This window comes from Mesorhizobium sp. f-mel (genome assembly GCF_053850215.1).
On the sequence record NZ_JBSPTO010000011.1, the window covers coordinates 108921 to 165062 of the forward strand.

49 protein-coding genes, 1 tRNA gene and 1 pseudogene (1 of these 51 cut by a window edge) are annotated in these 56142 nt (G+C 63.2%); 25 read left to right on the forward strand and 26 right to left on the reverse strand.

Features of this window, described 5'->3' with window-relative positions; translation table 11 throughout:
• The 3 genes in view from ACWUKX_RS16150 to ACWUKX_RS16160 are tightly spaced (at most 28 nt apart) and all read right to left on the reverse strand, a layout consistent with a single transcriptional unit that may run on beyond the window.
• A protein-coding gene (locus tag ACWUKX_RS16150) for a DUF1272 domain-containing protein (protein ID WP_258121039.1) crosses the window boundary here: on the reverse strand, positions 1-204 show its 5' portion. Its footprint begins 54 nt before the window's first position; 204 of the gene's 258 nt are visible here — the first part of the coding sequence; it begins with the start codon at positions 202-204; its stop codon lies off the left edge, out of view.
• Positions 205-214: 10 nt separating this feature from the next.
• The gene (locus ACWUKX_RS16155; protein ID WP_023801505.1) at positions 215-517 is read right to left on the reverse strand and encodes an urease subunit gamma; all 303 of its coding nucleotides are present in this window, start codon (positions 515-517) and stop codon (positions 215-217) included.
• 28 nt (positions 518-545) lie between these two features.
• A complete protein-coding gene (locus tag ACWUKX_RS16160; protein ID WP_456007931.1) occupies positions 546-1388 on the reverse strand; it encodes an urease accessory protein UreD in 843 nt (280 codons plus the stop codon).
• A gap of 472 nt (positions 1389-1860) precedes the next feature.
• Between ACWUKX_RS16160 and ACWUKX_RS16165 the strand changes: the two genes are divergently transcribed.
• The 3 genes from ACWUKX_RS16165 (at position 1861) to ACWUKX_RS16175 (ending at position 4124) form a co-directional block, all read left to right on the forward strand.
• The gene (locus ACWUKX_RS16165) at positions 1861-2115 is read left to right on the forward strand and encodes an acyl carrier protein (RefSeq protein WP_065011664.1); all 255 of its coding nucleotides are present in this window, start codon (positions 1861-1863) and stop codon (positions 2113-2115) included.
• A 4-nt stretch (positions 2116-2119) separates the two neighbouring features.
• On the forward strand, positions 2120-3328 hold the full coding sequence (locus ACWUKX_RS16170) for a beta-ketoacyl-[acyl-carrier-protein] synthase family protein (protein ID WP_287093136.1): 1209 nt from the start codon (positions 2120-2122) through the stop codon (positions 3326-3328).
• A gap of 91 nt (positions 3329-3419) precedes the next feature.
• On the forward strand, positions 3420-4124 hold the full coding sequence (locus tag ACWUKX_RS16175; protein WP_456007891.1) for a glutathione S-transferase family protein: 705 nt from the start codon (positions 3420-3422) through the stop codon (positions 4122-4124).
• 34 nt (positions 4125-4158) lie between these two features.
• On the opposite strand, the gene ACWUKX_RS16180 is transcribed toward ACWUKX_RS16175, so the two are convergent.
• Positions 4159-4287: a hypothetical protein gene (locus tag ACWUKX_RS16180; protein WP_287100252.1), complete on the reverse strand. Its 129-nt coding sequence runs from the start codon at positions 4285-4287 to the stop codon at positions 4159-4161.
• On the opposite strand from ACWUKX_RS16180, the gene ACWUKX_RS16185 reads away from it, so the two are divergent.
• Positions 4274-4588 carry a hypothetical protein gene (locus ACWUKX_RS16185; protein ID WP_456007892.1) on the forward strand — a complete coding sequence of 105 codons (315 nt, stop codon included), beginning with the start codon at positions 4274-4276 and terminating at the stop codon, positions 4586-4588. The two genes, ACWUKX_RS16180 and ACWUKX_RS16185, sit on opposite strands and share 14 nt — an antisense overlap.
• A gap of 49 nt (positions 4589-4637) precedes the next feature.
• Here ACWUKX_RS16185 and ACWUKX_RS16190 read toward each other — a convergent pair whose 3' ends face one another.
• Entirely contained in the window at positions 4638-5258 is a 621-nt protein-coding gene (locus ACWUKX_RS16190) for a nucleoside triphosphate hydrolase (protein WP_456007893.1), read from the reverse strand.
• A gap of 318 nt (positions 5259-5576) precedes the next feature.
• Positions 5577-6686: a hypothetical protein gene (locus ACWUKX_RS16195; RefSeq protein ID WP_456007894.1), complete on the reverse strand. Its 1110-nt coding sequence runs from the start codon at positions 6684-6686 to the stop codon at positions 5577-5579.
• A gap of 429 nt (positions 6687-7115) precedes the next feature.
• On the opposite strand from ACWUKX_RS16195, the gene ACWUKX_RS16200 reads away from it, so the two are divergent.
• Both ACWUKX_RS16200 and ACWUKX_RS16205 read left to right on the forward strand, forming a co-directional pair.
• Positions 7116-8003: a D-alanyl-D-alanine carboxypeptidase family protein gene (locus ACWUKX_RS16200; RefSeq protein ID WP_456007895.1), complete on the forward strand. Its 888-nt coding sequence runs from the start codon at positions 7116-7118 to the stop codon at positions 8001-8003.
• 209 nt (positions 8004-8212) lie between these two features.
• Positions 8213-8289: transfer RNA gene (locus tag ACWUKX_RS16205), tRNA-Arg, on the forward strand.
• 412 nt (positions 8290-8701) lie between these two features.
• On the opposite strand, the gene ACWUKX_RS16210 is transcribed toward ACWUKX_RS16205, so the two are convergent.
• The 3 genes from ACWUKX_RS16210 to ACWUKX_RS16220 all read right to left on the reverse strand — a co-directional run bounded on the left by ACWUKX_RS16210 (position 8702) and on the right by ACWUKX_RS16220 (position 10866).
• Positions 8702-9352: a hypothetical protein gene (locus tag ACWUKX_RS16210; protein WP_456007896.1), complete on the reverse strand. Its 651-nt coding sequence runs from the start codon at positions 9350-9352 to the stop codon at positions 8702-8704.
• 11 nt (positions 9353-9363) lie between these two features.
• On the reverse strand, positions 9364-9921 hold the full coding sequence (locus tag ACWUKX_RS16215; RefSeq protein WP_456007897.1) for a hypothetical protein: 558 nt from the start codon (positions 9919-9921) through the stop codon (positions 9364-9366).
• A gap of 105 nt (positions 9922-10026) precedes the next feature.
• Entirely contained in the window at positions 10027-10866 is an 840-nt protein-coding gene (locus ACWUKX_RS16220; protein WP_456007898.1) for a hypothetical protein, read from the reverse strand.
• Between the two features lie 156 nt (positions 10867-11022).
• On the opposite strand from ACWUKX_RS16220, the gene ACWUKX_RS16225 reads away from it, so the two are divergent.
• Both ACWUKX_RS16225 and ACWUKX_RS16230 read left to right on the forward strand, forming a co-directional pair.
• Complete coding sequence (locus ACWUKX_RS16225; RefSeq protein ID WP_456007899.1) at positions 11023-11397, forward strand: hypothetical protein; 375 nt, start codon at positions 11023-11025, stop codon at positions 11395-11397.
• A gap of 577 nt (positions 11398-11974) precedes the next feature.
• Complete coding sequence (locus ACWUKX_RS16230; protein ID WP_456007900.1) at positions 11975-13126, forward strand: DNA cytosine methyltransferase; 1152 nt, start codon at positions 11975-11977, stop codon at positions 13124-13126.
• Here ACWUKX_RS16230 and ACWUKX_RS16235 read toward each other — a convergent pair.
• The 3 genes from ACWUKX_RS16235 to ACWUKX_RS16245 form a co-directional block, all read right to left on the reverse strand.
• Positions 13093-13635 carry a hypothetical protein gene (locus ACWUKX_RS16235; RefSeq protein WP_456007901.1) on the reverse strand — a complete coding sequence of 181 codons (543 nt, stop codon included), beginning with the start codon at positions 13633-13635 and terminating at the stop codon, positions 13093-13095. The two genes, ACWUKX_RS16230 and ACWUKX_RS16235, sit on opposite strands and share 34 nt — an antisense overlap.
• A gap of 148 nt (positions 13636-13783) precedes the next feature.
• The gene (locus ACWUKX_RS16240; RefSeq protein WP_456007902.1) at positions 13784-14848 is read right to left on the reverse strand and encodes a DUF262 domain-containing protein; all 1065 of its coding nucleotides are present in this window, start codon (positions 14846-14848) and stop codon (positions 13784-13786) included.
• Positions 14849-14910: 62 nt separating this feature from the next.
• On the reverse strand, positions 14911-15441 hold the full coding sequence (locus ACWUKX_RS16245) for a very short patch repair endonuclease (RefSeq protein ID WP_456007903.1): 531 nt from the start codon (positions 15439-15441) through the stop codon (positions 14911-14913).
• 34 nt (positions 15442-15475) lie between these two features.
• On the opposite strand from ACWUKX_RS16245, the gene ACWUKX_RS16250 reads away from it, so the two are divergent.
• From ACWUKX_RS16250 to ACWUKX_RS16265, 4 genes are read left to right on the forward strand one after another with little or no spacing between them, the layout of a single operon-like run.
• Positions 15476-18295 (forward strand): hypothetical protein, encoded by a 2820-nt coding sequence (locus tag ACWUKX_RS16250; RefSeq protein ID WP_456007904.1) that lies wholly within the window; start codon positions 15476-15478, stop codon positions 18293-18295.
• 1 nt (position 18296) lies between these two features.
• Positions 18297-20411, forward strand: a complete 2115-nt coding sequence (locus ACWUKX_RS16255; RefSeq protein ID WP_456007905.1) for a hypothetical protein — start codon at positions 18297-18299, stop codon at positions 20409-20411.
• Positions 20412-20419: 8 nt separating this feature from the next.
• Positions 20420-26356 (forward strand): DEAD/DEAH box helicase, encoded by a 5937-nt coding sequence (locus ACWUKX_RS16260; RefSeq protein WP_456007906.1) that lies wholly within the window; start codon positions 20420-20422, stop codon positions 26354-26356.
• A gap of 5 nt (positions 26357-26361) precedes the next feature.
• Positions 26362-27495, forward strand: coding sequence for a PD-(D/E)XK nuclease family protein (locus tag ACWUKX_RS16265; RefSeq protein ID WP_456007907.1), 1134 nt, complete (start codon positions 26362-26364; stop codon positions 27493-27495).
• 88 nt (positions 27496-27583) lie between these two features.
• Here the strand turns inward: ACWUKX_RS16265 and ACWUKX_RS16270 are convergent.
• Positions 27584-28917, reverse strand: a pseudogene (locus ACWUKX_RS16270) (tyrosine-type recombinase/integrase).
• A gap of 383 nt (positions 28918-29300) precedes the next feature.
• Here ACWUKX_RS16270 and ACWUKX_RS16275 point away from each other — a divergent pair.
• Positions 29301-29534: a hypothetical protein gene (locus tag ACWUKX_RS16275; protein ID WP_287072072.1), complete on the forward strand. Its 234-nt coding sequence runs from the start codon at positions 29301-29303 to the stop codon at positions 29532-29534.
• A 73-nt stretch (positions 29535-29607) separates the two neighbouring features.
• Here ACWUKX_RS16275 and ACWUKX_RS16280 read toward each other — a convergent pair whose 3' ends face one another.
• Together ACWUKX_RS16280 and ACWUKX_RS16285 are read right to left on the reverse strand one after the other, a co-directional pair.
• Complete coding sequence (locus ACWUKX_RS16280) at positions 29608-29913, reverse strand: hypothetical protein (RefSeq protein WP_456007908.1); 306 nt, start codon at positions 29911-29913, stop codon at positions 29608-29610.
• Positions 29914-30130: 217 nt separating this feature from the next.
• Entirely contained in the window at positions 30131-30634 is a 504-nt protein-coding gene (locus ACWUKX_RS16285; RefSeq protein WP_456007909.1) for a MarR family winged helix-turn-helix transcriptional regulator, read from the reverse strand.
• 136 nt (positions 30635-30770) lie between these two features.
• On the opposite strand from ACWUKX_RS16285, the gene ACWUKX_RS16290 reads away from it, so the two are divergent.
• The 7 genes from ACWUKX_RS16290 to ACWUKX_RS16320 all read left to right on the forward strand — a co-directional run bounded on the left by ACWUKX_RS16290 (position 30771) and on the right by ACWUKX_RS16320 (position 36206).
• On the forward strand, positions 30771-31241 hold the full coding sequence (locus ACWUKX_RS16290) for a methyltransferase family protein (RefSeq protein WP_456007910.1): 471 nt from the start codon (positions 30771-30773) through the stop codon (positions 31239-31241).
• A gap of 104 nt (positions 31242-31345) precedes the next feature.
• Positions 31346-32143 (forward strand): pyrroline-5-carboxylate reductase, encoded by a 798-nt coding sequence (locus ACWUKX_RS16295; protein ID WP_456007911.1) that lies wholly within the window; start codon positions 31346-31348, stop codon positions 32141-32143.
• Between the two features lie 2 nt (positions 32144-32145).
• Positions 32146-33114 (forward strand): D-2-hydroxyacid dehydrogenase, encoded by a 969-nt coding sequence (locus tag ACWUKX_RS16300; protein WP_456007932.1) that lies wholly within the window; start codon positions 32146-32148, stop codon positions 33112-33114.
• A 2-nt stretch (positions 33115-33116) separates the two neighbouring features.
• Positions 33117-34295 carry an NAD(P)/FAD-dependent oxidoreductase gene (locus ACWUKX_RS16305; RefSeq protein ID WP_456007912.1) on the forward strand — a complete coding sequence of 393 codons (1179 nt, stop codon included), beginning with the start codon at positions 33117-33119 and terminating at the stop codon, positions 34293-34295.
• 14 nt (positions 34296-34309) lie between these two features.
• On the forward strand, positions 34310-34657 hold the full coding sequence (locus ACWUKX_RS16310; protein ID WP_456007933.1) for a RidA family protein: 348 nt from the start codon (positions 34310-34312) through the stop codon (positions 34655-34657).
• A 27-nt stretch (positions 34658-34684) separates the two neighbouring features.
• On the forward strand, positions 34685-35599 hold the full coding sequence (locus ACWUKX_RS16315; protein ID WP_456007913.1) for a nitrilase-related carbon-nitrogen hydrolase: 915 nt from the start codon (positions 34685-34687) through the stop codon (positions 35597-35599).
• A gap of 319 nt (positions 35600-35918) precedes the next feature.
• A complete protein-coding gene (locus tag ACWUKX_RS16320; protein WP_456007914.1) occupies positions 35919-36206 on the forward strand; it encodes a GIY-YIG nuclease family protein in 288 nt (95 codons plus the stop codon).
• A 195-nt stretch (positions 36207-36401) separates the two neighbouring features.
• Here the strand turns inward: ACWUKX_RS16320 and ACWUKX_RS16325 are convergent, their stop codons facing one another.
• From ACWUKX_RS16325 to ACWUKX_RS16375, 11 genes are all read right to left on the reverse strand, one after another.
• Positions 36402-36746, reverse strand: a complete 345-nt coding sequence (locus ACWUKX_RS16325) for a glycine cleavage T C-terminal barrel domain-containing protein (protein WP_456007934.1) — start codon at positions 36744-36746, stop codon at positions 36402-36404.
• 36 nt (positions 36747-36782) lie between these two features.
• Complete coding sequence (locus ACWUKX_RS16330) at positions 36783-36956, reverse strand: hypothetical protein (RefSeq protein WP_456007915.1); 174 nt, start codon at positions 36954-36956, stop codon at positions 36783-36785.
• 144 nt (positions 36957-37100) lie between these two features.
• Positions 37101-38933: an ABC transporter ATP-binding protein gene (locus tag ACWUKX_RS16335; protein WP_456007916.1), complete on the reverse strand. Its 1833-nt coding sequence runs from the start codon at positions 38931-38933 to the stop codon at positions 37101-37103.
• Positions 38930-39874, reverse strand: a complete 945-nt coding sequence (locus ACWUKX_RS16340; RefSeq protein WP_456007917.1) for an acetamidase/formamidase family protein — start codon at positions 39872-39874, stop codon at positions 38930-38932. The genes ACWUKX_RS16335 and ACWUKX_RS16340 overlap by 4 nt, the downstream gene beginning before the upstream one ends.
• Positions 39864-41507, reverse strand: a complete 1644-nt coding sequence (locus ACWUKX_RS16345) for an ABC transporter substrate-binding protein (protein WP_456007918.1) — start codon at positions 41505-41507, stop codon at positions 39864-39866. Before ACWUKX_RS16345 ends, ACWUKX_RS16340 begins: the two co-directional genes overlap by 11 nt.
• A gap of 45 nt (positions 41508-41552) precedes the next feature.
• A complete protein-coding gene (locus ACWUKX_RS16350; RefSeq protein ID WP_456007919.1) occupies positions 41553-42473 on the reverse strand; it encodes an ABC transporter permease in 921 nt (306 codons plus the stop codon).
• Complete coding sequence (locus ACWUKX_RS16355; RefSeq protein ID WP_456007920.1) at positions 42470-43378, reverse strand: ABC transporter permease; 909 nt, start codon at positions 43376-43378, stop codon at positions 42470-42472. Before ACWUKX_RS16355 ends, ACWUKX_RS16350 begins: the two co-directional genes overlap by 4 nt.
• On the reverse strand, positions 43356-43955 hold the full coding sequence (locus ACWUKX_RS16360) for an ANTAR domain-containing response regulator (RefSeq protein WP_287094168.1): 600 nt from the start codon (positions 43953-43955) through the stop codon (positions 43356-43358). The genes ACWUKX_RS16355 and ACWUKX_RS16360 overlap by 23 nt, the downstream gene beginning before the upstream one ends.
• Positions 43952-45079: a transporter substrate-binding protein gene (locus ACWUKX_RS16365; protein ID WP_456007921.1), complete on the reverse strand. Its 1128-nt coding sequence runs from the start codon at positions 45077-45079 to the stop codon at positions 43952-43954. Before ACWUKX_RS16365 ends, ACWUKX_RS16360 begins: the two co-directional genes overlap by 4 nt.
• 207 nt (positions 45080-45286) lie before the next feature.
• On the reverse strand, positions 45287-47032 hold the full coding sequence (locus ACWUKX_RS16370; RefSeq protein WP_456007922.1) for a hydantoinase B/oxoprolinase family protein: 1746 nt from the start codon (positions 47030-47032) through the stop codon (positions 45287-45289).
• Between the two features lies 1 nt (position 47033).
• The gene (locus ACWUKX_RS16375; protein ID WP_456007923.1) at positions 47034-49118 is read right to left on the reverse strand and encodes a hydantoinase/oxoprolinase family protein; all 2085 of its coding nucleotides are present in this window, start codon (positions 49116-49118) and stop codon (positions 47034-47036) included.
• A 220-nt stretch (positions 49119-49338) separates the two neighbouring features.
• On the opposite strand from ACWUKX_RS16375, the gene ACWUKX_RS16380 reads away from it, so the two are divergent.
• The 5 genes from ACWUKX_RS16380 (at position 49339) to ACWUKX_RS16400 (ending at position 56019) form a co-directional block, all read left to right on the forward strand.
• The gene (locus tag ACWUKX_RS16380) at positions 49339-50166 is read left to right on the forward strand and encodes a ferredoxin--NADP reductase (protein ID WP_456007924.1); all 828 of its coding nucleotides are present in this window, start codon (positions 49339-49341) and stop codon (positions 50164-50166) included.
• A gap of 160 nt (positions 50167-50326) precedes the next feature.
• Positions 50327-51391: a deoxyribose-phosphate aldolase gene (deoC, locus tag ACWUKX_RS16385; protein WP_456007925.1), complete on the forward strand. Its 1065-nt coding sequence runs from the start codon at positions 50327-50329 to the stop codon at positions 51389-51391.
• Between the two features lie 228 nt (positions 51392-51619).
• Positions 51620-53992 (forward strand): aldehyde dehydrogenase family protein, encoded by a 2373-nt coding sequence (locus ACWUKX_RS16390; RefSeq protein ID WP_456007926.1) that lies wholly within the window; start codon positions 51620-51622, stop codon positions 53990-53992.
• A 422-nt stretch (positions 53993-54414) separates the two neighbouring features.
• On the forward strand, positions 54415-55146 hold the full coding sequence (locus ACWUKX_RS16395) for an SDR family oxidoreductase (RefSeq protein WP_127208421.1): 732 nt from the start codon (positions 54415-54417) through the stop codon (positions 55144-55146).
• A gap of 27 nt (positions 55147-55173) precedes the next feature.
• A complete protein-coding gene (locus ACWUKX_RS16400; RefSeq protein WP_456007927.1) occupies positions 55174-56019 on the forward strand; it encodes a fumarylacetoacetate hydrolase family protein in 846 nt (281 codons plus the stop codon).
• The last annotated feature ends 123 nt before the right edge of the window (positions 56020-56142 follow it).

Consider the following 56142-nt stretch of genomic DNA (forward strand, 5'->3'; position numbering starts at 1 on the left):
CGAGGCGGGATGTTTCGTCAGCATCGCTGCCGGCCGGATCGGGCGCGCTGAAAAATTGCCGCCGCAATTCGGGCAGACGCCGCCCAGCACGTTTGCCGCGCAATCGGCGCAAAAGGTACACTCGAAGGTGCAGATCAGCGCATCCGTCGCCTCAGGCGGCAGGTCCTTGTCGCAGCATTCGCAGTTGGGGCGCAGTTCAAGCATTTTCCTCTCCTCACCTTATCGGTTCATGCACGGTCACCAGCTTGGTGCCGTCGGGAAACGTCGCCTCGACCTGGACGTCGTGGATCATCTCGGCAATGCCCTCCATCACCTGTGCGCGGGTGACGACATGGGCGCCGGCCTCCATCAGCTCGGCGACCTGGCGGCCGTCGCGGGCGCCCTCGACGACGAAGTCGGTGATCAGCGCGATCGCCTCCGGGTGATTGAGCTTGACACCGCGTTCGAGCCGCTTGCGCGCCACAATCGCCGCCATGGCGATCAGCAGCTTGTCCTTTTCCCTTGGCGTCAGGTTCATGCTTTTCCCTGGAATGACATAATCGGAATCAGAGTGACCATAATTTGGGCAGACCCGCCCGTCCGTTGAGCAATTCGACAAGCGGAACCAGCCGCTTGCGGAGCTGGTAGCCGTCCTCGGCAAACAGCCTCGCAAGAAGCTTGCCAGATTTCTTCACGCTCCAGACGCTGGCGTCGCCCTGGCCGCCGATGATGTCCCGGGCCGGATCCAGAAAAGCCTCCACCCGCGGTGAGATCATCAGCACCGTCGCCATGGCGATGGCGCCGCCGGCCACGGCCGAACGGCCCAGAATGGCCGCAATGCCGGGCCCGATGCGGAAATCCTCGGCATGAACGAGCGCTCCGTCCTGGCTGACCCGCCAGCGGTCATGGAAATTGCCGTGCGCCGCGCGTTCGCCCATGGCGAGGCGGCCGAAGACGGTCGCCTCGAGCACCAGCGCCTCGGCACCGGCGGCAAGCTCCAGGTCGATCCTGCGGGCAAAGGCCGATCGATCAAAGACGATAGTTTCCTGCGGCAGCCAGCCGATGCGGCCGCCAGCGCCGACTGTCAGCTTCACCCGCACATCGGCACGATCGGATGCGGCGCGGTAGACCTTCTCGCAGGCCTGGGTGGTTATGGTGGCGGAGGCGCCGGCGCCGACATCGACCTCCCAGCCGAGGCGGTCGCCGCCGGTCAGCCCGCCGGCGGTGTTGATCAGGACGGCTTCGAGCGGATCGGCCGAGACGGCCGGCATGCGGATCTTGGCGGAACCATCCTGATAAAGCCGCCGAAGACGCGTGCGGCCGCCATTCCTGTCACAAGCAAGCTGCGCCGTTCCGGCGACCCGCTGGGCAGGCGGGACAAAGGTCAGGCCACGTTCGATCATATCCATGGCGCCAACGATAACCACACTCATATGGTTTGAATCCGAAATTCGCATCACTTTGGAGCAGCGTAATGAACGAATTTCGGATTCAAAGCCATACTGGAGCGCCGCGCGTCCCCTTGGACGCGCAAAGGACGCTCCAGCACTTTCCAGTTGGCGCATGATCCTTTCCGGAAACCGATTCCGGTTTCCGGGGTCATGCGCTGGCAACTTATTGGATTCTGGTATGGTTTGGATTTGAGGTTCCTAACCGCTGGTGCCATCAAAGTCGTAGGAACCTCAAATCCAGACCACACCGCCGGCTTTGTCGACATATAGCTTGTTGCTTGACAACGTTTCGGTTTCTATAGAGGAGCCGTCTTGGTACGGTCACACAGCGCCTGGCGGGATAAAAGGCGACGGTGACGATCTGAACCTGGGGAAAAAGAGGCGCCGATCAGTCGGCGTCGAGAAACGACAAGGTTGGGGAAGGAACCGAATGGCTGACCAGCTGGCAACGGACATCATCGCGAAGATCAAAGCTCATGCCGAGCCGGGTGGCGAAGAAATCACCACCAGCACCGAACTGACCTCACTTGGCATCCATTCGCTGGAACTGACGGAGATCATCTTCGATCTCGAGGAACAGTATGGCATCGAGATCGAGATGAACACGGTCGATGCCTGGAGCAACCTGAAGAACGTCGGCGACATGGTCGAGGCGGTTCGCGCGCTCATCGCGAATAAAGCCTGACTGAATGCACAAGCGCGTCGTCATTACCGGCATCGGCGGCATATGCGGGCTCGGCACCAATGCGCCCGCAATCTGGGGCGAGATGCGCGACGGCCGCTCGGCCATCGGCCCGATCGTCAATTCGGAGCTGCATGACCTGAAAGTCAGGGTCGGCTGCGAAATCAAGACGCTTCCCGATCACGGTATCGACCGCAAGCAGGTCGTGTCGATGGATCGCTTCAGCCTGCTGGCGACGATCGCCGCGCGGGAAGCCGCGCAACAGGCTGGCTTGACCTCGCACGCAGCCAACACCTACCGGATGGGCGCCATCGTCGGCGTCGGCGTTTGCGGCTGGGAGGCGATTGAAGAGAGCTATCGCGCCATCCTGCTCGAAGGCAAGAATCGCGCCGGCATCTTCACCGTGCCGAAAGTGATGCCGGGTGCCGCGGCCGGCCATGTCAGCATGAATCTCGGCCTGCGCGGACCGGTCTTCGGCATCACCTCGGCCTGCTCCTCGTCCAACCACGCCATTGCCTCGGCTGTCGACCAGATCAGGCTCGGCCGCGCCGATATCATGCTCGCCGGCGGCACCGATGCGCCACTGGTCTGGGGCATCCTGAAAGGCTGGGAGGCGCTGCGGGTGCTGGCGCCCGACACCTGCCGGCCGTTTTCGGCCGATCGCCAGGGCCTGGTGCTCGGCGAAGGCGCCGGCATGGTTGTGCTGGAAACCTACGAGCATGCCATGGCGCGCGGCGCCACGATTCTGGCCGAAATTGCCGGCGCCGGCCTTTCCGGCGATGCCTCCGACATCGTCGCGCCGACCATCGAAGGGCCGGAGGCGGCGATGCGCTTCTGCCTCGTCGATGCCAGGCTCAACCCGGAAGACATCGACTATATCAATGCGCATGGCACCGGCACCAAGGCCAACGACCAGATCGAGACGGCGGCGATCAAGCGCGTCTTCGGCGACCATGCCTCCAGGCTTTCGATCTCCTCGACCAAATCGATGCACGCCCACTGCCTCGGCGCGTCGGGCGCCCTGGAGCTGATCGCCTGCGTAATGGCGATCCGCGAAGGCATCGTGCCGCCGACGGCCAATTTTCGCGAAACCGATGCCGATTGCGATCTCGACATCACGCCGAATGTGGCGCGCGAGCGCAAGGTGCGCGCGGCGATCAGCAACGGCTTCGCCTTCGGCGGCACCAATGCGGTGCTGGCGTTCAAGGCGGTCTGACCGCAACCGGATCATCCAGATACGGCGAGACTTCTTGCCACTCGCCCACGACCGCGCGCTTGCGCGCGAAAAATCCCGCCCAGGAGTTTCGATGACCGACCTGTCCGCCTTTCCGATCGCCACGCGCTGGCCGGCCAGCCATCCCGACCGCATCCAGCTCTATTCGTTCCCGACGCCGAACGGTGTGAAGGTGTCGATCGCGCTGGAGGAACTCGGCCTGCCATACGAGGCGCATGCGGTGAACATCGGCAAGAAAGAAAGCTGGACGCCGGAATTCCTGTCGCTGAACCCCAACGGCAAGATCCCGGCGATGATCGATCCGGACGGCCCGGGCGGCAAGCCGATCGGGCTGTTCGAATCCGGCGCCATCCTGCTCTATCTCACCGACAAGACCGGCAAGCTGATCCCGGCCGACCCGGCGCGGCGTTACGAAACGATCCAGTGGGTGTTCTTCCAGATGGCCTCGATCGGGCCGATGTTCGGGCAGGTCGGCTTCTTCCACAAATTCGCCGGACGCGAGATCGCCGACAAGCGGCCGCTGGCGCGCTATCGCGACGAATCGCGGCGGCTGATCGGTGTGCTCGAGACGAGGCTAAAGGGCCGCAGCTGGATCATGGACGACGATTACACCATCGCCGATATCTCGATGCTGGGCTGGGTGCGCAATCTGATCGGTTTTTATGAGGCAAGGGAGCTTGTCGGCTTCGACGACTTTCGCAATGTCGCGGCATGGCTGGAACGCGGCCTTGCCCGCCCGGCGGTGCAAAAGGGTCTTAGTATCCCCGCCCGGGGCTAGCTCAATCGGCAGCAGGCGCCGAGAACGGCTGGGCCTATTTTGCCTTGGTTTTGGGTTTTGAGCCGCCCTTGCCCATGACGGAAGCGGCAAGAGACGCAGCGCTCCTGGCGGTGGCGACAACCGCACCGGCCGCGACATTGGCCGTCGTTTTGACCGTGCGCATTGCGGTGTCCGCCATCGAGCCGCCGCTTGCCGATTTCCTGGGCTTGACCGGTTTTGCCGTGGCGTTGGCTGCGGTCGGTGTCACTTTCTTCGGTGCTGCCTTGCCAAAACTGGACTTTGCCGCATCCTTGGATCGGGCGGCGACCGCCGGGCCAGCGCCCGTCTTCGATTCAGTGGCCTTTGATTCAGTTGCCTTTGATCGGGTTGCCCTGCCCTTGCCGGGCGCAGGCTTTCTTGCCTTGGTTGCCATCGGAGTTGCCATCGGACAGTTTTCCTCATGTCAGCATCATTGCCGTATCTGACATAACGGCCGGAATGTCCTAAGGTTCCAGGCACCGGCAGTCCTGCGAATCAGGCTTGATCGCCGATCACCAGATCGGCGGGGCGGCGGCGGGCAAGCACGCGGTCGATGTTGGGCATGTCGTTGGAGGCGATCCAGGCGCGGGCGTCCTCGTCGGAGCGGCCATGCTCATGCCATCGCTCAAGCAGCCGACGCTCGAGCTCAGCGCGCGGCACATCGACGAAAATGGAGAAATCGAACAGCGGCGCCAGCCGCGACCAAGGTTCTTCGTCAAGCAAGAGATAATTGCCTTCGACCAGGATGAACTTGGTGTCGGCGGCGATGATCGAAGCGGCCGCGCGCGACAGCTCCATGCTGCGGTCGAACACCGGAATGGCGATGTCGGGCTCGGCCGCGCGGATGCGCTTCAGCAAGGTTTCGAAGCCGGCAAAGTCGAAGGTTTCCGGAGCGCCCTTTCGCGCGCGCAGGCCGCGCTGCTCGAGCACGATATCGTCGTAATGGAAGCCATCCATCGGCACGATTTCGGCCGCACCTTCCGGCAGCAGCTCATGCAGGCGGGCCGAAATCGTCGACTTGCCGGCGCCCGGAGGACCGGCGATGGCAACGACAAAACGCTGCGCCTTGCCAGCGCGCTTGAAGATGGTGGCGGCGAGGTGGGCAATCTCGGACATCGGAGCCTTTCTGGCCGGGTGTTTTGAATCGCATCTTGGCGATAGTTCGCGGGAATTTCAAATCTGGGCTTATTGAAGATCGACCAATTGGAGAGGTCGACGCCGCCCCTCATTGCCCTGCCGGGCATTTCTCCCCGTATAGTGACGGGGAGAAAGAGCTGGCCGCGACGTTGGCGCCCTTCCTGCAACGCTGGTGATTGGCGAAACCGTCGATGAGAGCGCCCCTCTCCCCGTCACTTTACGGGGAGAGGATGCCGGCAGGCAGGTGAGGGGCAGCGCAAGCGCCCGCAATGAGCTATTGCCTACGACACAGCCCAATCAGGCAGGCACGGATCGGCCAATCCGCAGGAAATCGCCGTCGAAAGCAACGTTGCGCGTCGAGCCGTCAGCCGCCGTGAGGCGCATATGCCCCTGCGCGGTGGCGATGTCGCGCGGCGGCTCGCCGCCGGCTTCTTGAGGCAAGGCGCCGATGACGTGGCGGAACGAGACGTTGCGGCCTTCGCCAAGAGCAAAGGCGGTCACCACCCCTTCCCGCTTCAGCCAGTTGTCACCCAGCGACGCAGCATGGCCGAGCGCCGTGCGGCCGTCCTCGATGCCGAGCACGCCGCGATGGCGGCCGCTCCACGGCGCGTAGTCGCGCCCGCCATTGCTGATCCACAGCATGGTGACCGGCAGTTCGGCCGGGTTCTTCAGCACCACAACGAGATCGGCTTCCGCCTTTCGCGCCAGCGCGGTCCAGCCCGGCCCGTCATGATCGGCCTCGACCAGCGTGACGAAATCCTCTCGGCTCTGGTCCATGCGATAGTCGGTCAAATCGAGCGTGCCGCCATCGGCGGCGGGAAAACGCGTCAGGTCGGCGGAACGCGCGGGATAGGCGAAGCGGAAACGGCCGCGGGCCGGATCAGGCTCGAGCGGGTCGTCCGGCGTTGCCGCAAATCGCTTCGGCGAAAAGGCCAGCCTGCCGCCGTCCTTCATCACCGTCATCGGATGATGGGCGACGGAAATCGCGCCGGAACCACCGGAAAAAACATGCTCCTGATAGAGAAAGGGATGATCGTCGCGCAGGGTCAGGATTTTCTCGACCGTGGCGCCCATGACCAAGTGCCGCAGCCTGAAGACCGCGCGCCAGCCGTCGGCAGTCGCCTCGGAGGCGACGACATCCCAGGGGCTGTTGGCCGGCCAGCCATGCAGGGGTGCTTCCTCGACATCGCTGCGCGAAAACGGCGCGCAGAGAAAATCGCCGGACAGGCGGACGGTGCCGGCGGGCAGGTCTTGCGGCAGCGTCTCGCGCGGCTCGTCGACCCACGGCGCGCGATGCAGCGGTTTTAGCCGGCGCCCGTCGATATCGACCGTCATGTCGGCGAGATGGCCGACGGTGAGATCGACCGTTACCGAAATGCCTTTTGCCTTGATCGTGAGCGTATCCATGGCGCACCTGCTGATTCTGCCGGCGCCAGCAAACCCGCTCGGTGCCGGTTGCGCAAGCGCAGTCCAGGTATTTCACGTCAGGCCGGAACTCCATGTGGAGTTCAATTGTCGATCGTCGGCGCTGCCCCTCATTGCCCTGCCGGGCATTTCTCCCCGTAAACGGGGAGAAAGGGGCTGGCCGCAATGCCGGCGCCCTTCTTGCGAACGCTGGTGATTGGCGAAACCGTTCGCGAAGGCGGTTTTCTCCCCGTCACTATACGGGGAGAAATGCCCGGCAGGGCAATGAGGGGCGGCGCCAACGCCCGGGAGGGAAATTCAAACCTGAAGCGATTGCTCTGAAGAACGGCATTAACCAAATAGACGGCGCCATTGGGTTACGCTAGTTTCCCGTTCGTTTCAGCAACTGCCACCTTTCAGAACAGACCCATCTTGTCCAAACCGCGCCTCTTTCAGCTCATCTCAAGATTTGTCGCGGCGTTTGCGCTGCTGGGGCTCGTCGCCGGCTGCGCGACGACGCCGACTGAAACGATGCTGGCGGTGCCGGCGCCGGCGCAGAAATATGCGGCTATCGTCATCGATGGCAGCACCGGCAAGACGCTGTTCGAGGCCAACTCGACGGCGCCGCGCTATCCGGCGTCGCTGACCAAGATGATGACGCTCTACCTGCTGTTCGAGGCGCTGGATCAGGGCCGCGTCGGCAAGGCGACGCCGATCCCGGTGTCGGACAACGCCGCCAGGCAGCCGCCGACCAAGCTGCGCTTCAGGCGCGGCGAGACGATCGACGTCGAATCGGCGATCCGGGCGATCACCGTCAAATCTGCCAATGACGTGGCGGTGGCCGTCGCCGAATATCTCGGCGGCAGCGAAGCGGCGTTCGCCGCAATGATGACGGCCAAAGCGCGCCAGATCGGCATGCGCAGCACCGTCTTCCGCAACGCTTCGGGCCTGCCGGACGTCGCCCAACAGACGACGGCGCGCGACATGGCAGTGCTCGGCATGGCGCTGCGCGCCCGCTTCCCGCAGCATTTCCACTATTTCTCCGAAAGCGACTTCATGTTCCGGGGCAGGCTGGTGCGCGGCCACAACGACATGCTCGGCCGCGTCCGCGGCGTCAACGGCATCAAGACCGGTTATATCAGAGCCTCAGGCTTCAACATCGTCACCTCCTACGATGCCGACGGCCGCCGGCTCATCCTCGTGGTGATGGGCGCTGACAGCGCGCGCCAGCGCAACGACCACGTCGAGGCGCTGATCCAGCGCAACCTGTCGCCGGCGTCGAACACGACGACACGGCTGCTGTATGCCGGGGAGCAGTGAGGGCGGACGAAATGCCAGGGGCATTTCGAATGGCGAATTCCTGAGCCTGCGAGGCCGCGCAGCGATCGGATGCGGCGCGAACCGATAACCCAGAGGCGCCGAACAACTTTACGGCGCCTTGCCCGTTGAAGCCCGCCCCGGCTTCCGCTAAGAAGCCGTGGCTGGCCGGTTTACCGGCTGGTTCGTTTTCCGGATCGTCGATCCAGAAGGCACCCGTAGCTCAGCTGGATAGAGCGCTGCCCTCCGAAGGCAGAGGTCGCAGGTTCGAATCCTGCCGGGTGCGCCACTTTTATACTGTGAAAACAGTTGGTTAGCAAGACCTTCTTCCCGTGAAAAGAACTCAGAAACCAAGTCACGGAAGCACCACGGAAGCAGTCAGACGTGCGTTGGGTGTTAGCATTCAACCGATCTCCTTCGGGTGAGACACCCATCGGCGCCTAGACCTGAGGCGATGCGCTTCCACATTAGGAAGTGATTTCGTTGGCCAATTGGGGCGGTAGCGGTTAGTCCGGATTCCGGCCGGATTGGTCGTTTCCCCGCAAGATACTCGCATCGGGCCGGCATCTTGCGCCCGCGTGCGCGCCTACCCTCGCTCTTGCGAAGACCGACGGAAGTCAGCGAGAAGGTCTAACGCTTGAAAAACCGCAGACAACCGAGATGACGATAAGAAGACCATTCGTGCTTAAGACTGCGAATAGCTACTGCGCCTTGAAGTTGCGAAATATCTTCTCGAATGATCCGCGGAGGCGCGCCTCAAGATCGGGTGTCATTGGAGACAAACCAATCTCATATTCCTTGTTGTGGCGCGAGAAGAGTCGATCAACCGATCCACTATTTTGAGTGGATACGAAGAAGCGGCCGCTCGTATAGATGTCGTTGATTAATCCGAGAAAAGACCGGCCAAGATTTACTCCCAAGCTACTACTCAGATAGTATTTGCACTCAATTGCGATCAGAACCTTGCTTGATCGCGGATATACGCTCTCAGCGCGACATGTGTCGGCCTCGTCTTTGTAGACGACCGCAACGTCACACTCGTGGTTGACCTTCGATTTGCCCGATACATAGATGCCGATATGCGCCTCGAGACTCGGGCAGCTGGGAAAGTCGATTTGGGCATGGCAATAGTCATGCACAGTGGAAAAGATCGCGGAAGGAGAGGTTCGGAACCAGAAACTTGTGGCCGGCGCGCCAGTCCGGTTAAGGAGGCGGATCGTGGCTCCTTCGCGTCGCGCCGCCTCAAGCACAAGTGCCCAGACATAACACTCATAAAGGTCGTTGCCGGCGCAACTAGACGACAGGTTCGCACTGGCGGCGCTACCGAGCGCGGCCTCGATGTCGTCCCACATATCGGCTCGCATCAAGGGACCTCTACTCGGGCGCGGACGGCGCGTGGCTTGATGCCTGTCTCCTCGGAGAGCTCGGCAATGATGTTCGCAAGATCCTGGGTACGCACAGCCGCGTCTTCTGCGATGACAGCGTCGATCTGCCGTGTGTCCTCGATCTCACTTTGCGCGACGAGAAAAACGGTGACTGGGGCTGCCGCCTGGACGCCGCGTTCACCTGCAAATTGCTGAACGGTCTTGAGGAGCTTGCTTGCCATCATCTGCGGCGCGATGAAGGCTAAGCCAAGCGCCTCGAGAAGCAGATCAAGTTGCTCGATCTGACCGTAATCCTTCTTGCCTACGAACTCGCCGGTCGCGGTTGTTCGAGATCGCGGCACATCGGCAACTACGTCCAGCCCCGGACTGGTCCGGACCTTCAGCTTGCGGTCTACCGGCCGACCCGCCTCAATTTCGGCGTGCCATTGTGCGATGAGATCATCAATCGCGCGACGATCCCCTGGCGCAGCGTCTTTGGCCAGCGCCTTCAGAATTGTGGCAATCAGACTGCGCGCTTCATCTTCACTGATCGCCACCGTGCTCTGCTCCCACCTTGTGCGTAATGATCAAATGCCACCTGTTGGAGCGTGTGGCAAACATTCTGGCGCCCTGTCCCACTGAGCTCGACGTTAACTCGTGAACTATCGGCTCAGGACAGTTTCCATTGTGGCGGTCAACTTCTTCGCCAGTTCCTTCCGACCTTCGGCATTATTGTCGTAGACGATGTTCCGAATGTGCCTGAGGTCGAAAGGGATGTCGTCAAGTCTCTGCGTGATCAGGATCACCTCCTTGCCGAGTGCATGGGCAATGCCGGTCTCGTAGAAGACATTGGGGTTCCGGCCTGAAAGGTCGCAAACGACCACCCGTGAGCTATCAATCAAGTTGACGATATCCTGCATGACTGATCGATTTTCAAATATCTCGTCGGCCCGCTGGCAGTTCATCCGAAACGTTTTCGCGGCTTCCCGTATCGTGTCATAAACATCGGAAAAATCCTTGGCAAACGGCATCATAGCCGATACCAAGCGGTGATTGACGTTCGCGAAGTCAGTCAAGGCAAAAACGTTTGGCCGCGAGCGACGTGAGGCATACATTCGCAGGATCACGTGAAGCAAATCCTCGTCCTTGACGGCCCAGTGAGTGTGATGGAACTCAAAGTCGTCGTCGATGCCTAGCGCAGACCGGAGTTCGTAAAGAGCGAAGTTTGGCAAGGGGCCGATGTGACGGTCTAAACTGAAGTCGAAAGTCACACCTTTCGGCGTTATCTGGTGGCGTGTGATGCGACCGACGTAGGCTTCTTCGTCATGGATACCCTCCTGCATGAAAAGGCATGGCAGCTTCGCGAGATCGTCAAGTGCTAGATTGCCCTCCGGCTGGAACTGCTGTTTGAGACCGCCCGAAGTGTAGGCAAGAGCGCGTCCTTCAATCATGTTGGCGCGACCGGTTTTCCAGTCCGTGTTGCGGACGATCAGGTTAAACATGCTTCCACTACCGCGCGCTCAATACTCAATATTTTCAATCAGAAAGGATTCAGGGCAATCTCTGCGGGGCAGCTTATAACGCCGCTTGTTCTGCAAATCGAGACTTGAATTGACGATTGCAAGGCGCTGAATAGCCTGGTGGCGAGAGGAAGTGACATGGATAAGGGGATCTGGCGCGAAAAGTACGGCAAGAACGGTTTCGTCGCGTTCCCCTGCTCTAAGTGCGGTACTGGCAAACTTAGGCTTATCAAAGACTGTACTTTCGAGCAGTGGAAAAGCGAGGTGGGCACGGACCCTATGTACGCCGAAGGCAAGTTCGCATGCTTCCTGGAGTGCACCACTGGATATTGCAAAGCCGTTGCCGTCATGTCTGGGGTGGCAGTCTCTGTTTATGAGCCGTACATCGACCCGGATGGCGAACAGCAGATGGAGGACAACATCTACTTCCATCCGCGAAACATGCTCCCTGGAGCGCAGGTCATCGCGGTGGACAGCGCCTTCGGTTCGTCCGAAGACCTGCATCGCCCGTGACAATATGCGGAACTGCTCTTCCGGTGATGCCGCGAGATCGGAACCGGCGAGGATCACTCTCGTGGAGGGGCAAGTGCAGGACCTCGTCACTGTCGAGCCACACCCCGTGCAGACTGTACCCTTTGTCCAGGATCCGTGACAGCAACAGTCTGAGTGCCGGTCCGTAGTCCAGATTACGTGCACCCGGTACGCCCCGCGTGCCGCTCCGACTGTGATAGACGATATCGCCGCCGTCGAAATCGAGATGAGCATCGAGAGGTCTGCCTGCGTCGTCGAGTACATTTAGTCTCATCGAACGCTGCCCGATCGACTGCTTGTACCCTCGCTGCCTCGTGGGTCGATCAATCGACCTCGGTCAGTTCGCTGTCCCTCGAAATAGCGATGCATTCTTGTTGTCCCATTCGGCGCGGTTCATCAATGTTATCGGCGCACGCGGGCGGTAGGCAACTGCTGCAAGGCCTGAAGTCCATTCAAACCCACCGTCTTCGACTCGCTTGGGCGCGTCGGATTGGCAATGCATTTTTCTCTCGAGTATCACTCACGACCATGGTAACGTGCCCAAGGGGCGAAAGGTGACATGGGCGCGGATACAGCAGTCAGTCTCTTCAGTGGAATCGGTGGATTCGAGCTTGGGCTCGCGCATGCCGGCATCATCACGTCCCTCGTTTGCGACAAGGATCCTGTCGCCCGCGCAGTGCTCGCCACCCGCTTTCCAGACGCGGCGATGGCAGGTGATGTCGCCGACCTACGCGCACTTCCCGACTGCACTTATCTCGTCGGCGGGTGGCCATGCCAAGATCTTAGCCAGGCCGGGCGCATGGCGGGCATCGCCGGTCATCAATCCAGCCTTGTGTCGCACGTCTTTCGTCTGCTAGACGGCGCGGCGCGCAAGCCGCGCGTAATTCTGCTTGAAAACGTCGCCTTCGCACTATCGTTAAAGGGCGGCGAAGCCATCCGGCACGTGACCGAACAGCTTGCGGAACGTGGCTATCGCTGGGCATACCGGGTCCTGGATTCTCGTGAATTCGGCCTGCCGCATCGTCGGCGCCGCGTGTTTATCTGCGGCATGCTTGAGGGCGATCCCGCAGCAGTGCTGTTCGACGGTCTTGACCGCGAGAGCTCGCCGATGCTCAACCCAACGGACATCGGGTTCTACTGGACTGAAGGTAATCGCGGTGTCGGTTGGACTCCCGACGCTATCCCGCCATTGAAGGGGGGATCTGGCCTCCACATCCCATCGCCGCCAGCGATCTGGAAAGTCGACGCAGGTCATATCACCGTGCCCGGAATTGAAGACGCCGAACGCCTTCATGGCTTCACACCCGGCTGGACCGAACCCGCCCGCGATCCAAAACGTCACGATCGCGAGCGTTGGCGCCTGGTTGGCAACGCCGTCAGTGTCCCGGTCACACGTTGGATCGCCGAGCGGCTGACACTCGACTCCCCAGCCATACCGGGAATAGAGATGTTCACCGAGCGGACCCGTCACGTCGCTGCCCGTGGTGGTCCGAACGAGCCCACACTTTACGCTAGGGCGACCGGCGAGGGGCCGTCGGACGAACGCCGCACACCGATCGCGGCCTTCGGCTTAACCGGCGAGACACCCCTCTCTCGTCGAGCGGCTGAAGGCTTTCTTCGCCGCTACATGCGCAGCAATCTCAAGAAGAATCTGGCCTTCGCCAATGCGCTCGCCCGTCACTGCGAACTTGACGAGTTGCCCGGCGCCTGACGCTCGAATCCGCGCGTCTCGCGGTACCTCTGGAGCGCTTCGAGCAAAGAATCTACGAATGTCCGGGTCCGGCCGAGCTTCGCACCCAAATCGACCGTGTCGAACTGCGTGCCGACCGCCTCAAAACTGTCGAACCCGTGCGCCAGCGCATTACGCTGCTGCCGGATCACACTCAGATCGTCACCACCTAAGGTACCAAGTGGAGGTCGCCACTGAAGCTCCATACGCTCGACCGCTTTCAAGATGCGTCGGTTGTCGACATTCCCGACGAACGGCAAGCGTGCGGCGCGATCCTTCCAGCTGACGGTGCCCGGCACAAACCGGGCAAATTCACGCAGAACCGTGTCGTGCGACGACCCCTGCGCCAACTTGCGCTCGAAATGCGCGCGCACTATTTCCTCCTGCCAGAACGCCGCGAGTACGACGTAGCTGCAGTGGCTCGCCTCGATGTCGCATCGGATCGCAGCGAAGGCGTGCCGCACCGCATCCTCGACCGCATTGTACATCATGATGAAGGCCGCTGCCCTCGATGCTGCGACTACCGGTCGCGAATAGTTCTCGCCCAGCGGTCGCGCTTGATCGCTCAAGTTCCCCCAACGCTGATAGGTAGCTCGCGACCTCGTCCGATCGCTGCGTGAAGCGCGCGCGGAGGTCCATTCAGCGGCCGAGCAGCGAATCGCGCACGAACTCGATCCGCCCGAGAAGTTTCGGCGCGCTGTTGCTGGCGTCAGTGCGCACCAGCTGCTCGAACTGGCGCGACCGAAGCCATCCGGCAGGTGGGTCAACCAACATCGGCTGTTCTCTGAGTGCCAAGTTGCTGCCGACCGCCACCGCCTCGAACCGCACACGTGGCACGCGCTTGCCGCCGTCGGGCCGGTAGAAAGCACCTAAGAAATTGCCGCGTATGAACGACATTGTGCGCATGAACTCGGCGCGCATCCGCGCCAGCTGGGCGTCGTCGACCGAGCGATTCAGATCATTCATCGCTTCGTCGAGAAATCTCCGCACGTCGTGCCGAAACTCCATCCGCCGGTCCGAATACACAAAGAAGCGCGTCACCAACTCCTGCCGCTCGCTCTGAGCATCGACGCCCTTGGCCATGTGCGGGGTAAGCGCTTTGAACTCCGGCGACGCCGCGCATTCGATAACCAAGTCGAGGAACGGACCACGATAAACACCCTTGCGAATCTCCGCGTCCTCAAGGCGCTTGCCCGAAGTGTTCAACCGCCGAAAAAGCTCGATACGCGTGCTCTCGTCGGTCCCTTGGTCGAGCACGAACGAGCGAATGGGCGTGATGTTGAACCGCCGCTGCACCGACGGCGGCAGCTCCCCGAAGTGGAAGCCATTGAGCATGTCGAGTTTCTCAAGGCCTTCTAAACCGAACGCGTTCTTGGCGAAGCGCACCAGCGAGCGGATGCGCTGCGAGCCATCAACGATCTCCAGACGTCCGTCTACATCGTGCAGAAAGATGGGCGGCACCGGCACGCGCAGCAACAGACTCTCGATGAAATAAGCGCTCTGCTCGTCACTCCAGGCGAGACTGCGCTGATAGTCCGGTACGAAGATGTCGCCTTCGCCCTCGGCCGTGTCCCGAAACTTCGATAGCACCAGCTCCACCGAGAAGTCTGTCACGATGTAGCGCGCCTCACGCCGCACCGCCTCGACCCGCTCGGCGACGTCCTCCGGATCGGCAAGCGCGGTAAACAAGTCCGACACGATCATCCCCTCCCGATTGTCCCCATGCGCACGAATATAAACATGACACCGCGTCAGACAACCGCGCATCAGGGCCGTCGGCGGTTTACCGGCGCTACCGATCCCACGAGTTCTAGAATCGGCCCCTCAAAGGATCCATCCTTTACCTCGCATTCCCAGATCTCCACGACGCGCCAGCCTGCGGCTTCGAGTTGACATCGCTTTGCCGCGTCCCGAGCGACGTTGCGCGCGAACTTGTCCTGCCAGAACTGGGCGCGTGCGCGCGGCGCGGTCGCGAATCGGCAGCCCACGTGGCGATGCCAGAAGCATCCATGAACGAAGATCGCGAGGCGCCGACCTGGCAATACGACGTCGGGCGTGCCGGGTAGCCGGCGAACGTTGACGCGGTAGCGATATCCCGCGGCGAACAACGCACGCCTAACCGCCATTTCCGCCTGCGTGTCCGCGTGCCGTACCGCACGCATCATCCTGGTGCGAACCGGGTCGACTTTTGTCCCCTCAGTTTCATTTCGATCTGGTGACATTCGCGTGCGATCCTCTGTCCATCGGCTCCAAGTTCGGCCAGAATAACCATTCGGCGGGAACGGTCGAGGTACCATGGTGGGACCGCTCGCATGAGCTTGGGGATGTCGTGTGGTTCAGATTAATACTGACCCTGGTGCCAATTGGCGCAGCTGGTCCAAGGTCGAATGGAACGACGCGCTCGTCTGTGCGGTGTTCCGCCGTCGGCCCGCAGGCACCATCATACGACGGATCGACACGACTCAATCGTGGATGGCGCAGATCGCCGGGGCGAACGTGTCCCAGGGCGAGGCCGTGCGCGCTGCGTTCCTGTCCGTGTTCCGGGGATTTCATCTGTCCGCGCGTGCATTATTTAGTCCGGCCCGGCTCACCGGCGGATGGTCACCGACCAGCACTCACTTGCCCTTCTTCGCAGAACTCTACCTGAGCCTCATCGTCGCCAGCGCCGATGAGCGCACTGCGGACCTCGGTCGCTATCGCGAGCGGCTTGCCGAGCTGACGGGCATCGGGGCTGGCGCCTTAATCGGCCACGAACTCCCCGATCTGTGGCGCAAGGCTGCCCTCTGGTCGACATCGACCAGTGCCGTCGACGTCGCTCGCCTCGTCCTGCCCTCCCCAGGCAACGAGGCGATCATTGGCATCGCAAAACGTCTCGCCTTTCCAAGATACCTCGACCAACAACGGCTCGCGAGTCTAATCGCGCGTACCGGCCTTGACGACCGCGCGCCGGTGGCTGACTTGCTTGACGCGCTACGTGCCGAACTCGCGGGTTTCTCTGATCATTTCCAGGCCGAGTTCCGAGAGTTCCGCGACCGCTATCAGCGTGATCCACTCGACGCTGCCCGCACACCGTTCTGGCAAGCGCTCCAGGAGATCTCATGGGCGAGGGGCGATGTGTACACAGATGGCATGCTCGATCTCGAACTCGACCCATCAGACCCGCACGACGCCCGGCTGACGGTGCTGGCGACGGGCACCATCCCCACGCTCGATGACTGGATACGGCTCGACGATCCGTCGTTTGTGCCAGGCATGTGCGCTTTGGCCCGCGCCGACAATCGGGCAGGTCGGATCGTCGAGGCTCTGCAACGCGACGTGGTGGTCAATGGACCCACTGCAAAGCTCCAGGCGCGACGCCTGCGACTTGGACTTCGCACCGGCTTGCTCGCGTTCACGCGCCAAGATCTCGACCGCTGGACCTTGGCCGAGCGGCTCGCGACCGACGACGACACTTGGTTGCTCGCGCGGCACGACATCGCGCCGCGGTTGGGCGAGGCACTGCGCACACGCGCCGGACACCCGCTATACCTCGCATCATTGCCAGGCAGCCACGCGTGGAAGTTGTTCGGCCCCTTACCTGTCACGTACGCGACGCAGGCTCTGCTCGCTGGTCTTGCGGGCACGCGGCTGTTCGATGCGCGCATGCCGAGCGCCCGAATCGACCTATCCGGTTCCGTCATGCAGCCCGGCGGCGTTTACTTGCGTCGTCCGCTGCTGCCGTTCGCCCGCGTCGATCTTGCTGACAGCTGTACCTTCCACGCTATCGGCCCGGACGGAACTTCGCTGAGCGACGGGGCAATGGTCGACCGAGGAGAGGCTACCTTCGCCTTACCTGCCAGTATCGTGACACAAGATATCGCGCAGCTCCGAATCGACGCGCACGGGACCGAAGGACTGGTAGCTTCGAGGACGATCGAGGTCGTGGGGCGGTGCACCGCCGAGCGAACGGTGCCGCTGTCGCGACCTGAACATTGGCTCGTCGACGGCGATTCGGGCAATCTTGTCGCGCTCGCCCAACCGTCACCAGCTGTCCAGGTGCCGACACTTGCCGCACCTCCCTGCCTGCGCGTCGGATCAGACCCCGTTGCGCCCTCGCGTCAGATTCCCGCTGCCGACCTATCGTCGGATCTTGTCGAGATGCTCGCGGCGATCCTATCGCGCCGCCAGGTATTACCTGCGCGGCGCGCGCTCGAACTCATCCTCGACTGGCAGGGTGGATCGCCGTCCGAAGGGTGGGCGATCCTAGCCACCTTGGTCGAGAACCACTTGGTGCGCCTCGTTTCGCCGCGCCACTGGCGCGGTCTCGCGTTCGCTGCGATCGCGCCAGAGGGATGGCTCGTCGCCCGACCTAACGGTTGTCGGGCACGCATCATTGGCACTCTCGGTGAACTACAGCGCCTCCGCCTCGCCGATAAAGCAGCGCAACTAGGCGTCCCGGTCACTGTGCATATCGGAAACCATGCAGGCTCCGTTGGCGCCACGGAGTTCATCGCGCCCGATGCCGCGATCGCCGAGCAAATCCTTGCCTCGGTCGGCATTGCCGTGTGTCGAGCCGAGCCGCCCCGCCCGATCGCGCCCCTTGGCTATCTGCCGCTCCCCGTTGCTGACCCGCCGACGGGTTTCCGTTCGCGCTGGTGGGCGCGGGCCAACGGTACATTCGGCGACGATCGCGGTGACGATCTTGTTGCGCTTGAACTGCGCAGCTTCGACCGAAGGCGTGACCTGTTCGTGCTGACTACCCCAGAGCGCAGTTTTGTCACAGAGAGCCGCCGCTGGGCTCTTCTCGCCTGGGGAATTGCGTGCGACGGCAAAGTCGGAACAATTACCTCCGATGGTAGCATCTCCCTCTCACGCCCATATCTTGCCCTGCCGCCGTCGGTCGCCTGGACCGCATTAGTCCTTGGTGGCGGGATAGTGACGCGAGGCTTCGACGGGCAGCTTGTCTATGCCGCCGGCGGTACACGCGTGCTGGTCGACCAGCTAGAGGGTTGGTGTCAGGTCATCCCGTCGCGATCTGCCGGTCCGACCGATCTGGTGCGCGCACTCACTCGCGAACCGCGCCATACGGCCGTGGCGATCGCGCTCGGCCATCACGCTTTGTCCTTGACGGACAGGCGGCGATCCGCAGGCTGGCAATATGAGAGGGAGTAGCATGGCCGGCCACGATCGAGTACTCGCGTGCGTAGAGCACGTTAACAAAGGCAACCGTGGATTTTCGCCTGAGTTCGTACGGCTTGCGCCGGTCGCGCAGTGGGACGATGGCTGGGTGCCGGTTGTGGACGCGCGCGAGGCTTTTCCGGGCGAAGGGCTGATCTACTGGCCGCGTCCTAAGGGCCATCGGTTCGAGGTCGGGCAAGCGTGGATCGTCGAGGTTGAAATACGCGGGTCCGGCGCAGATCACTATTGGGTTCGGCCCGGACCCAGGGTGACCCGCCCGTGGGAAGCCGTCGTCGTGCCAGGCGCCGATGATATCGTCGCCCTTCGCCGCGCGCTTGCCTCCGACTGTTTCCCGCTCTCGCCGTCTCCCGCCGGCCTCGCGCTTGTAGGTCTCCCTACTCAAGACGCGTTGTGGCTCGCGCCTTTCAACGCTATCCGAAACCCGCGCGGCCATGAATACGGTTTTGGAACCGGTTGGTCTCGCCTGCTGCAAATTGATCCGAGCGGCTTTTTCGACATTCAGCTGGGCGGGATCGATCGTCGATTGCTTGATCCCACGAGTCACTCCGCAGATCCAGCGGGGACGTTCGTCATCCAATCCGATGAACAGTTGGTGGCGGGTGCCGCGCGGCGCCTGAAGCGTTGGGATAAAGACGCGTTTGCAGCGCTCGGAACGACGCAGGCCGTGGTCGAGGCCCATGCTACCCTGCTCGCTCGCGTCGTCGACCAAGACACCGCCGACCAAGATTCCGCTCGTGACGAAGCGCTGGTCGCGTTGCTCGCAACCGACACCCTCGCGGCACACACGGCGCAAGGTCTTGCTGAAACTATCGCGCTTCACCCCGTCGTCGCCGCTGACATAGAGGCGCGTGTCGTCGTGGGGATTGCCGAGCGCCGGGCAGAACTCGACGCCGAGTTCGAGATTCGGCGACGCGAACTCGAAGCTGGGTCATCCGCAATACTCGCCGCCGAGGAAGCCCGCCTCGCGACCCTCGGCCAAGAGCGCAATCTGCTTGAAGAAGCGATTGCGACCCTTGAGGCCGAACTCAGAAGCGCCGTCGATCGCCAAATCGCAGGCGGTATTCCAGGCCTTGCCGACAGTCTCGTCGCTCGGATGCTGTTCCACACTGACTCGACGGTGCCGCGCGCCGTGCGTGGGGTTGGGGCCAAGTCTCCCGACGCGTCTGAGGCGGCCGTTACGCCGCTGACCAGCACCAAAGCCCTGCGCGCGGCCGTCATGGCCCGAGCTGCATACGACCGTGTCGACGGTCTGCTCGCGGTGGTCGCCGCCGGGCTGCTGCTCGGGCGCCGAACGCTCATGCTGGACGGCAGCACCGCTGCGGCGCTCGGCGGCAGCGTCGCCAAGACATTGGTGGGTCCGACCGTGCTCAACGTGGCGATGTCACCTACCGTCTTCGCCATGGGCGATCTCCTCGCGCTCCCCGTCACCATGGCCGGACAGGCGATGCCGCTCGGCGCGGCCCTGACCCACGCTGCCGAGCGCGAAGAGCCGGTCGCTCTCGTCCTCCACGGCGCGAATCGCGCGCCCCTCGAAGGCGCATTCGGCGATCTGCTCGATGTGATCGATTTGCATGGTGGTCGCCTTATGGCCTGGCGAGACTCCGCCGGGCACGATGCGGTCGCGCGTCTCGACGGGCGATTGCTGATCATCGCCACGCTGGCGCGCGGACCGACTGCGTTCGCGATCCCGCATGGTCTCGCCGCACGCATTCCGCTGCTCGATGCCGATCGCATGCTGTACACCGACGACGAAAGAGTAGCCGAAGCGCCGAAGACGACGCGAATCACATCGGCATTGTTCGACGACCTCGCCGCTTCGGCCGCTCCGGCCGACGAGACTGAGCGCTGGCGTACCTTGCTGCCGTCGGCTGACCGCACCGCTGTCCTGGCCCGCTATCTCGCCATCACAGCCGAGATCCTACCAGCTTCCCTAGGTATCACCGAGACCTTCGCGGCCTTGTCTCTCGGCCGCGGAGAGTTCGATCCGGCTGGTGTGGCCGCGCTGGGGGGAGCGTGGCCCGAGGGGTTCGACGCAGCTTACCATCATCGCCGCCTCGCGGCATTGTTCGACAAGGGGCACGGATGTTGAGCGACCCGTTGAGCCGCTTCGAGCGGATCCGTGATCTTTATCTGACATATCTTGAGACCGCGTTCCGTATCGGCGCTGAGCCCGTGCAGGTCGCGCGGCGGCGGCTGCTCGAAGATACAGACGCGTTGTGCACCGATCCGCTTGTCGAGCCGCAACCGCGCTATCGCCGCAGCGGCGTGCGGATCGACCAGCTGACCGGTTCGGCCGGCGCGAGCTGGATGCCCGATCTCGATGACGGGGCACGCGACGCGTTCGTGCGGGTCGCGATGGCTGGTCTGCTGCCGACCACGGTGGATTCAGAAACCGGCAGGACCGTTGGGCGCTTCGAGCTCTTTACTCACCAATTGCGTATGCTCCGGCGCGGTATCGTTTCAGGCACACCTGGCATCGTGACGTCGGGCACCGGCTCGGGGAAGACCGAAGCGTTCTTGCTTCCGATCATTGCGGCGATCGTCAATGAAGCTCGCCATTGGCCTGCCAGCCCGCAGTTAGCAGGCTGGCAACCGTGGTGGAGTGCCGGCGGCGCACCCGACTGGGCGACTCTTCGCGCGACCGGTGCTCCAAGTGACCTGGTCACCTTCGCGCGGGATGCCGAGGCGTCCGGCCGTCCAAAGGCGGTTCGAGCGCTGATTCTCTATCCGATGAACGCTCTAGTCGAGGACCAGATGGTTCGACTACGCCGCGCCCTCGACAGTGATTCAGTGCACGCAGCCATGGACTCCGTGCTAGGCGGTAACCGCATCTTCTTCGGACGCTACACCAGCGCGACCCCCGTCACTGGCTGGCTTCGTCACCCTCGCGTGACCGGCCGGCGCGAACGGTCCCGTGTCGAACGCAAGGTCCACGAACTCTATTTATCCAGCCGCGAGGCCGAGGAGACCTGGGCTGCCGCGCATGCCGAAGTGGCGCGACAGCGCGAAGCGGGCGAAGACGTCGACGAACTCCTACCGTTCAACTTTCCACGCCCTGCCGGCGCCGAGATGATGTCTCGGTGGGACATGCAACGCCATGCCCCCGACCTGCTCATCACCAACACTAGCATGTTATCGACGATGCTTGCCCGCGAACTCGACGAGCCGATCTGGCGCGACACCCGTGCTTGGCTGACCAGCGACGACAACGCCTATTTCTACCTTGTCCTCGACGAGCTTCATCTGCAGCGCGGCACAGCCGGCACGGAGGTCGCGTTCCTCTTAAAGGCCTTGACCCGGCGTCTCGGCCTCGACGACCCTCGCCACCGGCACAAGCTGCGTGTTCTTGCGTCGAGCGCATCGCTGCCGACTGAAGGCGCGCTACGCGAGACAAGCATTTCCTATCTGTGGGACATGTTCGGGACCGGCGGGTTAGGTGTAGCGGGCCATCGAGAAGACTGGGCCGAGGCGATCGTCCCTGGTGAGACCGAGCCGCTTGAACCTCTCGGCGATGGACCGCTCGATGCGGGCCGCGTCGCGCGGTCAATCGACGCCGCGCTGAACGGGGTCGATGCGTCTCAACCGCCTGCCGTAGGGCCGGCGTGGTTGACGCTGTGCAGCGCGCTCTGCATCCCGCCAGGCGACACGCCGATCGTCGCGGCCGTCGTGCGCGCTGGAGAAATAATCGAGCATGGTTGCCTCGATGGCGAAGTGACGCGCGCAACAGGTCTCGCCGACATTGCCGCAGCACTGTTCGGCAATATGCCTGATAGCGTGCGCGCCGTTCACGCGCTCGTCCGGCTAAGGGCGATATCGGAACATTGGAACGAGTGGTTCGGGCAAGGTTTCCCAGGCTCCGCGCCGAGTTTTCGGCTCCACCTGTTCCTCCGCGCATTGGAAGGCCTGTTCGCTGCACCGATCCTCGCAACGGAGGATAGCGTCGAAGCGCGCCGCACCGCATTGTTCGAGGACATTACCGTTGAGCGTGGCCTACGTTTAGGAACGCGCCAGGTCGACGGCCGCCGGCCGCGTTACCTAGAACTACTTTACTGCGAAGGGTGCGGCGTACTGCTATTCGGCGGTGTCCGCGGCCGGTCGCCCGATGGAACAGGTGCGATCGAGTTGCTGCCCCACGATCCGGATCCTGAAGCATTGCCGGAACGCGCTAAAGCGCAGCAGTTCGAAGCGCTGTCCCACGACGATTTCGCCGTGTTCCTGCCCTGGGTTGATCGGTTCGCACCGATCTCGAACGAACGTCCTGGCTCCGCCGCGGCGCACGGAGATTGGGTCGCGGCCGACCTCGACCCGTTCACCGGTTCAGTACGCCGACTCGCGCCCGGTGCGTCGGCGACAGGGGTCGCAGGCTATCTCTATGTGTTTGGTGCTGGCACGGACCGTTGGAACCGTGATAGTGCGCACGTGGGCACTGCGGTGCCGTGTCAATGCCCGGCCTGTGAGGAAAGCTATCACACGCGGCCTGTGACCATGCGTACCTCTCCACTTCGAAACTTCCGTGTCGGTTTCGCCAAGACTACGCAGTTGCTCGCCAGTGAATTGCTCGCCTCGCTTAAGGAGGACGACAGCGGCAGCCGCCTGGTCAGCTTCGCCGACTCGCGGCAGGATGCCGCTGGTGCCGCGCTCGACATCGAGCGGCGGCATCATGAGGATGTCCGACGTGAGGTGCTCGTCGATGAGATCGCACGCTTCGCGCGCGAACGTCCGACCCGCGCAGCCCTCACGGCCGAGCTCGCCGACATCGATCGACATATCCGCGCAGACCTCGATCAGGCCGAAGCCGATGGGCTTCTAGCCCGGCGACCAATCGTGCGCGCCCTGCTCGCCGCCGGCAACGACGATTCGGTCGCGATGGTCGACATCATCGATCTCGTCGAAACAAGCGAACTCGTGGTCAAGCCGGCACTTGCTCGACTGGTCACGCTTGGCGTCCACCCGACCGACCCTGCCGGGGTCGCTCCGATCGACGCCGCCGGCGCGTCCTTCGCCTGGGAGCAATTGTTCGAGATCGAGGATGGCGGCCAGGTTTGCTGGAATACAGATCACGCCTTTGCCGCGGAGCTTCAGGCCGCGCGTGTCCATGTCGTCTCCGACCTGCGCAAACTTGTCAACCAGACCGTGTTCAATCGCAGCTATTTCGCGCTTGAGGAAGCAGGGCTGGGCTATCCATGCCTGGCGCTTACCGGCCGCACGCGCGAAGCTGTCGCGCCGGACGACGCCATGCTGCGCGTCGTCGCCGACAATTACCGCTACGAGCCGACTGAATGGGGTGCCAATACCGCCAGACCCTGGGGGGGCTGGGGTGACCTGCCGGACAACGCACGGCTGCGCCGCTTCGCCGATGCCGCGTTCGGGGACGACGCGCCGACCCGGGTGAACGCGTTTCTGGAAACGATGCGTAACCAGGGCCACCGCGACGGCATGATTCAGGCGATCGCCCTGCGAGTCCACCCGATCGGGGCAGGCCATCCCTATTGGCGCTGTGACAACTGCGGCCGCGTGCATCTCCACCGCGGCGCCGAGCGTTGCACGCGCTGTCGGCGAAGCTTGCCAGCTGAAGCCTCTGGCACCGCCGCCGAACTTCGTTCGCGCAACTATCTCGCTAAGAGGGTCGAAGGCGGCGTCGGCGGGATCCGCCTGCGGTCCGAGGAACTGACCGGAATGACCGCTGACCCGTCGGCCCGCCTGCGGCGGTTCAAGGGCATACTGGTGCGTGACACCGACGACATTCTGCCCGCCGGCGAGGTCATGAGCGCGCCGACCAGACCATCACTTGAACGCGCCGCCCGGATCGTTGACCTCCTCTCGGTCACCACCACAATGGAAGTAGGCGTCGACATCGGCGACCTGCGCGCCGTTTTCCAAGCTAACATGCCCCCGCAACGCTTCAATTATCAGCAGCGCGTCGGCCGCGCTGGACGCCGCGGGCAGGCGTTCTCGACGGTGCTCACCGTCTGTCGCAGCCGTAGTCACGATCTTCACTACTATCGTAATCCTCGCCAGATCACCGGTGATCCGCCACCGCCGCCCTTCCTAACCAAGGGATTGGTGCTCATAGCGCAGCGCATGGTCCGCAAAACTTGGCTGCTCGAAGCGTTCCGCGACCTGCGCGACCGCGTTCCCGTCGGCACACCCTGGCCGGCCGATCGGTCGCGTCCGGACTCGCACGGCGAATTTATGCCGGTGTCGGATTATCTGAATGGGGATTGGCGGGCGCGTATCGCCGAAGCTCTCGATCGCACCCGACCAGCCGCCGAAGCCTATGCAAACTGGTGCGCGGTCGATTCTAGCCTGGAAATCGCCGATCTCCTTAACGGCATCGACCGCGAGACGATCCTAGTCGGTCTGGACCATGCCGCCGGCGACGAACTCGCCGCGCGCGGGCTCGCTGAAGCACTCGCTGAGGTCGGGCTGTTCCCGATGTTCGGCATGCCGACCCGCATCCGTAACCTCCATACGAGGCTCATCTACTTGCGTGACGAGCAGCAGGTCGTCGCGCGGACAATCGACCGTGACCTTGAGGTCGCAATCCAGGAGTTCGCGCCTGGCCACGAGTTGGTCGAGGACAAGCGCGTCCATCGCGCGATCGGGTTCACCGGCGACCTGCTGGCGGGTCATGTCCGAAACGGGATCGCTCGAATGCGCCCCTCCGGCGCCGCTCTCTCCGCTCCTCTTCGCCTTGTCCAATGTCCAGTTTGCACGGCCTGGACGAACCTCGGCACTTCGACCGATCCGGCAATCGAATGCACCGCATGTCTCGCGATCGTGCCGACAGACACCGCACGCCCGGCCTACGTTCCGGCCGGATTCACCACTGAGTTCGCTCCGCGCAGTCAGCGCGACACGGACACAACCTCGACCCGGGCCAACAAAACCTCGATGGCCGAGGCCCGTCCGTTCGCCATGACCGCAGTCCCCGCAAGTAATCTTGAAATCCAGTTCGATGCCCAAGCACGCGTCTATCGCCTAAATCGCGGCGAATGGAACGGCACACAATGGCTCGGGTTCAATGCCATGCCACTCGAACTCGACCTCCCGGTCACGGAACTGCGCCGTCCCTCGGGGGGTGCGCGTCACCGCGCGAGGACCTATGTCCAATCGGTCTTGGTCGATCCCAACCACCTACCGACCAAAACACGCTTCGCCGCCATGGCTGGCCAGACCCCGATCCAGGACTTCTACCTCGCCGCGCCGCGAGTGACCGACGCGCTGGTGCTGGCTCCCGCTGACGTGCATCCTGCGCTCGCGTTGCTAGGAGGCATCCCAGGTCCTGGCAGCATCTCGCCGACCACCATCGGATTTCGTGCCGGCGCGTTGTCAGCGACATTCATGCTGGTCTACGCCGCCGCGGTCCGCCTCGATGTCGCGCCCGAGGAGTTCGAGGTACTCGAACCACGCGTCGTCGCAACGCCCGATGGACGCACTCGGCCGGTACTTCACATGTGCGACATGCTTATGAACGGCTCGGGGCTGTGCGCCCGGCTCGTGAGCGAACCGGCGGCACCGCTTGTCTTGCATCTGGTGCGTGAGATCCTCGCCGGCACTGGGGGCGGACCGCTAGCGGGCCTACGCCGCCACGATCATGCGGGATCTTGCGACCAGTCATGCTATCGTTGCCTGTCACGCTACGGGAATCAAGCTTACCACGGCCTTCTCGACTGGCGGCTCGGCCTTGATGTGCTTGGATTGTTCGATGTGCCCGGCTTCGCGGTCGGGCTCGATGGACGCTTCAATACGCCTGGACTTGTCGACTGGCCGGAGCTTGCCGGCCGGTATGCGCGCGACGTGTCTGAACTGCTCGGCGGCGCCGAGCGCCGGACCATTGCCGACTTGGAGGTGATTCGCGTCGCGCCTGATCGATGGTTGGTCGTGATACACCCCTTCTGGGATTGGGAACGGCTGTTGGTCGATCGCCCAGCTCTCTCAGCCTTTGGTGACGCGAACGGTCGGTTGATCCCGGCTACGACCTTCGATCTTGCTCGGCGTCTCGTCTCGACGGTCGAACTCGCGCGTCGCTGACACGCATGGTGCTCGCACGCACGCGGCCGTTCCAACCCTCGCGCCTCGCGTTGGTCGCGCGATGCGCTTTGCGATACGTAAAGGAGACCGAGCCCTCTGCCGAACGGTTCTTGCCGCCGGATCTACGCACGCTGTTCGGCCGCGCGGTACACGACATTATCGAGCAGGGCGTCGCTGCAGACGGCGACGTCCGAACCGCGCTCATCGATCACGTCATGCACGCGCTTCAGGCACTCGACGCTCCACTGCCTCGCTGGGCGATACGGCACGGTCTCCCACCATCGAATATAGTCCAGCCTTCCGCACTTGCTGGATGGGTGCGATTCGCGAGGTTAAGCCGGAGCGACGCGGGTGGCCATGGGGATGGTGGCACAGCACGCGCGCCCGCGATGTTCGGTCGTGAGATTCTGCTCGACGATCCGCGTCACGACCTCGCCGGTCGAGCCGACCGCGTCGACAATGGCGGCGTGAAGACCGTCGTCACCGACTTCAAGACCGGTGGACTTCGACTGGAAGTCGGGGGCGATCACCGCGTCCAACTGCTGGCCTACGGGCTGCTGGTCGCCGAACGAGACAAGCGATCGGTCGAGCTTGTCGCGATTTCTCCGACCGAGACGAACACGTTGGTGTTTGACGCCGCCGCGCGCGCCGAAATAGAGTCAATATTACTGGCGGCACGAGACCGCTTGCCACGCGGTGTCGAGTTGAAGCCCGAGACTCTCGCTACGCCGGGCAAGATTTGTCTGGGCTGCCGTTACCGGCTCACATGTCCGGTATATCCAGCCTGGGCAGAGCGCCATTGGCGCGATCCGACCATGAGGACACCGTTCGATGTCTGGGGTCAGGTACTTCGGGTCGAGTTGCGGAATGACCTAGCTGCGCTCGTGGTTGTCGCGCCCGACGGATCGCTTGCGCGCGTGAAAGGTGTGCCATTCGAACCTGCTGTAGAACCGCCTCGGCCTGGTATGCCGGTGCGCCTCTTGAGCCTTGTGTCGAGCGAGCGAGGAGGGGGAGGCGGCCGACCCGTGAATTTTGTGGCCGTTGACCTCGGCCGCCTGGCCGGATCGGCATGGGGGGTGTGGGTCGATCTCCGGTCATTTGGTGATCCCAGCCCTGTATTTGAACCTATTCGCCGATAGCGAAGGTGGACAGGCAACGAACAGACGCCTGCTGCATATACGCAAACCTGACGACCAATCCCACACAAGGTGTTGCGCAGTTGCATTATCACGATATCTGAGTGCCGGTATCCCCAACGGCTGCCGCCAGGAATTTCCGCATAGCATCCTTACGCATGCTGTGGTCGAGCGCATAATTTGCGCGCTCGAACTGAATCCCATCAAGCAAGGCCTGAATGTAGCTGGCGACTGTATCGCCTGCCATTACGAGCGCTGTGTCTACAGTATGAATATAACGGCTCGTGATCGTTCCGCGAGAGTGGCCCACCAAAGCAGCTATCGTCGACTCGGTGAAGCCGAGATCGTTTGCCACGCTCGCGAAGCTGTGACGAAGCACATGGGGTGTAACGCTTTCAAGCGGCGTGTCTTTGAAGAGCTTTTCCCACAGCTTTGGGAACCCGACTAATGGCTTCCCGTCCTCCGTACCAGGAAACACAAAATCAGCCTCATCGCCGGATAATAGTGGCTCGAGCAACTCGACCACGGGCAGGCCGATAGCCCGGGTCGACGCACCTTCCTTGGAGTCCTCAAGCCTGATGCAACTGCGCTGAACATCGATCTCGCCCATTCTCAGATTGATGATCTCGCCTCGTCGACATCCTGTCATAGCGAGGGTCCGAACCATTTTCGTGGCCGTTGAAAACTGCGGGTCGAAAGCGGCGTCCGCGAGAATCTTGCCCAACGCACGATACTCACGCTCGGTCAGACGACGGTCTCGAACGCGATCTTTTGGTTTGCGAAAGCCATGAACCGGATTCTTTTCGATGATCCCTTCCCGCATGGCGTACGTGAATATCCCGCCGAGAAGACCTATGCCGCGCGACCCTGTGCCGATGCCTCCGCGAACGATCGCTCGCCCTCGCTTCTTCGTCTTGATATCTGCTCGGGTCTTGCCGTTGGCAACGTCGCGCAGAAATTTGGCAATGTCTGCAGGCGTGATCTCGGTCACTCTCCGGTTCCCGAGAAGCGGAAGGATGTGACGTTTGATACCGCTACGGTCGATCTCTATGGTCGACGGTTTCTTAGGGCGGCCGCCTTTGTCTTGCACAAGTCCAACTTCACAATCAGCTAATACCGAGTGCAGAGTTCTTTGATGGTGATCGTTTTGGCGTCGAGAAGTTTCGTCTCCGCAGGGTTGTCGCCTTGCGCGATCCGACCGATCAATATGCGCGCCTGTTTTCGAGCCGCTTCTGGAGCCCAGATCCCATGGGGACCGATAGTGAATCGGCGGGTCCGACCTTTAGCCCGATACTGAACGAGATAGCTGCGCTTACCGGTTGAAAACACGCGCAGCCCGAACCCAGGTAACTCATCATCCCAAAGGAAGTAGTCCGACTTTTCCGCCCCCGCTTGATCCACGGTTCGTTTGTTCAGCTTAGCCATCGCACACCTCAGGGCTCTGTCGAAGTGATCCCGCGGAAGCACCACGGAAGCACCCGGACGGAAACTCCGGCCTGCGGTAGGATACTGGCTTCGGTCTTCGGATCGACAAAAAGTAAGTCGTCGTAGTAGCTTAGCGAACGATATCGTATGAAAGCAAGCTATTGAAAAGACTGGCTAAATCGTCCTCCGAAGGCAGAGGTCACAGGTCGAATCCTGTCGGGTGCGCCAACTTGCAACTCTGCCGATCCTCCGATTTCAGCCTCGCAATGCCGAACCTCGAATCCAGTCTTGCCCGCCCCTGACGGCCGCCTTCTCAGCTGTGGTCTGGAACCCAATCGGCTTCGGATTATTTGTCTGTGTGTAGATCTTGAAGGGAGACCCCATTGTCCGCACCTGACGAAATGGATGTCGTTCTCGAAAAGCTGCCTTTGCGGATCGGCGCCTACGTACCCGACGACTTGCTGGAAGACTGGTTTGCGCCGGGAACGGGCATGAACCCGGTCAGCCCGGCAGCGCTGGCGGCTGCCAAGACTTACGGATGGCGCTTCGAATGCGAGTTCAAGCACTATCCCGAACGGATGGAGGGCGTGTTCTGGAAGTGGGTGCCGGCGATCTGATCCGCGCAATTGCCATCGGCCCCTCGGCTCTTCAGTGATCGAGGTTGCCGCGAGATCGCTCCCCCTGATCGCCTTAGCCGCCGCCTATCGGCGTCGTCACCTTTCCGGTTCCGCCGCATTCGGGGCAAGTGCGGCCGTCGATCATGCCTGTCCCGGCGCAGCGGTGACACATGTGCTCGCCGGCCCCGGGAATGCCTGCCGCGTCGGCATAGGGTGCCCCAAATTGCTCGGGATTGCCTTGCAGTTTGCTTCGCACCCGGGCGGCGGTCTCATCGACTCCAATCGACGTGCTGCTGTCATCAGGTTCGCCGGATTGGCCTATGGTTTCGTTGCGCGGCCGGTCGTTTGTGCCTGTGGTTATCTTTGATTTCTGAGCCATTGCAGTACTCTTTGCAAATTGCAGGTGCAGCTCTCAGCTCCTGCGGTTCGAACGCCTCGGCTCCGCAGAGGTTCCGGCTGGCAAATGTTCGCCGGCGGGGCCGGACGGAAGGGGCGACAGCCAAGCGCATCCAAGCTGAAATGGCGCGCGATCGGGGACGCGCTCAAGCAGGACGGGAATTCCCCTTCAATGGCGCGGCGCCGCTTTTGCGCCAGCGCTACGACAGCCGCTCCGATCGGACTTTCACATCATCGCTCAGCTGCCGCACGATCCCGGCGGTCTTGCGGATATCCGCTTCGTCGAGAGCCACGCCCATGGTCGAGGCGATCGCCATGAGCTGGGCATTCAGCTCACTGTGGCGCGCGTCGCCTTTGCGCGTCAGCTGCACAAGCTTCGAGCGCCGGTGCTTCGGATTGTCGATGAATTCGACGAGCCCCTCGGCCGCAAGCTCATCCGCCAGCCGCTGCATGCGCTGACGGCTGGTGGGCCGCATCCGGGCGATCTGCGGCACGGTGAGCGGGCCGAGCAGCGCGAGGCTTCGCATGAAGCCGAACGCACCGCCGCCCCAACTGGTGATAAGCCCTGTCTTCTGGCCGAGAGCCCGTATTCTGAAGAAGCACTGGGCCACTTCGAGCATCAGCTCGGCGATCGCCTCGGCCTTGCCGCCAACGATGGGGTCCGCCCCCGTCGTTCGGTCAGTCCCGTGTCGTGCCGGCGCCATCGCTTCCGTTCCCTTTTATCTCCGCCAATTTCCGCGATTGACACCGCTGTTGTCAACTTTTAGAATGACACCTTGATTGTCAACTCCAGGGCTATGGCTTCATAGCCCCTAGGCATATGCGGGAGCAGACATGGAAATGGCTGGGCAAACCGACAACGGAACCGCAGGCGTCATCGCGAGACCGCCCCTGCTCTTTCTCGCTGCGTTTCTGATTGGCTTCGTGCTGGATCGCCTGCTGCGCTTGCCGTTCCCGATTCCCGGGGCCTGGATCATCGGCGGCTCGCTGATCGTGATCGGTTTTGCGCTTTTCGCAGCGGGCATTCGCAACTTTTACCGTGCGGCGACGCCGGTGCCGACGAATGAGCCGACGCGCGTGCTGGTGACGACCGGCATCCATGGATGGACGCGCAATCCGATCTACCTCGGCATGTTCCTCATCTATGGCGGCATCGGCGTGGCCGCGCAGAATATTTGGATCCTTGTCCTCACGCTGCCGCTTGCAATCCTGATCCGCTACGGCGTCGTCGCCCGCGAGGAGGCCTATCTCGAGCGGCGTTTCGGCGATACGTATCTCGACTACAAGCAAAGCGTGCGGCGGTGGCTCTGAGCGTCGCAAGAATGCCGATCGCGGGCTCTGATCCCAAAGTCCTGCCGAGCTGGTACTATTTTGTCGGCTGATGACGATCCAGAACCAACGCTTAGGGATTTCAAATGAAACTCGGCTTCATCGGCACAGGCGCGCTCACGTCAGCGATTGTCACCGGACTTAAATCCGCCGCAGACAATTCCGTATCGGTTCTCCTGTCGCCACGTAATGAAGAAATCGCTGCCGGCCTGGCGCTTCGCTATCGCGATGTACGCGTTGCACGGGATAATCAGGCAGTCCTCGACAGTTGCGATACGATCATGCTCGCGGTTCGGCCGCAGATTGCGCATGAGGTGCTAGCAGGATTGCGGTTTCGTCGGGACCATCACGTCGTCAGCTTGATCGCCACCCTGTCGCGCGAAGAAATAGCCGCGTTGGTCGCTCCTGCGGAGCACGTGACGAAAGCACTTCCCATGCCGATGATCGCTCACAGGCAGGGAGCGACAATCATCTGTCCGCCCGATCGGCGTATGGCGGCATTGTTCGGCAGGCTGGGAAAGGTGATCGAGGTCGAGGATCCGAGCGAGTTCGACGCGCTGAGCGTCGTTACCGCGACATTTGCCAGCTATTTCAAATATCTCGATACCATCCATGGCTGGCTGAAACAGCATGGCGTCGCCGAGGCGCGGGCGCGCGACTATATCGTCACCATATTCAAAGCGCTGGCCAACGCACCGGAGACGACGCCGAATACGGGCTTCATGGATCTGGCGCGAGACTATGCAACACGCGGCGGGCTCAACGAACAGGTTTTGCGCGAGCTCACGGCCCGGAACGTCTTTGATGCCTTCGCAGAAAGCCTGGATGGCGTGCATCGGCGTATCTCGGCAGGAGCAGCGCCACGCATTGGTCCTCCATCGTGACGATGACAGCCGGCCCTACCATAATCCTCCACACCAACGCGCCGGCCGTGGCGATGAAGCTGTTGCGGGACAAGCATCCGGGGCTTTCGGTCTACCCTTGTGACAGCTACGCCGGCCTGGCCGCCCTGATAGAAGAGACAAAGGCCGAGATCGTCTACTCGGTGCGCTTCGACGGCACAGCGCGCTTTCCGCGCTCCGCTCTCCTGGAGAGCCCGACGGTGAAATGGGTGTCGGTCGGCGGGTCGGGAACGGATCATCTGGGTCCCTGGAACCCCGAAAAGGTGACGGTGACGAACGCCGCCGGTGTCGCGGCCGATATGATGGCCGAATACGTACTGGGGGCGATGCTGTCCTTCTCGCTGGGTCTTCGAAATTTCGCCAGGCATCAGCGCGAACGGACATGGATCACTGGGGCGGTCGAGCCAATCCAGGGCAAGACCTTGCTGCTGCTCGGCCTCGGCAGGACCGGGCAGGCATTGGCCCGGCGCGCCAAAGCCTTGGGGCTGACGACGTTCGGCGTACGTGCGCATCCCAGGCCAACCGCCGATGTCGACGAGGTTCACGGTATCGAGGCATTGCCGGGACTTTGGGGCCGGGCAGACTTCATCGCCTGTTGCGTGCCGCTGCTGGAGGCGACGCGCGGGCTGATCGGCGCTGCGGCGTTTGCCGCGATGAAGCCGTCGGCGGTGCTCATCGACGTTTCGCGTGGTGGCGTCGTGGATGAGGCAGCGCTGCTGTCGGCGCTTGACGGCGGCCGCATCAAAGGCGCCGCGCTCGATGTCTTTTCGACCGAGCCGCTGCCGGCGGATCATCCACTTTGGGGCTATGAGAACGTGATCGTCACGCCGCATTGCTCGTCGGTCTATGACGGCTGGGAGGAGAAAGCGCTTGATATGTTCGCAGACAATCTCAGCCGCTATCGGCGCGGCGAAAGGCTGCTCGGCGTTGTCGATCCAATGCGCGGTTATTAGCGATGAAGTCTCCCGAAAGCGCCTCGATACAAGAAGCCGAGATCGCGATCATCGGCGGCGGCATTGCCGGAGCGAGTGCGGCCTATGAACTGGCGGCCGTCTCGTCGGTCATCCTGCTCGAGCGGGAAAGCCATTGCGGCTACCATTCCACCGGCCGGTCGGCCGCGAGTTTTACGGAGAATTACGGCAACGCCGTCATCCGACGGCTGGCGATCGCCAGCAGGTCTTTTCTCGAAGCGCCGCCCGAGGACTTTTGCGATCATCCCTTGATGCTTCCGCGTGGCATGCTGACCATCGAGCGTCAGGATCAGCTCGGCCGGCTTGAAGAGGAACTCGAAAGGGCCAGGCAATTCGTGCCGTCGATCCATCGGGTCAGCCCCGAAGAGGCGTTGGCGCGCGTGCCGGTGCTGCGAGCCGATTATGTCGCCGGTGCGATCGTCGAACCGGGTTGTCGCGAGATCGACGTCAACGAGCTTCATCAGGGCTTCCTGCGCAATGCGCGCAAGCGTGGCGGCCTAATCGTCACCAATGCAGGCGTCGACGCGATCGAGCGGCACAAGGATCGCTGGGTCCTGCAGACGAGCCAGGGACTGTTCGCCGCGCCGATCCTCGTCAACGCGGCCGGCGCCTGGGCGGACAGGATCGCCGGTCTGGCTGGAGTTGCTCCGATCGGTCTGGTGCCGAAGCGGCGCACCGCGTTCCATGTCGCAGCACCGGACGGCGTCGCCATTGCCGGGTGGCCGCTGGTCAACGATGTCGGCGAGGAATTCTACTTCAAGCCGGACGCCGGCCGGATTTTCGTCTCGCCGGCGGATGCCACCCCAAGCGAGCCGATGGACGCTTATCCCGATGATTTCGATGTCGCCGTCGGCGTCGATCGCCTGCAGCGGGCGACGACGATCGACGTGCGCCGGATCGAACATCAATGGGCGGGGCTGCGCAGCTTTGTGCGCGACGCCTCGCCGGTGGTCGGCTTCGATGCCAAGGCCGAGGGCTTCTTCTGGCTGGCGGGCCAGGGCGGCTATGGCATCAAGACATCGCCGGCGCTGGCCAGGGCATGTCGCGATCTGATCCGCACCGGGCTGTTGCCGGATGAACTGTTGCGTCAAGGCATCGAGGCGGGCGATCTTGCGCCTGGCCGGATCAGGACGACATCCGCGCCAGAGGAAAAAGCACCGTGAGCAAGGATGACCGCATGACGATCGAACGCTTCGAGAATGGCCCACGCTTCTGCCGCGTGCTCAGCCACAATGGCATTGTCTATCTGGCCGGCATGACGGCCGACGATCTGTCGGGCGACACCACGCAGCAGACGCGCGACGTGCTCGCCAAGATCGACGCCTATCTGGCGAAGGCCGGCAGCGACAAGTCCAGGATCCTGAGCGCCACGGTATGGCTGCGCGACATTGCCGATTTCGACAAGATGAACGCCGCCTGGGACGTCTGGATCGACAAAAGCGCCATGCCGGTGCGGGCAACGGTCGAAGCCCGGCTCGCCGGCGACGACTATCGCGTCGAGATCATGGTGACCGCTGCCGCCTGAACTGCGATCTATTGGGGAGACGACGCCATGGCTCGAGACCTGATCATCGCGGTCTGCCAGACCGGCCCGATACAGAAAAGCGCGCAACGGTCCGAAACGGTGGACCGGCTGGTCGCGCTTCTGGAAAAAGCGGCGGCCGCCGGCGCTGAAATCGCAGTGTTTCCCGAACTGGCGCTGACAACGTTCTTTCCGCGCTGGCGCATCGACGATCAGGCCGAGATCGAGGCGTTCTTCGAGCCCGCCATGCCGGGCCCGCAGACGCAGCGCCTTTACGACACCGCGGCGCGGCTCAAGATAGGCTTTGCGCTCGGATACGCCGAGCTGACGCGCGTCGACGGGGTAACGCGCCGCTTCAACACGATGGATCTGGTCGGGCAGGACGGCAAGCTTGTCGGGCGCTATCGCAAAATCCATGTTCCGGGATCAAGTGAGCCGGAACCGGGCACGACCGTGCATCTCGAGCGGCGTTATTTCGAGCCGGGCAATCTCGGCTTTCCGGTCTTCGTCTATCGCGGCGTGCGCGTCGGCATGGCCATCTGCAACGACCGGCGCTGGCCGGAGACCTACCGCATGCTCTGCCTCAACGGCGCCGAAATTGTCCTGATCGGCTACAACACGCCGCTGCTGCTCGATGAGGCGCCGGCGCTGGCGCATCTGCGCATGTTCCACAATCATCTGCCGATGCAGGCCGGCGCCTATCAGAACACGGTCTGGGTCGCGGCAGCGGCCAAGGCCGGCGTCGAGGACGGCCAGGCCTTGATCGGCGGCTCCTGCATCATCGCCCCGACCGGCGAAATCGCGGCGCACGCGATGTCGCTCGACGACGAGATGATCGTCCATCGCGCCGATCTCGACCTGATCGCCGTCTGCCGCAAGGTGAATTTCGACTTCGCCAGATATCGCCGGCCCGACCAATACCGGCTGATCGCGGATCAGGTTTGAGGTGACGGCCGTCGCTGGCCGTTCGCGTTCCGTTATTGCGTTACCATCACAGGACTTCGAAACTAGTTCCTCTGCACAGAGGACTTTGGTTCTTAGACTGAGCCTGAAAGCGGCTGTGGACGGTCGTCGGCCGGCCTCCAGCCGCCATCTCTGACGCTGGCGATTGGGCATAAGTCACCACGACTTCGTCATCCCAGGGCGGAGCAAGGAGCGAAGCGACGCGGCGCAGACCCTGGGATCCATGCCGTTACCTCAGCCGAAGAATGCAGCGGCTCAGAACGGTGCTTGTATTCGCAACTGTGCTCGTTACCCTTCAGCCATGACCGGCTATGCCTATATGACCGCGAGCCAGAAGCGCGGCACGATCTACATCGGCGTCACCAACGACCTCGGCCGCCGCATGCCGGAGCACAAATCCGGCCAAAGCTCGCGCTTCACCAGCCGCTACGGCGTGCAGCGTCTGGTCTGGTACGAGGAACATTTCGACATTCGAGACGCCATCCAGCGTGAGAAGTCGCTGAAGCGTTGGCCGCGCCAATGGAAGATCGAGCTGATCGAGAAGACCAATCCGGAGTGGTTCGAGCTCTTTCGCGGAACGGGGTGGTAGCGTTCGGTTCTGGTCCGCCGGAGCACTGCCGCAAGGTAACGGAATGGATCCCAGGGTCTGCGCCGCGTCGCTTCGCTCCTTGCTCCGCCCTGGGATGACGAAGTGGAGGGATGCTTCGGCTAATCCTAGATGTTTGCGACCTGCCACTGACAGGAATCATCGACGTTCGCTGCCGATCGGCTCGACCTGCCAAAACTACTGTGTCGAGGATGCCCTCAGCCTCACCCCGTCAGAATCGAAGAACGGCATCGCAGACACCACCGCGCGTGTCGGCGGGTCATCGATGTCGATGCTGAGCACTGTGCCGATCTGCGTGAACGGCAGCCGCAGATGCGCGGTCGCCAGCAGCTTGCCGAGCGAATAGCCGTGGTCGCTATAAGTGACGACGCCGGCATCCTCGCCATCGGCCAGAACCCGCGCATTGGTTTCGGCCGGCGTGCCGCCTTCGACGATCAGCCCGGTCCAGCGCTCGTCGACGCCTGTGTCGCGGACCTTGAGCAGCGCCTCGCGGCCGACGAAATCGCCCTTGTCGAACTTGATCCAGCGGTCGAGGCCGACATGGAACGGCGTGCGGGTCTAGTCCATCTCGATGCCGTGCACCGGATAGGCCTTCTCCAGCCCCAGCGTGAACATCGCCAGCACGCCGTAGGGTTTTAGGCCGAAGTCCTGGCCGGCCCGCATCAACGTGTCCCAGACTGCAGCGGCCACGTCGGCCGGCACGAACAGCTCGAAGCCGAGCTCGCCGGTCACGCCGGTGCGCGAGATCAGCGCTTCGTCTCGCCGATGCGCGCTGTGGTGAACGACCAGCGTTTCAGCCCATCCAGATCAGCGTCCTGCACCAGCACCTTCAAAAACTCGCGCGAGCGCGGCCCGCCAACCTAAATTCATCCCGCTCTAGGAAACAGCAACGAGATGACCGTTGCCAAGATCCTTCAGGGCCAGTTTCGGCGGCTCCTCGCCGATTTTTCGAGTCGGGCTCGGGATCTCCTGGTCGAGACGCGCGAAACGCGGCCGGCGCCTTGCCGGATCGGGCACCGGCACGGCCTCGATCAAGCGCTTCGTGTAGGGATGGCGCGGGTTCGAAAAGACCTGGTCGCGGGTGCCCATTTCGACGATCTGGCCGAGATACATGACGGCGACACGATCGGAAATGTTCTCGACCACCGCCATGTCGTGCGAGATGAACAGATAGGCGATGGCGAATTCGCGCTGCAGTTCCTTCAGCAGGTCGAGCACGCGGGCCTGCACCGACACGTCGAGCGCCGAAACGCTTTCGTCGGCGATGATGAGCTTGGGCCTGAGCGCCAGAGCGCGGGCGATGCAGATGCGCTGGCGCTGGCCGCCCGAGAATTCGTGCGGATAAAGCTCCATCTGGTCGGCCGACAGGCCGACGCGCTCGAACAATGCCGCCACAAGCTGGCCGCGCTCTTCCTTCGAGGCAATGCCGTGGATCAACAGCGGCTCGGCAACGAGGTCGCCGACGCGCATGCGCGGGTCGAGCGAGGCGTAGGGATCCTGGAAAATCATCTGCACGTCGCGGCGAACCGCCTTGCGCTGGTCACGGCCAAGGCCCGCCAGATTGCGCCCGCCGATCACGATATCGCCGTGGTAGGGCACAAGCCCGGCCAGCGCCTTGGCGGTGGTCGACTTGCCGCAGCCGGATTCGCCGACCAGCGCCAGCGTCTCGTGCGGCGCGATCGAAAAGCTGATGCCTTCGACGGCGTGGACACGGCGGTTCACTTGGCCGAAGAAGCCACCGCGCAGGTCGAAATGGACATGCAGATCGTTGACCACCGCCACGCTTGCGGGCATTTCCGCTTCGACGGATTTTTGTTCGGCGGATTTTTGGCGGCCGACGCCGGTACCAATGCGCGGCACGGCGGCGAGCAGTTCACGCGTATAGTCGGCTTGCGGGCGGGAAAAGATATCGGCGGCTGTTCCCTCCTCGACCATGCGGCCGTGCCGCATGATGACGACGCGATCGGCCATTTCGGCGACCACGCCCATGTCGTGGGTGATGAGGATGATGCTGGTGCCGTGTTCGCGCTGCAGATCGCGCAGCAGTTCCAGCACCTCGCCTTGCACGGTGACGTCGAGCGCCGTCGTCGGCTCGTCGGCGATCAGCACATCCGGTTTCAGCGCCAGCGCCATGGCGATCATCACGCGCTGGCGCATACCGCCGGACAGTTCGTGCGGAAACTGTTTTAGCCGGCTTTCGGCTTCCGGGATGCGGACGGCCTTCAGCGCCTCCATGGCGCGCCAGCGCGCCTCGGCGCGTGACAGGCCGGTATGGGCCTCGATGGATTCGACCAGCTGTCGGCCGATCGACAGCACCGGATTGAGCGATGTCATCGGCTCCTGGAAGATCATCGCGATGCGGTCGCCGCGAATGCGGCGCATCCGACGCTCATCGAGCCCAGCCAGATCGATGTCACCTCGATCGATATCGCGAAGCCGGATCGTGCCGGATTCTATCCGGGCGGCCGGCTGCGGCAGCAACTGCATGATCGCCAGCGCCGTCATCGATTTGCCGGAACCGGATTCACCGGCAATGCAAAGCGTCTCGCCGCGCGAAAGCGAGAACGATAGGTCTGATACCACCGGCCGCTCGCCATCTTCGCCACGCACGCTGACGGTGAGGCCGGAGATTTCCAGCACCGGTCCGGCCGCGACCGAAACGGCCAGGGCAAAAGCCCCGGTCCGCTTGCTGCCTGCGCCTTTGCTCATTCGAAGACGCAGCGCGGGAAGTAGAACGACACCACCCAGTTCGGCATGTCGACGATCTCGCTGATCCGGAGATCGCCGCAGACCGAAACCAGCATGTAGGCCTCGACCGGGTCCATTGCGTAGCGGCCGGCAAGCAGGTCGACCATCTGGGAGACCGCTTCCCTGGCGCCCGTCATCAGGTCCGGTCCGATGCCGGTCGTCACCTCATAGCCCTTGGCATCGAGATGGCGCGTCACCGGGCCAGGCGTGGTGAAGCGCGGTGTCTTCAGCCTGATATCCTTAATCAGGTCGAGCTTGAGCACGACATCCATCGGGCTTTCGATCGCCGTGCCGCACACTTCGCCGTCGCCCTGCGCGGCATGCGTGTCGCCAACCGAAAACAGCGCACCGGCCACCTCCACCGGCAGATACAGCGTGGTGCCGGCCGCGAGATCCCGGATGTCGAGATTGCCACCGACGCGCCTTGGCGGCACCACCGAGTGGAGGCCCATTTCAGCCGGCGCGTTGCCGATGGTGCCGGCAAAGGGTTTTAGCGGCACCCGCGCATGCTTGCCGAACAGCGCCGGCTCGAGCGAGGCGGCGTCGTATTTCCAGATGTTCAGCGCTGGTTCCGGGAAGTCGTCGGCGAGCAGGCCGAACCCCGGAATGTTCGCCGTCCAACCGAAGCCGGACGGCTTGAACGCCTCAACTGTGATCTTCAGTGCATCGCCCGGCTCGGCACCTTCGACATAGATGGGCCCGGTGACGGGGTTCACCTTGGCGAAGTCGAGCAAAGCGACGTCGGCAACGGTGCTGTCGGCCTGAAGCTGGCCACCCGACGAATCGAGGCACTGGAACTCGATCGTCGAACCGGGCGCCACCCGCTCAGTCGGGACAAAGGAATTGTCCCAGCCGAAATGGTGATGGCGCCCATGGATGGTGTAGTCGCAGTTATTGCACATCGGTCACATACACATTCTCATAATTGATCGGGATATGGACGGGATCGACATAGAGATTGTCGGCGCCACCCATCCGGGCCGATTTCATGGTGAAACGCTGCTCGTTGAAGACCGGTGCCCAGGGCGCGTCTTCCATGATCTTGCCGTAGATCGCGCTCCAGATCTTGGCACGTTCGCCTGATTTGGCCGGATCGACGATCGAGTCGGCCTCCGCCGCCTTGGCGTCGAGATCCTTGTTGCAGTACCACGACCAGTTCCAGCCGCCCGGAACCGCGCCGGCGCAGCCGAGGATCGGCCCGTAGAAGTTCGAGGGATCGGGGAAATCGGCGATCCAGGCCATGCCGCCGGACCAGATCATCGGCGCGCCGGCCTTGTCGCCGCCGGCGGCGATGACGTTGGCCTGCGCGAGCGACTGGATGCTGGCCTTGATGCCGATCGCCGCCAGATCCTGCTGGATCGCCTGGGCGATGCGCGGGTTGGGATCGGTGTTCATGGCGAACAGCTGCGTGTCGAAACCATCGGGATGACCGGCCTCGGCAAGCAATGCCTTGGCCTTGGCCACGTCATAGGGATAGCCCTTGAATTCCTTGTCGTAGCTGGGCATCGACGGCGGCAGCGGCTGGTTGGCCGGCACCGCACGGTTGTTGATCAACTGGACGATACGGTCCTTGTTGATCGCCATGTTGACCGCTTGCCGTACCTTCACATTGTCGAAAGGCGCCATGGTGGTGTTCATGGTGATGTAGCCGGTGTGCAACTGGCCGCCCTCGACGACGCGGGCCTTTTGCTCGGGATCGGCCATCACCTCCTGGAACTTGGCCGGCGGAATGCCGTCGCCGGGAATGTCGATCTCGCCCTTCTGCAGCCGCAGCAGCGCCACGATCGGCTCCTGCCCAATCTCGAAGGTGATCTTGTCGAGATGCGGCAGGCCCTTGTGCCAGTAATCCGGGTTGCGCTCGAAGACGACGCGCTGGCCGAGCGTCCATTCGGCGAACTTGAAAGCCCCGGTGCCGACCGGATGCTTGCCGAAGTCCGCGCCGTATTTCTCGACTTCCTCCTTCGGCACGACATGCGAGAAGTTGATGGCCATGACATGCAGGAAGGTGGCGTCGGGCCGGGTCAGTTCGAACTTGATCGTGTAGGGATCGACGACGGTGACGCCCACCAGGCTTTCCGCCTTGCCGGCAGCGACATCGTCATGGCCCTTGATCGAGCCGAAGAAGCCGGCGCCGGGGCTCTGCGTCTTCGGATTGGTGACGCGGTCGAGCGAATACTTCACATCATCGGCGGTCATCTCGCGGCCATTGTGGAACTTTACCCCTTGGCGCAGCTTGAAGGTGAAGGTCTTGCCGTCGGGCGCAATCTCGTAGCTCTCGGCGAGGTCGGGCCGCAGATTGGTGGTGCCCGGCTCGTAGTCCATCAGTCCGTCGAACAGGCTCTTGATCATCGACCAGTTCTGCCAGTCATAGCCGATGGCCGGATCGAGCGTGGCGACGTCGTCCTTGTAGGTGATGGTGATCGCGCCGCCCTGCTTGGCGTTCGGATCGACGGCGTCTTCGGCGCGTACGCTTGCCATGCCGAGCATCAGTGCGAGCGCCGATGCCGCTACGGTGGAGGTCAAGAATTTCTTCATCTCATGTTCCCTTTCTCTGGTTTGTTGTCGGTCTTTTTTTGGTTTTCATCTGAGCTTGATGCGCGGGTCGATGAACGGTGCGACGGTGTCGGCCAGGAGATTGCCGAGCACGATGGCGAAGGCCGAAACCAGGGTGACACCCATGATGATCGGAATGTCGACGCGCTGGATGGCCTGCCAGGCAAGCTGGCCGATGCCGGGCCAGCCGAACACGCTTTCGACCACCACGATGCCGCCCATGAAGATGCCGATGTCGATGCCGATCATGGCGATGACCGGCAGGATGGCGTTGGGCAGTGCGTGGCGGAAAATGATGGCGCCGCGCGCAAGGCCCTTGGCGCGGGCGGTCCGCATATAGTCCTGGCGCAGCACGTCGATCATCGACGAGCGCATCATGCGGGCGTACCAGCCGGCGCCGAGGATCCCCATGGTCAGCGAGGGCAGCACCAAATGGCGCCAGGTGCCGTAGCCGCCGATCGGAAACCAGCCGAGCCGCACGGCGAATACATAAAGAAGCAGCAGGCCGACGACGAATTGCGGCGCCGAGACGCCGACAAAGGACGCGACCATCAGCGTCTGGTCGATGGCGGTGCCACGCCTGACGGCGGCAAGCAGGCCCATCGTCAGGCCGATCGCCAGCTCGCAAAGGATGGCGCCGACCATCAAAAGCAGGCTTGCCGGCAGCCGCGAGACGATGAGCTCCGTGACCTCGGAACGTTGGATATAGGAGCGGCCGAGATCGCCGCTGAGCAAGCTGGTCAGATAGTGCCAGTACTGGATGAAGAAGGGCTGATCGAGGCCGAGCTGCCGGCGGATGTTCTCGACTGTCTCGGGCGTGGCGCTGCGGCCGGCGATCTGGCGGACGGGGTCGGCGGGCAGCAGGTAGAGCAACGCAAAGGTGATCAGCGAGACGCCGAGCAGGATGAGCAGCGATTGAATGATACGGCGGCCGAGATAGGCGATCATGCTCGGCCCCTTTGCGTCGGATCGAGGATGTCGCGCAGCGCATCGCCGATGAGATTGAAGGCCAGGGCCAGCGCCAGGATCGCCGCACCTGGAAAGAAGACCAGCCAGGGCGCTGCCTGGAAATAGGTCTGGTTCTCGAAAATGATGTTGCCCCAGGATGCGGTCGGCGGCTGCACGCCGATGCCGAGATAACTGAGCGTTGCTTCGAGCAGCACCGTGGTCGAGATGCCGAGCGTGCCCCAGACGATGATCGTCGGCAGCAGATGCGGCAGGATATGGCGAAACAGGATGCGTGATGCGCTGGCCCCGATCGTACGCTCAGCGTCGATGAACTCGCGCTCGGCGAGCGAGCTGGTCTCGGTGTAGATGACCCGCGCGGTCTGCACCCAGTTCACCAGTGCGATCACCATGGCGACGATCCACAGGCTCGGCTGGAGCACCGCCGCCAGGCAGATGGCGAGCAGCAGCGCCGGAAAGGCCATCATCAGATCGGTGAAGCGCATCAGCGCGCTGCCGATCCAGCCGCGGAAATAACCCGCGGTGACGCCGACCAGCGTGCCGATCAGAAGCGCCACGCCGTTGGCGACGATGCCGATGATCAGCGAGGTGCGTGCGCCGAAAAGGATGCGGGTCAGCAGATCGCGGCCGAGCAGATCCGTGCCCAGCCAGAAGCTGGCATTCGGCGGCAAGGGCGCACCTTCAAGCGTCAGCCCGTCAAACATCTGCTCGTTCGGATCGTAGCCGGTCAACCACGGCGCCAGGATGGCGCCAACCACGACGATGGCAACGATCATCAGGCCGAGCAGCGCCAGAGGGCGCTTGACCAGGCGCCGCCAGACGCCGGCGCGTGGCTTGACCGGCATGCGCCCGGTTGCCGGAAGTTCAGGCGCGATGGGACTGGTCATCGCCGCCTTCTTCCGTCATCGCCACGATCCTGCGCGCGGCCTCCTCGACACTGATCTGCCAGCTCATCGCCAGCGACCGGAGCTGCGCATAGGCGCGGCCGTCCTCGGCGCCCTTCGACAAGGCCTCCACCGCGCGCACGATGGTCTGGCGCTCCGCGACGCGCAGACGAAGCGACGATATCTCGCTTGCCAAGAGCTTGCGCGCCTCGAAACTCTGCCGCGCGATCAAAAGGGCGCTGTAGACGCCGGCATTGCCGACCGGCTTCAGCAACTGGGCATCGGCCTTGTGCGACAGCGCCCACTCGATGCGGCCTGGCGCTTCGGAGCCGATCAGCGCCACCAGCGGCATCGGCGCCTCACCCGGCGCCCATGGGAATTGTTCGTCGAAGCCGAGATCGGCATCGAAGAAGACGAAGTCCGCCGCCAGCGCCTCGGCCGGCAGTTCCGGCCAGCAGCCGATCGTCTCGAGGCCGATGGCCGACAATTGCCGCGTGATCGCCTGCACCGTCGGATGCGGACGATGCAAGACAAAGGCCCTGGCGCCGCCGAGATTCGGGATGCGCGGGACCTTGCTCACGACACCACCCTCAGGCGAGGGCGGCCGAATGTCTCGGTCCGGTCATAGCGGGACAGATAGGGATCGGGCGCGACACCCTTGGTCAGCGTGACGGTCCTGAACGCGGTGCCCTCAATGCGCCCGATCTGCACCGGCAAGGTGGCGTGCTGGGTTTGCGGATCGATGGAGATGTCGCCGAGCGGGGTTCGAAACGACGTTCCGGCAAAAGCCTTGGGAAGATCCGGCCATTGTGCGCCGGGATTGCGGGCGAGGATTTCGGCAAGCGTCCGCACCGAGGCATAGGCGGCCGCCTCGAAGGACGAGGCAGGCATGACGGAGGGCGCCGAATCCCCATGGCGATCCGCTGCCGAGATATCGTGGAAGTACGGCCCGACGGAAAGGTGGCCGTTGCCCGCCTCGTTGAGCGCCGGCAACTCGCATTCGGTCAGATTGCAGGACAGGATCGGGCAGCGCTCCGGCCTGAAATGCGGGTCGCGTTCGGCAAGTTCGGCATAGGCCGCGATGAAGGCATAGGACGACGAGCCGATCAGGTTATTCAGGATGAAATCCGGCCGGGTCGCCTGGATCTCGGCGATCAGCCTGGAGACATCGGCCTCGCCGAGCGGCAGATAGCGCTCGCCCAAAACCTTGCCGCCGGCGTCGGCGATCAGGTCGCGGGCGACACGGTTGGTCTCCCAGCCCCAGATATAGTTCGACCCGAGCAGGAAGCCGTTGGCGCCGAAGCGCGGCACGACATGGGCCAGCAGCGGGACGAGATGCTGGTTTGGGCAAGCGTGCATGTAGACGACATGCTCGTTCGCTTCGAAGCCCTCATAGGGGCAGGCATACCAGAGCGTGCCGCCGGCGCGCTCAAGGATCGGAATGACCTCCTTGCGGCTCCATGACGTGATGCAGCCAATGATGTGGCGCGCGCCGCTGTTGGCGAGAATGTCGGCGCAGCCCGTCGCGTAGCCATCGATGTTGCCCTGCGGGTCGCGCTCCACCGGAACGAATTCGATCGGGATGGCGGGATCGGCGTTGACATCGGCGATGGCCGTCATCGCACCCGAACGGCAGGATTCGGACAGCAGGCGGTAGTTGCCCGACCGCGAGTAAAGGATGCCGATTTCGATACGCCGTCCCAAGCAAATCCCCAAAATAACAATGCCCCGCAGCCGCCGCCGCGGAAGGCGAGGCATACGAGGCATTTTTGCCGCCCGGCGGTCGGAGCCGGTATTTTCCCCAATAGCGTATTCGGTACGGCGGGTCAGTCAAGCGGGAAAGTGAGGGCCGGGAAAGTGACCTGGTTGCGTCTGGTTGCGCGAGGGGCCTCGCCGAGAATTCGTCCTATCTCAGCGGTGGGCGCGTTTCTCGTCCGTCGCCGCCCGGTCGATCGCCAGCCCATCCGTCGACAGGGAGACACCAAATTTTTCGCCAGCGTCCTCGGCTGTATAGTATCCTAGGGCGACATCCCTCAGCACCAGTTCCGGGTCGCGCGCCAGGGGATCGCCATAGCCGCCGCCGCCTGGCGTGCCGACGCGCACGCGGTCGCCGGCTTTGAGGGCGATGTCCTGCTCCTTGGAGAGGTGCGGCGGCACGTGTTCCTGGCCGTCGCGGAACACGGTTACCGTGTTGACCGCGCCGTCCTTGCCGCCGAGCGCGCCCTGCGGGCCGAAGCGGCCATGGTCCATGACGAAGGAGGCGCGGGCGTCGCCGCGCAGGATCTCGACCTCATAGGCGAGGCCAAAACCGCCGCGATGCTTGCCGGCACCGCCCGAGCCTTCGCGCAGGGCATAGTGGCGGTAGAGCACCGGAAAAGCCTGCTCCATGATTTCGACCGGCGGCGATTTGGAGATGCCGATGGTCGAGCAGCCATTGGTCAGGCCATCATGATCGGCATTGCCGCCATAGCCGCCGCCGGAGATCTGGTACATGACGTAATCGCGACCGCGGGCCGGATCGTTGCCACCGAGCGCGAAATTGCCGCTGGAGCCGGCCGGGGCCGCCGTCACCTTGTCCGGCAGCGCCTGCACCATCGCCGCGAACACCGCCTCGGCGATGCGCTGCGAAACCTCGGCCGCACAGCCCGATACCGGGCGCGGATATTTTGCGTCGAGGAAGGTGCCTTCCGGCCGCTTGACGATCAGCGGCTCGAAGGCGCCGGCGCTGATCGGCACATCAGGGAAAATATGGCGCATCGCGAGATAAACCGAGGATAAGGTCGTCGCCAAGACGCTGTTCATCGGCCCGGCGCAAGGTTTTGACGAGCCTGAGAAATCGAAGTTGAGAGTGTCGCCGTGTTTCTCGACGGCAAGCGCGATGGTCAGCGGCTCGTTCACCACCCCGTCGGAATCGACGAAGGCCTTGGAATGGTAAACGCCGTCGGGAATGGCTGATATGTTGGCGCGCATCTGTTCGGCCGCGCGGCGGCGCAGTTCGGCGATCGCCTCGACCACTGTTTCGCTGCCGTAACGATCCAGGATTCCGTTGAGTCGGTCTTGACCGATCAGCAGTGCCGCCGCCTGCGCACGGATGTCGCCGATGCGCTGGTCGGCAACCCTGATGTTAGAGCAGATGATGGCGTAGATCTCCGGGTCAAGCACGCCCTTCTTGAACAGTTTCACCGGCGGCAGCCGCAGACCTTCCTGCTCGACCGCCGTTGCCGAGGCGGAAAAGCCGCCCGGCACCGAGCCGCCGATATCGGGCCAGTGGCCGGTGTTCGACAGCCAGCAGAAAATCGTTCCGTCCCGGTAGACCGGCATGGCGAAGCGCACGTCCATTAGGTGGGTGCCACCGAGATAGGGGTCGTTGACGATGTAGATGTCGCCGGGCTCGGGCTGCAGGCAGCGGCCGTCGGCGATCATTTCGATCACGGTTTTGGTCGAATACTGCATCACGCCGACGAACACCGGCAGACCTTGGCTGCCCTGCGCGATCAGCGACCCATCGACGGCCGAATAGATGCCGTCGGAGCGGTCGTTGGCCTCGGCGATGACGGGCGAAAAAGCGGCGCGCGAAAAGGTCAGGTCCATTTCGTCGCAGACCTGCTGCAGCGCCGCCTGGATCACCGAAAGCGTAATGGTGTCGAGTTTTGCCATCTCAGGCCTCACCGATGTCGATGATGATGTTGCCGTCGGCGTCCGAGCGCGCCCGGTCGCCGGGCTCGAGCACGGTGGTCGCGTCCATCTGTTCGAGGATCGCCGGCCCTTCGATGAATGCGTCGAGCGGCAGCTTTTCCCTGCTATAGACCGGCGTATCGTGCCAGCGCCCGCCATACCAGACCGGCCGGATTTCGCGCCGCGCCTCGTCGAGCGTTCTGGCGCGCCCTGCCGGGTCGATCAATCGCGACAGATCGATCGCCGGCCGCACGCCGGTCACCGAGGTGTTGAGGTTGACCAGATTGGCGCGGATTTCCGGCAGCTCGACCTTGAAGCGGCCGAAATAGGCCATTTCGAAAAGCTGCTGCAGTACCGTGCGCGTTACCGCGGATGACGGCAGCGGCACGTTGATGATGTGGGTCTGGCCGACGAACTGCATGTCGGCGGAATGGGTGACGCGGATCGTCTCCGGCTTTACCGCTTCCTTGCCGATCAGCTCTTCGCCTTCGTTTCGGTGCCGTTCCAACACCGCATGCAGCTTGGCTTCGTCGAGCCCTGCCACCGGCTGGTTGACGGTATTGACGAAATCGTGCCTGAGATCGGCGACGACGCAACCGAGCGCATTGGTGATGCCCGGCCGCGCCGGCACCAGCACTTTGGGCAGACCGAGCTCGCGCGCCAGCGCCGTCGCATGCAGCGGCCCGGCGCCGCCGAAGGCGAACAGCGCGAAATCGCGCGGGTCGTGGCCGCGCGACACCGAGACCATGCGGATGGCGCCGGCCATCTTGATGTTGCCGAGCCGCAGCACCGCGCCCGCCGCCTCGACGCCGGACAGGCCGGTGGGGCGGCCGATCCTGTCCTCGAATATGCCGGTGACGTGTTCGACGGTGACCGGATTTTCGACGGCAAGAAGCTTTTTCGGCGCCAGCCGGCCGAGCACCAGATTGGCATCGGTGATGGTCGGCTCGCTGCCGCCGCGCCCGTAGCAGATCGGGCCGGGATTGGCGCCGGCGCTTTCCGGGCCGATCTGGATCAGGCCGGCCGCATCGACGCGGGCGATCGAGCCGCCGCCGGCGCCGACCGTATGCACCGCCACCATCGGCACATGGATCGGCATCGCATATTCGATCTCGATCTCGTTCGACACCGCCGGTTCGGCATTGCGGATCAGCGCCACGTCGGTCGAGGTGCCGCCCATGTCGTAGGTGACCAGGTTTTTGAAGCCGGCGCGTTTTCCCGTATAGGCGGCGGCGATGACACCGGAGGCCGGGCCGGACATGACGGTCTTGGCTGACTCGCGTGTGACAAAGCGGGCCGAGATCATGCCGCCATTGCCGTTCATGATCAGGAAGTCGCGGGCGTAGCCTTTTGATCCCAATTCCTTGCGCAGCCGTTCGACATAGCGTTCAAGGATCGGCTGCACCGAGGCGTTGACCGAAGCGGTGACGCCGCGCTCGAATTCGCGCGCTTCCGACAGCAGCGCATGGCCTGTCGTGATGTAGCTATTCGGCCAAAGCTCGGCGGCGATCTCGGCGGCGCGCCGCTCATGCGCCGGGTTGGCGTAGGAATGCAGGAAATGGATGACGAGGGATTCGCAGCCGGCCTCGATCAACTGGGAAATCGCCGCGCGCATCTCGGCTTCGTCGAGCGGGATGCGAACCGCGCCCGAGGCTTCGACGCGCTCCGACACTTCAAGCCGCAGATTGCGCGGAATGATCGGGACGAAGCTGCCTGTCATGCCATAGGGCTGCGGCCGCGTTCGCCGGCCAAGCTCGATGACGTCGCGAAAGCCGCGCGTGGTGATCATGCCGGTCTTGGCCAGCCGGCGTTCGAGCACAGCGTTGGTGGTGGTCGTCGTGCCGTGCACGATGAGGTCGATGCCGCGGATGGGGAAGCCGGTGGCACCGAGCGCCGAAACGACGCCGAAGGCCTGGTTGTCGGTAGTGGTCGGGGTCTTGGCGATGTGCACCTTGCCGCCGTCCCGGCCGTCGATCAGAAGCAGGTCGGTAAAGGTTCCGCCGACGTCGATGCCGGCGACGACGCTGCCCGAGGAATCCAGCGTCTGCGCCGAAAAATTCTCTTCCATTGTCGAAACCCGAAATGTCAGGACTACAGATATGTGTCAGTTTGGAAAGGTGTTTCACGCTGGCGTCTTGACGCAAATATCATTTGTATACTAATAAATTCGGGACACAAGAGCTTACCGCTTCGCAGTGTGCAAACGGCACGCCGGGACCTGATCGGTTCGGGCGCGCAGGAGAAGGTTTGGCGTCAGCGCCCTCGGGTTGACCAGAAGGTTAGGTTTGATGAACACCACATCCGCGTTCAACACCGCCGGCGCCCGGCCGCTGCAGTTTCCTATACCGGCCAATGTCTATGCCGAAACCGTCGTCTCGGTGAAGCACTATACCGACCGGCTGTTTTCGTTCCGCATCACCCGGCCGCAGTCGCTGCGCTTCCGCTCCGGCGAATTCGTCATGATCGGCCTGCCCAACGCCGAAAAGCCGGTGTTCCGCGCCTATTCGATCGCCAGCCCTGCCTGGGACGACGAACTGGAATTCTTCTCGATCAAGGTGCCGGACGGCCCGCTGACCTCGCAACTGCAGAAGATCGAGATCGGCGACACCGTCATCATGCGGCAGAAGTCGACCGGCACGCTGGTGGTCGACGCGCTGACCCCGGCCAAGCGCCTGTTCATGATCTCGACCGGCACCGGCATAGCGCCCTTCGCCAGCCTGCTGCGCGATCCAGACACCTATGAAAAATTCGAGCAGGTGATCCTGACCCACACTTGCCGCGACAATGCCGAACTCACCTACGGCCAGGAGCTGGTTGCAGAGCTGGAGAACGACCCGCTGATCGGCGAGCTGACCGGTGGCCGCGTCACGCTCTACAATTCGACGACGCGCGAAACCTCCAAGCGCATGGGCCGCATCACCGCGCTGATCGGTTCGGGAAAATTCTATACCGATCTCGGCATCGACAAGCTCGACCCCGAGACCGACCGCATCATGATCTGCGGCTCGATGCATATGCTTAGGGATGTCAAGGAACTGGCCGAAAGCCTCGGCTTCCAGGAAGGCTCGTTGCATCATCCGGCGAGCTTCGTCGTCGAGCGCGCCTTCGTCGGCTGAGACGGCGGGGCGCTTCGGCGCCCGCCTCAAGCGGGTTTGACCATACGGTCAAAAATCTGCTGCTTTCGCGGCCTTTTTCAACTATGACCGCTTGAAGGACTCGTGAAGCGCTGCTTCGCGGGCTATTCTCGGTGGACGTCGCTGAACAAAGGGGCAGGAGATGAGCAGCACAATCCGCGAGGCCGATCTCGGTGCCGACAGGTTGGGCGCGCCCAAGGTCACGCCGCTGCCGGCGCGCACTGCCGCCAACGCGCCGGTGTCGCAAGCGCACGGCATTGCCCGCAACCCCGGCATGAAGCTCGATCTCGGCTTCATGGAATCGATGCGCAGCGTCAACCGCTCGGCGCTGGAACGGCGTGTCGCCAGTCTGACCAAACGACGCTCGATCAAGGCCGACAACCAGGCCGCCTGGCTGCTGCGCGCCGTCGCCTGCATGGACCTGACCACGCTGAATTCGAACGACACCGACGAGCGCGTGCGCCGGCTCTGCGCCAAGGCGGTCAATCCGTTCCGCCGCGACATCGTCGAAGGCCTCGGCATTACAGGTGAAAAGATCCGCCCGGCGGCGGTCTGCGTCTATCATCCCTTCGTCGCCACCGCCGTCGATGCGCTGCGCGGCAGCGGTATCCATGTCGCCGCCGTATCTACCGCTTTCCCGCACGGCCTCACCCCGCTTTCGACGCGCCTGCAGGAGATCGAAGCTTCGGTGAGCGATGGCGCCGACGAGATCGACGTCGTCATTCCGCGCGGCCTGGTCTTCGGAGCGAAATGGCAGGAACTCTATAACGAGATCGTTGCGATGCGCGCCGCCTGCGGCGAGGCGCATCTCAAGGTCATTCTCGGTACCGGCGATCTTGCCACGCTGCGCAACGTCATGCTGGCGTCGATGGTGGCGATGATGGCGGGCGCCGATTTCATCAAAACCTCGACCGGCAAGGAAAGCGTCAACGCGACATTGCCCGTCGGCCTTGCCATGGTGCGCGCCATCCGCGCCTATTTCGAGGAGACCGGCTATCTCATCGGCTTCAAGCCGGCCGGCGGCATATCCACGGCAAAGGCGTCGCTCGATTGGCTGGTGCTGATGAAGGAAGAGCTGGGACGGCGATGGCTGGAGCCGGACCTGTTCCGCTTCGGCGCGTCGAGCCTTTTGACCGACATCGAGCGCCAGCTCGAACACCACCTGACCGGCCACTATTCGGCCAATCATCGCCACGCGATGGCGTGAGGCGGACCTAGCTTTGAACGTAGCGTTCCGTCGCGCCCCCCTCTGTCCTGCCGGACATCTCCCCCACTTGTGGGGAGATTGGCTGTCATCGGCGATTTCGCCAACTGCTGACGTTGCAGAATGGCCGCAGCCAAACATGAAGTCCGATCTCCCTCCTTGTGGGGGAGATGTCCGGCAGGACAGAGGGGGGCGCGAAGGATCGCCTGCCTCGCTGAAGAGGAGCGCTCCATGAACATTCTCGAACGCTATCACGCCATGGACTACGGCCCGGCGCCGGAAGCCCGCAACGAGGCCGACGCGTGGCTCGCCGCGCGCGATTTTTCCAAAGCGCTGTTCATCGGCGGCGACTGGAAGGCGGCCGGCGGCGGCAAGACTTTCGACACCAGCGATCCCGCGTCCGGCAAATTGCTGGCCAAGGTCTCGGATGCCGGTGCTGCCGATATCGATGCGGCGGTTTCGGCCGCCACAAAAGCGCTGCCTAGATGGAGCGCCAGCTCCGGCTACAGCCGAGCCAAAGCGCTCTACGCCATCGGTCGCGCCATGCAGCGCCACCAGCGGCTGTTCGCGGTGCTGGAATCGATCGACAACGGCAAACCGATCCGCGAAAGCCGCGACATCGACGTGCCGCTGGCCATCCGCCATTTCATCCATCATGCCGGCTGGGCGCAGGCGCTGGACAAGGATTTTCCGGATCAGAAGGGCGTCGGCGTCGTCGGCCAGATCATCCCGTGGAATTTCCCGCTCTTGATGCTGGCCTGGAAGATCGCGCCGGCGCTGGCCGCCGGCTGCACCGTGGTGCTCAAGCCGGCCGAGTTCACGCCGCTCACCGCCATCCTGTTCGCCGAGATCTGCGAACGATCAGGCGTGCCGAAGGGCGTCGTCAACATCGTCCAGGGCGGGCCGGAGGCGGGTGCGGCAATCGTCAATCATCCCGGCATCCAGAAGATCGCCTTCACCGGCTCGTCCGAGGTCGGCAAGATCATCCGCAAGGCGACCGCCGGCTCGGGCAAGAAATTATCGCTGGAACTAGGCGGCAAGTCGGCCTTCGTCGTCTTCGAGGACGCCGATCTCGACAGCGCCGTCGAGGGACTGGTCGACGGCATCTGGTTCAACCAGGGCCAGGTCTGCTGCGCCGGCTCGCGCCTGCTGGTCCAGGAAGGCATCGCCGAAGCCTTCATCGCCAAGGTCAAGACGCGGATGAGCCGGCTGCGCGTCGGCAGCCCGCTCGACAAGAACACCGATATCGGCCCGCTGGTCGACCTGACCCAGCTCGATCGCGTCAAGGGACTGGTCGCCGAAGGCGCCAAACAGGGCGCCGTCTGCTGGCAGCCGGACGTGGCGCTGCCGTCCTCCGGCTATTATCACCTGCCGACGCTGGCGACAGGCGTTTCGCCAGCTAACATCCTGGCGCAGGAGGAGGTGTTCGGGCCGGTGCTGGCGACCATGACCTTCCGCAACACCGAGGAAGCGATCGAACTCGCCAACAACACGCGCTACGGGCTGGCCGCCTCGGTGTGGAGCGAGAATGTCAACCTTGCGCTGCACGTCGCGCCGCAATTGAAGGCCGGCGTCGTCTGGGTCAACGGCACCAACATGTTCGACGCCGCCTGCGGCTTCGGCGGCTACCGCGAGAGCGGTTTTGGCCGCGAAGGCGGGCGCGAGGGCATGTTCGAATATCTCTCGGCAAAACTGCCGCTCGGCCCGGCCGTCAAGCCGGCAGTGGCTACGACACAGCCTGTCGAGCAGGCGGAAGGCGACACTATCGATCGCACGGCAAAGCTGTTCATCGGCGGCAAGCAGGTCAGGCCGGACGGCAATTATTCGCTTGCCGTTGCCACCGCCAAGGGCAAGCTTGCCGGCGAGGTCGGTCTCGGCAGCCGCAAGGATATCCGTGACGCCGTCGCGGCTGCACGTGGCTGCAAGGGCTGGCCGGAGGCGACCGCCTACAACCGCAGCCAGGTGCTTTACTACCTGGCCGAAAACCTGTCCGGCCGTGCCGACGAGTTTGCCGCGCGTCTCACAGAGCTGACCGGCGCCACCGCGAAGGCGGCGCGCGAAGAGGTCGACCAGTCGATCGAGCGGCTGTTCCTCTATGCCGGCTTGGCCGACAAGTTTGAGGCCCGCGTCCACCAGCCGCCGGCCCGCGCCGTCACGTTGGCACTGCATGAGCCGGTCGGCGTCGTCGGCATCGTGGCACCCGACAATGCGCCCCTGCTCGGCCTGATCTCGCTGGCGGCGCCGGCGCTCGCCATGGGCAACACCGTCGTCGCGGTGCCATCGGAAAAATATCCGCTGCTTGCCACCGATCTCTATCAGATCATCGAATATTCCGACGTTCCGGCCGGCGCCATCAACATCGTCACCGGCCGTAGCGCCGAGCTCACCGGCGTGCTGGCCAGGCACGACGATGTCGACGGGCTCTGGGTGTTCGCCGATGCCGAGACCTGCGCCAAAGCCGAAGCCGACTCTGTCGGCAATCTCAAGCGCGTCTGGACCGGCAACGGCCGCAGCCTCGACTGGGCGTCGACCGAGGCCGCCGGCGATGCCTTCCTGCGCCGTGCCATCGAGGTCAAGAACGTCTGGGTGCCCTACGGCGATTGAACCCGTGTGTAGATTGCGATTGTCAGCGTCGGCGCCACCCCTCATTGCCCTGCCGGGCATTTCTCCCGGTATAGTGACGGGGAGAAAGAAGCTGGCCGCAGCCTCGGCGCGCATTCTGCAACATTAGAATTTGGCGAACCATCGATGACAGCGCTCCTCTCCCTGTCACTATACGGGGAGAGGATGCCAGGCAGGTGAGGGGCAGCGCCAATGCCCGGAAAAGGTAAGGGCTAAATTCAAACCTGAATCGATTGCCCTGGCCCAAGAGATCTCCGGGCTTGACGGCAGAAAAGATGTTCTTTACCGAGAAAAAACATTTGCCCCTAAGCGAACAGCAATACAGGCGGCATGATAGTGCCTATCTGGCACATTGCGCCTTGGCCGCGTGCCAGTAAGAACCGGCGGCCATAGAGGAGAAAAGCATGGCGGATCTGGCAGGCAAGATCGTTGTCGTCACAGCGGCGGCACAAGGCATCGGCCGTGCGAGCGCGCTGGCTTTCGCCAGGGCGGGCGCTGTCGTCCATGCCACCGACATCAATGAGGTGATGCTAGCCGAGCTTGGCAAGACGGCTGGCATCAAGACCCGCAAGCTCGACGTGCTGAACGACGAGGCCGTGACGTCGGCCTTCGCCGAGATCGGGGCCGTCGATGTGCTGTTCAACTGCGCCGGCTTCGTCCATTCGGGCTCGATCCTCGAGATGAAGGACGCCGATCTCGACTTTGCTTTGGATCTCAATGTCCGCTCAATGATCCGCACCATACGCGCCGTGCTGCCCGGCATGCTGGAGCGCGGCGACGGCTCGATCATCAACATGGCGTCGTTGGCGGGCTCGACCAAGGGCGTGCCCAACCGCTTCGTCTACGGCCTGACCAAGGCGGCCGTCATCGGCCTGACCAAATCGATTGCCGCCGATTATGTCGGCAAGGGCATACGCTGCAACGCCATCTGCCCGGGCACGGTCGAAAGCCCGTCGCTGCAGGACCGCATGCACGCGCAGGGCGACTACGAGGCGGCCCGCGCTGCCTTCATCGCCCGCCAGCCGATGGGCCGCCTCGGCACGCCCGAGGAAATCGCCGATCTCGCCGTCTATCTGGCCGGCGCCACCTATACGTCGGGGCAGGCTTATAATATCGACGGTGGCTGGTCGATTTAAGCTCACCTCAATCAAGGAGAGAATTCTATGAAACTGCTGCGCTATGGCGAGGCGGGGAGCGAACGCCCCGGCCTGCTCGATGCGGATGGGACGATCCGTGACCTCTCGGCCCATGTCACCGACATTGCCGGCAAGGCGCTTGACCCGGCATCGCTTGAGACATTGTCGAAGCTCGATCCGAAATCGCTGCCGGCGGTTCCCGGCAAGCCGCGCATTGGCGCCTGCGTCGCCGGGACCGGCAAGTTCATCTGCATCGGCCTGAACTATTCCGACCATGCCGCCGAGACCGGCGCCACGGTGCCGCCGGAGCCGATCATCTTCATGAAGGCGAGCTCGGCCATCGTTGGACCGGACGACGACGTGCTGATCCCGCGCGGCTCTGTGAAGACCGATTGGGAGGTCGAGCTAGGCGTGGTTATCGGCAGAAAAGCCAAATATGTCACCGAGGCCGAGGCGCTGGACTATGTCGCCGGCTACTGCGTCGCGCACGACGTTTCCGAACGCGCCTTCCAGGCCGAGCGTCAGGGCCAATGGACTAAGGGCAAGTCCTGCGACACCTTCGGGCCGATCGGCCCGTGGCTGGTGACCAAGGACGAAGTGAAAGACCCGCAGAACATCCCGATGTGGCTGAAGGTCAACGGCAAGACGATGCAGAACGGCTCGACCAGGACCATGGTCTATGGCGTCGCCTATCTCGTCTCCTATCTCAGCCAGTTCATGTCGCTGCATCCGGGCGACATCATCTCGACCGGCACGCCGCCCGGCGTCGGCCTCGGCATGAAGCCACCGGTCTTCCTGAAGGCCGGCGACGTTGTGGAGCTCGGCATCGAAGGGCTTGGCATGCAGAGGCAGACGTTCAAGGCGGATTTATAGGGGCTCTTCCTTCTCCCCTTGTGAGGCCTTTGCAGAGAAGGCGTATGGACGTCGGTTTGGGGGCATCGGCCTCCTTTGGGGGCCGGCGAAGCGCTGCTTGGCCGTTCGGCAAGACATTTGCCA

What these genes read in the sequence shown, in the direction of transcription:
- ACWUKX_RS16280 (WP_456007908.1), bottom strand. Translation starts at nt 29,913, where the DNA reads ATGGCTCAGAAATCAAAGATAACCACAGGCACAAACGACCGGCCGCGC.
- ACWUKX_RS16320 (WP_456007914.1), top strand. Translation starts at nt 35,919, where the DNA reads ATGACCGGCTATGCCTATATGACCGCGAGCCAGAAGCGCGGCACGATC.
- ACWUKX_RS16240 (WP_456007902.1), bottom strand. Translation starts at nt 14,848, where the DNA reads ATGATCGTGTCGGACTTGTTTACCGCGCTTGCCGATCCGGAGGACGTC.
- ACWUKX_RS16255 (WP_456007905.1), top strand. Translation starts at nt 18,297, where the DNA reads ATGGCCGGCCACGATCGAGTACTCGCGTGCGTAGAGCACGTTAACAAA.
- ACWUKX_RS16220 (WP_456007898.1), bottom strand. Translation starts at nt 10,866, where the DNA reads ATGTTTAACCTGATCGTCCGCAACACGGACTGGAAAACCGGTCGCGCC.
- ACWUKX_RS16315 (WP_456007913.1), top strand. Translation starts at nt 34,685, where the DNA reads ATGGCTCGAGACCTGATCATCGCGGTCTGCCAGACCGGCCCGATACAG.
- ACWUKX_RS16305 (WP_456007912.1), top strand. Translation starts at nt 33,117, where the DNA reads ATGAAGTCTCCCGAAAGCGCCTCGATACAAGAAGCCGAGATCGCGATC.
- ACWUKX_RS16295 (WP_456007911.1), top strand. Translation starts at nt 31,346, where the DNA reads ATGAAACTCGGCTTCATCGGCACAGGCGCGCTCACGTCAGCGATTGTC.
- ACWUKX_RS16310 (WP_456007933.1), top strand. Translation starts at nt 34,310, where the DNA reads ATGACGATCGAACGCTTCGAGAATGGCCCACGCTTCTGCCGCGTGCTC.
- ACWUKX_RS16380 (WP_456007924.1), top strand. Translation starts at nt 49,339, where the DNA reads ATGAACACCACATCCGCGTTCAACACCGCCGGCGCCCGGCCGCTGCAG.
- ACWUKX_RS16245 (WP_456007903.1), bottom strand. Translation starts at nt 15,441, where the DNA reads ATGGTACCTCGACCGTTCCCGCCGAATGGTTATTCTGGCCGAACTTGG.
- ACWUKX_RS16155 (WP_023801505.1), bottom strand. Translation starts at nt 517, where the DNA reads ATGAACCTGACGCCAAGGGAAAAGGACAAGCTGCTGATCGCCATGGCG.
- ACWUKX_RS16375 (WP_456007923.1), bottom strand. Translation starts at nt 49,118, where the DNA reads ATGGAAGAGAATTTTTCGGCGCAGACGCTGGATTCCTCGGGCAGCGTC.
- ACWUKX_RS16230 (WP_456007900.1), top strand. Translation starts at nt 11,975, where the DNA reads ATGGGCGCGGATACAGCAGTCAGTCTCTTCAGTGGAATCGGTGGATTC.
- ACWUKX_RS16370 (WP_456007922.1), bottom strand. Translation starts at nt 47,032, where the DNA reads ATGGCAAAACTCGACACCATTACGCTTTCGGTGATCCAGGCGGCGCTG.
- ACWUKX_RS16235 (WP_456007901.1), bottom strand. Translation starts at nt 13,635, where the DNA reads ATGATGTACAATGCGGTCGAGGATGCGGTGCGGCACGCCTTCGCTGCG.
- ACWUKX_RS16160 (WP_456007931.1), bottom strand. Translation starts at nt 1,388, where the DNA reads ATGGATATGATCGAACGTGGCCTGACCTTTGTCCCGCCTGCCCAGCGG.
- ACWUKX_RS16400 (WP_456007927.1), top strand. Translation starts at nt 55,174, where the DNA reads ATGAAACTGCTGCGCTATGGCGAGGCGGGGAGCGAACGCCCCGGCCTG.
- ACWUKX_RS16290 (WP_456007910.1), top strand. Translation starts at nt 30,771, where the DNA reads ATGGCTGGGCAAACCGACAACGGAACCGCAGGCGTCATCGCGAGACCG.
- ACWUKX_RS16225 (WP_456007899.1), top strand. Translation starts at nt 11,023, where the DNA reads ATGGATAAGGGGATCTGGCGCGAAAAGTACGGCAAGAACGGTTTCGTC.
- ACWUKX_RS16355 (WP_456007920.1), bottom strand. Translation starts at nt 43,378, where the DNA reads ATGACCAGTCCCATCGCGCCTGAACTTCCGGCAACCGGGCGCATGCCG.
- ACWUKX_RS16180 (WP_287100252.1), bottom strand. Translation starts at nt 4,287, where the DNA reads ATGCGCACGGTCAAAACGACGGCCAATGTCGCGGCCGGTGCGGTTGTC.
- ACWUKX_RS16345 (WP_456007918.1), bottom strand. Translation starts at nt 41,507, where the DNA reads ATGAAGAAATTCTTGACCTCCACCGTAGCGGCATCGGCGCTCGCACTG.
- ACWUKX_RS16335 (WP_456007916.1), bottom strand. Translation starts at nt 38,933, where the DNA reads ATGAGCAAAGGCGCAGGCAGCAAGCGGACCGGGGCTTTTGCCCTGGCC.
- ACWUKX_RS16175 (WP_456007891.1), top strand. Translation starts at nt 3,420, where the DNA reads ATGACCGACCTGTCCGCCTTTCCGATCGCCACGCGCTGGCCGGCCAGC.
- ACWUKX_RS16340 (WP_456007917.1), bottom strand. Translation starts at nt 39,874, where the DNA reads ATGTGCAATAACTGCGACTACACCATCCATGGGCGCCATCACCATTTC.
- ACWUKX_RS16195 (WP_456007894.1), bottom strand. Translation starts at nt 6,686, where the DNA reads ATGGATACGCTCACGATCAAGGCAAAAGGCATTTCGGTAACGGTCGAT.
- ACWUKX_RS16395 (WP_127208421.1), top strand. Translation starts at nt 54,415, where the DNA reads ATGGCGGATCTGGCAGGCAAGATCGTTGTCGTCACAGCGGCGGCACAA.
- ACWUKX_RS16170 (WP_287093136.1), top strand. Translation starts at nt 2,120, where the DNA reads ATGCACAAGCGCGTCGTCATTACCGGCATCGGCGGCATATGCGGGCTC.
- ACWUKX_RS16210 (WP_456007896.1), bottom strand. Translation starts at nt 9,352, where the DNA reads ATGTGGGACGACATCGAGGCCGCGCTCGGTAGCGCCGCCAGTGCGAAC.
- ACWUKX_RS16265 (WP_456007907.1), top strand. Translation starts at nt 26,362, where the DNA reads ATGGTGCTCGCACGCACGCGGCCGTTCCAACCCTCGCGCCTCGCGTTG.
- ACWUKX_RS16350 (WP_456007919.1), bottom strand. Translation starts at nt 42,473, where the DNA reads ATGATCGCCTATCTCGGCCGCCGTATCATTCAATCGCTGCTCATCCTG.
- ACWUKX_RS16285 (WP_456007909.1), bottom strand. Translation starts at nt 30,634, where the DNA reads ATGGCGCCGGCACGACACGGGACTGACCGAACGACGGGGGCGGACCCC.
- ACWUKX_RS16390 (WP_456007926.1), top strand. Translation starts at nt 51,620, where the DNA reads ATGAACATTCTCGAACGCTATCACGCCATGGACTACGGCCCGGCGCCG.
- deoC (WP_456007925.1), top strand. Translation starts at nt 50,327, where the DNA reads ATGAGCAGCACAATCCGCGAGGCCGATCTCGGTGCCGACAGGTTGGGC.
- ACWUKX_RS16165 (WP_065011664.1), top strand. Translation starts at nt 1,861, where the DNA reads ATGGCTGACCAGCTGGCAACGGACATCATCGCGAAGATCAAAGCTCAT.
- ACWUKX_RS16190 (WP_456007893.1), bottom strand. Translation starts at nt 5,258, where the DNA reads ATGTCCGAGATTGCCCACCTCGCCGCCACCATCTTCAAGCGCGCTGGC.
- ACWUKX_RS16300 (WP_456007932.1), top strand. Translation starts at nt 32,146, where the DNA reads ATGACAGCCGGCCCTACCATAATCCTCCACACCAACGCGCCGGCCGTG.